This is a genomic window from Saccharibacillus deserti (assembly GCF_013618475.1).
In the GTDB taxonomy this organism is placed as follows: domain Bacteria; phylum Bacillota; class Bacilli; order Paenibacillales; family Paenibacillaceae; genus Saccharibacillus; species Saccharibacillus deserti.
Genome location: NZ_JABJVN010000001.1, coordinates 1 through 57,671 on the forward strand (window position 1 = coordinate 1; position 57,671 = coordinate 57,671).

Below are 57,671 nucleotides of genomic sequence, written 5' to 3' on the forward strand. Positions count from 1 at the left end.
ATCCGGTACAGGGACCGTGTCAGGTGGACAGTTTGACTGGGGCGGTCGCCTCCTAAAATGTAACGGAGGCGCCCAAAGGTTCCCTCAGAATGGTTGGAAATCATTCGCAGCGTGTAAAGGCATAAGGGAGCTTGACTGCGAGACGGACAGGTCGAGCAGGGACGAAAGTCGGGCTTAGTGATCCGGTGGTACCGCATGGAAGGGCCATCGCTCAACGGATAAAAGCTACCCTGGGGATAACAGGCTTATCTCCCCCAAGAGTCCACATCGACGGGGAGGTTTGGCACCTCGATGTCGGCTCATCGCATCCTGGGGCTGAAGTAGGTCCCAAGGGTTGGGCTGTTCGCCCATTAAAGCGGTACGCGAGCTGGGTTCAGAACGTCGTGAGACAGTTCGGTCCCTATCTGTCGTGGGCGTTGGAAATTTGAGAGGAGCTGTCCTTAGTACGAGAGGACCGGGATGGACGCACCGCTGGTGTACCAGTTGTTCCGCCAGGAGCATCGCTGGGTAGCTACGTGCGGAAGGGATAAACGCTGAAAGCATCTAAGCGTGAAGCCCCCCTCAAGATGAGATTTCCCACACGCAAGTGGTAAGACCCCTTGAAGACGACGAGGTTGATAGGCAGGAGGTCGAAGCGCCGCAAGGTGTGAAGCTGACCTGTACTAATCGGTCGAGGGCTTATCCTACAGACTTTCGCAGCAAGTCACTTCGGAAGCATCCGCTTTGGTTGGGACTTCTGCGCAAGCAACACTTCATGACGCGAAGTGGATCGTTTCGGATCCGGTTTTCAGGGTGCAAACCTTGAGATACACAGCAGAGCTTGATTAGGACACACAGGCCCAATGGGGATCCTCGTTTCCTAATGACCATCTGTTCCGGCTTACTTCGTAAGCCTAGGTTTGGTGGTGATGGCAGAGGGGTTCCACACGTTCCCATCTCGAACACGACCGTTAAGCCCTCTAGCGCCGATGGTACTTGGACCGCAGGGTCCCGGGAGAGTAGGAAGCTGCCAAGCCGAAAAGAAAAAGCCTTTACCGTGATCGCGGTAAAGGCTTTTTTGTTGTTCTCAAAATTATTCTGCCCTTAATCCCTTAACCCCTTGTAGCCGGTAAAGCCGCTGCCTCCCTTCCCTGCGGCTTATTTTAGCCGCCTTCACTAATATCCCTCTCTTCTGCCTCTCAAGCGCCTAGAGGCTTGAGAGGCTTTCCTATCCGCATAGAGCGATCCTTTTTCGAACCGGAGCGCCTTTGTCCTTCCCCTTTTCCCTTACAGCTGTCTTTATTCCAATCAGGAAAAGGGAAAGGACAACGAAGCGCAGGTCGAAAAAGGATCGCTGCCTTTCACCATCGAACAACGATCCCCGAATGAGTCAAGCCGGCTCCAAATCCGTACAGGATCAGCAGATCGCCTCGTTTGACTTTGCCTTCATCGATACCAAGCTGCAAAGCCAAAGGAATAGAAGCGGCCGAGGTGTTTCCATAAAATTCGGCACTGGTCAAAGTGGATTCCGGAGTGAAGCCTGCTTTTTCCGAGATAGAATCGATCATTTTGAGGTTGGCGCTGTGCGGAATAAACCAATTCACCTGCTGGTGGTCTTCCGGCAGGTCGCGGATAAGCTGCTGTACGCCTTCCGGAACGGTACGGACAGCCCATTTGTACACTTCACGCCCGTTCTGAACGACTTTACCGTTTCCGTCCAAGGGTTTGCCGTTTAAGCTCGTAGCCATACCGGCACGATATACATGCTGTCCACCGCTTCCGTCACTGCCCATATGGGTAGCGAGAAAAGCTCCTTCCGCACTGTATTCGACGACCGCAGCCCCGGCTCCGTCTCCAAAAAGAATACAGGTACTGCGATCCGTATAATCGATAGTTTTACTCATGCATTCGCCGGCTACGATCAGCACCTTGCGATGCATACGCGAAGTCACCATCCCGTTTGCCAGGTGCAGCGCATAAGTGAAGCCTGCACAAGCGGCACTCAGGTCAAGCGTACCGGCATCGGGAAGGCCAAAGGCTGTCTGAACAAGGCAGGAGACGCTGGGGAATGGATAGTCCGGTGTAGTTGTAGCGGCAAGAACCAGATCGACTCCTTCGAGCGCATTGGGATAACGGCGCAGCAGATCTTCCACCGCTTTGATGCAAAGATGTGAAGTGAATTCGTTGTCGGCGGCAATCCTTCTTTCCCGGATGCCTGTTCGTTGGACGATCCACTCGTCGTTGGTATCGACCATCGCTTCAAGATCATCATTGGTCAGCCTGCGCTCGGGAACGTAAGTACCGAGAGCGGCAATGCGTGCAGTCGAATGAATTTGGGTCATTACGCAGTTCAGCTCCTTTGGCACTCTTCATTAGTACCTGGTACTAATATAGAAGTCTTAGATTCTTTTTGCAAGTTTTTTAAACAAATAGCATTCCGTTCGATTCCAAGCTCAATTTCTTTTCGAGATCTATGATAAAGTTAAAGACGGGTAAAAGGCGCGAATGTTGAACAGATTTGGTAGTGGGGATCCCTATTGAGCCTGAACGTTCCGAGAAGCAGCTGGTTGAGTGTATCGAGAAAGACATTGCCTCCGTAGGCGAAAATTTATCAAGTGCAGAAGGGATGAATGCATGTGATTTCCGAAAAAACGATTGTTGGATTTGCCGGTATCGGCGTCATGGGGAAGAGTATGGCCGGTCATATTATGGACAAAGGTTACGAGGTACATGTATACAATCGTACTCCGGCCAAGGCCCAAGAGCTTGTGGAACGCGGTGCGGTTTGGCACGATTCGCCGGGCAATCTGGCTCAGGTCTGTAATGTAATCATCACGATGCTTGGTTATCCCAAAGACGTCGAGGAAGTCTATACGGGCGAAGACGGCTTGATTGCCCATGCGAAAAAAGGAGCCTATTTGATCGACATGACGACATCGAGTCCGCTGCTCGCCAGACGTTTGGCCGAACTGGGAAGCGAAAAAGGTCTGCATATTCTGGATGCTCCCGTCTCCGGAGGCGATGTAGGCGCGAAGAAAGCGGCGTTGTCGATCATGGTCGGGGGAGAAAGTTCCGCTTTTGAAGATCTGAAGCCGCTGCTGGAAGTTATGGGCAGCAATATCGTGCTTCAGGGCGGACCGGGAGCGGGACAAAATACGAAGATGTGCAATCAGATCGCCATCGCTTCCAATATGGTGGGGGTAACGGAAGCGATCGTATATGCGGAGAAAGCCGGGCTTGATCCCAAGAACGTGCTGAAAAGTATCGAGACCGGTGCCGCCGGCAGTTTCTCGCTCAGCAACCTTGTTCCCCGCATGCTGGACGGAGATTTCGAGCCGGGCTTCTACATCAAGCATTTTATCAAGGATATGGGGATCGCTCTGCAATCGGCCGAGGAAATGAAGCTGGAGCTTCCAGGTCTTCAACTGGCAGAGTCGCTGTATCGGAAGCTGGCCGATCGGGGATACGAAGATAAAGGAACCCAGGCGCTGTACAAGCTGTGGCAGGAAGAAGCTTGATTTCTGATTCTTATGCGGAATCGGAAGGAGGATAAGCCTTCTTCCGACTCCGTATTCATTAGGGAAGGAATCCCGCACGCAACTTTTCCGAAGAAACGAAAGACGCTTAAAAAGCCGATTTCGGACACTCGTTTTTATGCTGCCAAACGTTTGGCCTTGAGGTGTGCAGGGGTAATAATAGGCATCGCCGCGGGGTTTGTAAAACCATTTTCAACTTTATTAAAGTTTTTCGTTAAAAAGGGTTGACCATTTGGTTGATGGCATGGTATATTATTTCTTGTCGCCGCGGACGAAACGCTGAAACGAGCGAGACGCCTGCAAGAAGCGAATGACAATGAGGCCCGTTGGTCAAGGGGTTAAGACACCTCCCTTTCACGGAGGTAACAGGGGTTCGAATCCCCTACGGGTCATATTATGGAGGCTTAGCTCAGCTGGGAGAGCATCTGCCTTACAAGCAGAGGGTCGGGGGTTCGAGCCCCTCAGCCTCCACCATGAAGACTTTAGTGACGAAGTCGAATATAGCAAGAACACTCTGACGCGGGGTGGAGCAGCTCGGTAGCTCGTCGGGCTCATAACCCGAAGGTCGCAGGTTCAAATCCTGCCCCCGCAATTGTTTCACCTTATGGCTTGGAACCGTGGTGTAGGGGTTAACATGCCTGCCTGTCACGCAGGAGATCGCGGGTTCAAATCCCGTCGGTTCCGCCATTTTAATTAAATAATGTTTTGCGGACGTGGCTCAGCGGTAGAGCATCGCCTTGCCAAGGCGAGGGTCGCGGGTTCGATTCCCGTCGTCCGCTCCATTGTTTTTTGCGCCCTTAGCTCAGCTGGATAGAGCGTTTGACTACGAATCAAAAGGCCGGGAGTTCGAATCTCTCAGGGCGCGCCATTTTTTTACATTTAAGCGTCTCGGACGCAGATAGAAAGACTGCTTTTCAGGCGGAAGATTCCGACTCGAAAGCAGTCTTTTTTGTTGTTTTTTGCGCGTCCAAAGGTTTTGCCCAGGAGATGCCGAAATTATAAAGAAGAAACGTTCTGTGGGTGTCTCCTTTTTCAACTTTTGCTATAATGAAAAGACGGATACATATGTTCGGTAGAATGTATGGGAGGCCGGACCGGATAAAAGGTTTGACGGACGCTTCGCCAAACGAAGCGGCTGTCCGTTTTGCCGGGGAAAAGGAGAGATTAACTTGCGCATATTGGGAATTGACCCGGGGATCGCGATCGTCGGTTTTGGATTTATCGACAAAGAAGGAAGCAAATGCACGCCCGTTCAATACGGCTGCATTCAGACCGAGGCACATACACCCGACGAAGAACGGCTGCTGCACGTGTACGAAGCCATGGTGCAGTTGATCGATAAATACAAACCGGATGAGGTAGCTTTCGAAAAACTGTTTTTTAACCGCAACGTATCGACGGCCATGCCGGTCAGTCAGGCCCGCGGCGTCTTGATCCTTGCGGCGCACCAGAAAGGCCTTCCGATCGGCGAATATACGCCAATGCAGGTCAAGCAGGCCATTGTCGGTTACGGCAAAGCCGAAAAGAAACAGGTTCAAGAGATGGTCCGCATGTTCCTCAAGCTGCAGGCCGTTCCCAAGCCGGACGACGTGGCGGATGCTTTGGCGGTTGCGATTTGCCATGCGCATTCGTCCACACTAAACTCCAAATTGAATGAGGTATTGCGAAAATGATCGATTTTGTGCGAGGGCACGTTGCCCATTTGGAAACGGAATATATCGTCGTGGATGTGCAGGGCATCGGATACCGGGTGTTTTGTCCGAATCCGTACGCGTTTGCCGCAAAAGGGGAAGAAGCGGTTACGGTATATACGCATCACAGTGTCCGGGAAGACGCTATTCTTCTGTACGGATTCTCCACAAGGGAAGAGCAGAAGCTGTTCCGCCGGTTGATCGAAGTTTCGGGCATCGGACCGCGGGTGGCACTGGGAATCCTTGCGGGCGGTACCCCCGAGAAAGTCGTGTCCGCTATCCAGCAGGAGAACCTTACGTTCCTGATCAAACTGCCGGGAATCGGAAAAAAGACGGCGCAGCGCATGGTGCTGGACTTGAAAGACCGTCTGGACGGATTCGTGGCGCCTTCGCTTGGAGGTCTGTTCGACAACAACGCCGCGGCGGAAGCGGAACTGGACGGCGGAGGCTGGAGAGAAGCCCGTGAAGGACTCGAAGCGCTCGGATATACGGAAGCGGAACTGGACAAGGTCTGGATGCATCTGAAAGAAGATCTGCAGCCGGGAGAACCGGTCGATCTGTTGATGAAACGGGCTTTGAAGGTTCTTTATAAAGGGTAAATGCGGTACAGTATAAACGGGGAGGAACGGTGGACTTATGGATGACCGGATCATATCGGCCAATCTGATGATGGAAGACCAGGCGGTGGAGCTGAGTCTGCGTCCCCGCTATCTATCGGAGTATATCGGTCAAAATCAGGTCAAGGAAAACCTGAAAGTATATATCGAAGCGGCCAAAATGCGGGGAGAAGCGCTTGATCACGTCCTGCTCTACGGACCTCCGGGACTTGGCAAGACGACACTCGCGAACATTATCGCAAACGAGCTCGGCGTGAACCTGCGTACGACTTCGGGACCGGCGATCGAGCGTCCAGGCGACCTGGCAGCGCTGCTGACCAATCTGCAGGAAGGCGATGTGCTGTTTATCGACGAAATTCACCGTCTGCACCGGACCGTCGAAGAAGTCATGTATCCGGCGATGGAAGACTCTGCACTTGATATTATGATCGGCAAAGGGCCAAGTGCGCGTTCTGTGCGGCTCGATCTCCCTCCGTTCACGCTGATCGGCGCAACAACGCGTGCCGGGCTGCTGTCCGCACCGCTGCGCGACCGCTTTGGCGTCGTGAGCCGGCTTGAGTTCTACGGCGTTGAAGATCTTGCTTTTATTGTCTCGCGCAACGCGGATACGCTGAACGTCGAGATCGTCGGCGATGCCGCGGAAGAAATCGCGCTGCGGGCCCGGGGAACGCCGCGGATCGCGAACCGGCTGCTCAAGCGGGTACGGGATTTTGCTCAGGTACGCGGAGACGGGATCATTACGCCGGAGATCGCGGCCGAAGCGCTGTCGCGCCTGCAGGTCGATCCGCGCGGGCTTGACAGTATCGACCATAAAATGCTGCGCTCGATGATCCAAAGTTTTCGCGGAGGACCGGTGGGGCTCGATACGATCGCCGCGACGATCGGCGAGGAGAGCCAGACCATCGAAGACGTGTACGAACCTTATTTGCTGCAAAGCGGATTCATTCAGCGCACGCCGAGAGGCCGCGTTGTCACTGCCCAGGCTTATGCCCATCTGGGCCTGCCGATGCCGGAAGACGGAAAATAGTACGCCTCGACCGTTACCGTTAGGTTGACCGTAGGGGACGACCGGATCTACAAGGAGGAATGCAAGCATGACTAAGCAACATTTGAACCGCAAGCCCGCCAAGTGGGGAAGAACGCTGCTCGCGGCAGCCATCGCCCTTTCCTGTCTGCCGCTTCAAACGGCTGTTCATGCCGAAGAGCCCGAAGACACGGTGCGCGTAGGATTATTTCTGAATTTGGGAAGCACCTACAAACAGACGACATCCAAAATCACGCTGACACCCGAAATTGCCGCAGCGGTCGGACTGAAAACCGACGGGGGCTATGTAAAGTGGTTCTCGACCTCGGCCGGCGGCGTTACCCTGTTCGCTCTGGACGGACCGAAAGTCAAAGTCGGCGAAAGCTCGGATCTTCAAACGGTGTCTTCGCTTGCCGGCAAATTGAAATCGGGCGCCGATAAACTGTCCGTTTACAAAATCGTGCGAAACGGAAAAGACGTCTACCAAATGTACGCGGGACCGTATTCGAACGATAAAGCCGCGGCAGACGCCGCAGTTCGGCTGGCGGGCAGTACTTCGGTCAACTCGGTTGTCGGATTGTCGCCGAAAGCGACAGGTACGTTCTCCCTGAGCGGAGGCAGTTACAGTACGCTGAACGCCGCTTCGTCCGCTTTGCAAAAAGTGTTGGACGCGGGATTCGACGGAGCCGTCGCCGTTTCGAACGATTCGGGCGGAAAAGCCGTGTACAGCTTGAAAATCGGCGAGGAGACATCCGCAGCCGCTGTGGATTCGCTCAAAACCGCCGTTTCCTCCCGCCTCGGCGGGATGCCTTTGTCGACAGCCTCTTTCGCACCTTCGGCCTCCGCCGTAATCCGCAGCGATGCGACTTCGGATCTGACTGCCGGTACCGCCGCTGCGCTTTATCTGCTGACGCTCGGCGAACAAGACCGGATCTGGATTGACGGGACGCCGGAGAGCCGGATTCGAGTGGAAGAACGTTCAAAGCGCTCGTACCGCGGCGATCTGGAGATCGGCATTTACGGCAGCCAGCTCTATCTGGTGAACGAGCTGCCGATGGAGCAGTATTTGTATTCGGTCGTAGGGTCGGAAGTTTCTTCCTCCTGGCCGGCGGAGTCGCTTAAGGCGCAGGCCGTGGCGGCACGCAGCTACGCAACCGTACAGACCCGGGCGACGACCAAGTTTAAAGTGGCCGATGTCGTCGATTCCACACTGAGCCAGGCGTATGGCGGTGTCGGTTCCGAGAGCAAGCCGGTCAATGCGGCGGTCGACGCGACGGCAGGCGAGATTCTGAAGCAGAACGGCAAGCCGGTCGAAGCCCTGTTTTCCTCCAATGCAGGCGGCATGACCTCCGATCCGACGGAAGTCTGGAACAGCGGCGGAAGCGAGCTGTTCTCGAGCGTGCCTTCCGACTCGGACCGCGCGGCGGCAGCCAACCTTAAAAAGTGGTATCATGTAGCGTTGGCCAACGGAAAAATCGGCTATGTGCGCGAAGACAATGTGGCGGACAAAGGACTTGACGCGACAGGATTCCGCAAAATGACGGTGACCGCACAAAATACCAAAGTTCGTCCGCTGCCTCAGATTCAAAGCAGCGTCTCGGAACTTTCGAAAATGAATCCGGGCGAAGAAGCGCTGGTACTCGAAGTGGTGAGCGAATCGAGCACTTACGAATGGATCCGTGGACCTTACACATCCGCCCAACTGCTGGCTTCGCTCAAGGGACGCACGACGACCAAGCTGCCGGCTTCCATTCAGACGATCCAGGTCAGTCAGCGCGGTCCTTCGGGACGGGTGACCGAACTGAAGATCAACGGAACCAAAGTGGATGTGAAATATCCGGATATGTTCCGTACCGCACTGAACGGTCTTCCGAGCACCTTGTTCGATGTCGTGTCGGCGGATGCCTATAACGCGATCTCTTCGGCCAAAGTATCCAAGAACAGCACATCCGGGCCGCTCAAGTTCGGCGCCTCGGCACCGTCCAATCTGCTGAGCCGCAGTCTGGCTTCGATCGGAACCAGCACCGCCGAAGTTTCTTCCGGAACCGGATTTTTCTTTGTCGGACGAGGAAACGGCCATGGCCTGGGGCTTTCCCAATGGGGAGCCAAAGGACTTGCGGACGCAGGGGAAACGTATCCGGAAATCCTGCTCCATTATTATAATAACGTAGAACTGACTAAGGACTGAAGACTCTATGAATGTAGAAGATTACGATTTTGAACTGCCTGAACGGCTTATTGCCCAAACTCCGCTTGCGGAACGGACCTCATCGAGACTGCTCACGTTGAACAAGCGTACAGGGGAGATGGAGCATCTGCATTTTTACGATATTTTGGACAAGCTCAATCCGGGTGACACCCTGATCCTTAATGACACCCGGGTCATGCCGGCTCGTCTGCACGGCGTCAAACCCGAAACGGGGGCGCGCGTAGAACTGCTTCTGCTCAAAAATATCGAAGGCGATCGCTGGGAAACACTGGTGAAACCCGGCAAAAAGGTCAAGACGGGCGCCGTCCTCCGGTTCGGTGACGAATTGGAAGCGGTCGTAATGGAAGAAGGCGATATGGGTGCCCGAATCATCGAGTTCCGATATGAAGGCATCTTCCAGGAAATTTTGGATCGTCTCGGCGAAATGCCGCTTCCGCCTTATATCAAGGAACGGTTGGACGATCGGGAACGCTATCAGACGGTGTACGCCAAACACGAAGGTTCCGCAGCCGCTCCGACCGCCGGTTTGCACTTTACCGAAGAACTGCTGGATAAGCTGCGGGCCAAAGGCATAGAGATCGGTTTTGTTACCCTTCATGTCGGACTGGGCACTTTCCGTCCGGTGTCGGTGGAACAGATCGAGGAACATGTCATGCACGAAGAGTACTACGAACTGCCGCAGGAAACGGCCGAACTGGTTAACCGGACCCGCGAACGCGGCGGACGGATCGTCTCGGTCGGGACCACGTCGACACGCACACTCGAGTCGGCGGCCAGGCGAACCCTGGACGAAAGCGGCCGACTTGCGGCGGACAGCGGTTGGACACAGATTTTTCTGTATCCGGGCGAAGACTTCAAAGTCGTCGACGCGTTGATCACAAACTTCCATCTGCCCAAGTCCACGCTCGTCATGCTGGTCAGCGCCCTTGCCGGGAGAGAGCACATATTGGCGGCTTACCGGGAAGCGGTAGAATCGGAATATCGATTCTTCAGCTTTGGCGATGCCATGTTCATTTATTAAAATCGGCGGTCAGCCGAACGGTTCAAAGGGGCTTCGGCCCCTCATTTTCTTGTAAAGGAACGATCCGATGACATCTGCAATCCGTTACGAACATATCAAGACCTGCAAACAGTCGGGCGCGCGGCTCGGCCGCGTGCATACGCCGCACGGCATTATCGATACGCCGACTTTTATGCCGGTCGGCACTTTGGCCACGGTCAAAACGATGAGTCCGGAAGAACTCAAACAAATGGACGCCCATATCATTCTGAGCAATACGTATCATCTGTTCCTGCGTCCGGGACACGAAATTATCCGTGAAGCCGGCGGCCTGCACAAATTCATGAACTGGGACCGTCCGATTCTTACCGACAGCGGCGGCTTCCAGGTATTCAGCCTGGCGGAAATGCGCAAGATCACCGAAGAAGGCGTGAACTTCCGTTCCCACATCAACGGAGACAAGCTGTTCCTGTCGCCGGAAGTGGCGATGAATATTCAGAACGCGCTGGGTTCGGATATCATGATGGCATTCGACGAATGTCCGCCTTATCCCGCCGAGCATGCGTATCTCAAACGCTCGCTCGAACGCACATCCAGATGGGCCGAGCGCTGCCTCGAAGCCCATGCGCGTCCGCAGGACCAAGGACTGTTCGCGATCGTTCAGGGCGGCATGCACGAAGATCTGCGACGCCAGAGCGCAGCCGATTTGACTTCAATGGATTTCCCGGGGTATGCTATTGGTGGACTGAGTGTGGGAGAACCGAAACATCTGATGTATGAAGTGCTGGAGTATACGGTACCGCTGCTCCCGGCGAACAAACCCCGCTATTTGATGGGTGTCGGTTCGCCGGATGCTCTGCTCGAAGGCGCCATTCGCGGAGTCGATATGTTCGACTGCGTGCTGCCTACGCGCATAGCGCGTAACGGAACGACGATGACAAGCCAGGGCCGGGTGGTTGTACGCAATGCCCAGTACGCGAGAGACTTCGGTCCTCTCGATCCGAACTGCGATTGCTATACCTGCCGGAACTATTCGCGAGCGTATTTGCGCCACCTGATCAAGGCGGACGAGACGTTCGGTCTCCGGCTGACCACTTATCATAACCTCCACTTCCTGCTCGAATTGATGCGGGGCGTCCGTCAGGCGATCCAAGAAGACCGTCTGTTGGATTTCCGCGACGAATTCTTCGAGCAGTACGGCATGCACACCAACGACAAAGGGTTCTAAACCGCCCCACGGGTCCAGTACGATTATTCGTACGGCCATTCGCACAATAAGGGGGATTTCACCATGTTTCCATCTACAACGCTTGCAACCGCTGCCGGATCGGGCGGAGGATTGCTCATGACCATCGTTCCATTCGTGTTCATGATCGCAATCTTCTACTTCCTGTTGATTCGTCCTCAGCAGAAGAAACAGAAACAGCGCAACGCCATGTTGGGCCAGCTTAAAAAAGGCGATAAAATCGTCACCATCGGCGGCCTTCACGGTACAATCTTGGAAATCACGAGCGACATTGCCGTCGTTCGCGTGAACGACGTAACGAAGCTGACATTCGATCGCAGCGCGATCAGCCACGTCACAACGGCCGGCTCCGATGTCAGCCTGGACAAGAAGTAAGACTAACCGAACAGGGAAGCGCCGGCGGAGGTGGACCGCTTCGCACTTCCGCACAGGCTGCCGCCGAACGGAGAACCTCCGTTCTACGGCAGTTTCTTTTTTCATGGCATTTTATTTATGGGAAATACCGAAACATTCCCGCCAAAAGGGACTCTACATAGTGAGCAGGAAATCGACACAGGAAAAGGGAACGGCTGAAAGGAAGTGAAGGCATGATTTCCGAAATCGATACCGCATTTTGGCCGGTCTATACGGCGGCAGCCGTGTTTGGGATCGTCTATGTGCTTGTCGTAACGGAAAAGATAAACGGAGGTTTGGCGGCGATTGCGGGGGCCTTGGTGCTTCTGGTGCTGGGGATCGTCGATTGGAATGCCGCGTTGAGCCATCATATCGCTTGGAATGTTCTGCTGTTGATGGCGGGAATGACGATTACGGCAGCCGCTGCCGATCGAAGCGGGATTTTACAGTTCGCGGCGCTTGTGCTGGCGCGGGCTGTAGGCAGCAGCCTGCCTGCGGTGCTTGTGATCGTAACGGTTTTGGCGGCCGCGGCCGCCGCTCTGCTCGGAAGCGGCCCTGCACTGCTGCTGCTTGCGCCGCTTATATTGCGGATCGGACACACGCTGCGAATCGGCCCGGTTCCTTTTCTGATTATGAGCGTGATTGCCTGTAATCTTGGAGGGATGACCACACTCGCGGGAAGTGTATCCAATATGATGGTCGGCACGGCAGCCCATATCGATACGCGCGATTTTGCCGCTCGTCTGTGGGCGCCCGCATTGATTCTGCTCGCTGTCCATATGGGGCTGCTGATGCTGATCTTCCGCAAAGAAATGCGTCGATCCGCGGAGCGGCGTGCCGATATTCAAGCGCTCAATCCGCGTCTTTGTCTGTCCAATCGGCGCAGCGCCCTGTTGTCACTGGGCGTATTGGTTCTGCTGGCTGCAGGCCTGTTGGTTCACGAGAATCTGGGAATGGGCAGCGGGACGGTCGCGGCCGCGGCGGCGCTGTTGATGATAGCCGTCAATGTCCGTTCCGCAGAGGATGCCCGTCAAGTGCGCGCGCATACGGACTTCAAGACCCTTGCCGTCGTCGCCGGATTCTATATCCTGGCCGGCGGTCTTGTGGAGACGGGAATTACGGGCGAAATCGCAGTGAAGCTGCTGGAACTGACCAACGAAAACAAATCGTTGACCGCCCTGCTGCTGTTTGCGGTATCGGGCCTGCTGGCCGCCGTGCTGGATCCGGTTCCGCTGACCGCCGCGGCCATTCCGCTTGTCCAGACATTGGGGCTGCAGATGGAAGTGGTGCGTCCGTCCGATCTGAACGAATTATGGTGGGCTTTGGTAATGGGATGCGGAATCGGCTCCAGCGGAACGCTGGCCGGTTCGGTCGCGGGTGTGCTGGCAGCCGGCCTGGCGCAGAAAGAAGGATACCGCTTTTCTTATTTATCGTATCTGATGATCGCTTTTCCTTTGACGCTTCTGGCTCTCGGAGCGGGGGGATGGTATCTGTATACGCATATTTTGTGAAGTGCCGTGCATCTGCGGTCGGTCCCGAAATCTTGGGCAGGAATGGACGCATCGGTGTCGAATGAAGGGTTAGGGAACCGGAATGCTTGTTGTGCCGCCTCTACAAAAAAGATATTCGGCGGCGATTGCGCGGAAAGGGGAAACGGATGACAGAAGAGCAGTTAAGCGGACAGCCTCCTGCGGAAGAGCTGGCCGGAGAAGATTTGACGGAGGCCGTTATCGGGCTTTGCAGAGATAAAGCGGAGGAGTTTCATTACCTGGGTTATGAACATGCGACCTGGGAAGATGTCTGGCGCTGCGTCAACAGGAAGTATACGGGCGCACAGGATCCGTCGCTGCATCAGATCGTGAACGATATTTTGACGCTTCGAATCGACGGGCTGATGAATTACCTTACGATTGCGGCATTAAAAGAGACTCCCCTTTCCTGAGGAGGGCTTTCTGTTGCTTCATTGACTACATTTTTTTACATCGTTATAATAGGAGCATTGAGAAAAAAGGGGGAACCAGAAACGGCATGAAGAGAATTGTCAGTTTCATTGTTATTGTGCTCGTCTCCATCGGGGTCATGGTCTGGAGCACGCCTAACCTGTTGAATTCGGTTCGATTGGGGCTGGATTTAAAGGGAGGCTTCGAGATCCTGTATGAGGCGTCGCCAATGACGGGCGGAGCGGAAGTCAGCCGAGACTCCCTGAACGAGACGGCCAGAAGTCTTGAGAAACGCGTGGACGCCCTTGGGGGAAGCGAACCTGAGATTACGACCGAAGGTACCAACCGGATCCGACTCAGAATCGCAGGCGTTACGGACGAAAAAGCCGTCAGGGAACGTATCAAAGAACCCGCCAACCTGACCTTCCGCAGTCTGGGAGCCTCTTCGGACGCAGCAACGACCGAAGACAAAACCGATGCGGCGGCCGAAGACAAAGCGGCTGTGGAAAGTACCGATACTACCGGTACGGAAGATGCTGCAGACAGCAAGGATGCGGCAGCCGGCACGAAAGAGAACACAGTAACCGACAAAGCGGCAGACACCGACGCTGCGGCAGGAACCGAAACGTCGACAGGTACGGACAAAGCAGCCGACACGGATGCCGCCGATACCGACAAAGCCGCCGATACGGAAAAAGACGCTGCGGCGGACCCTTACCAAGGGTTCACCAAGATCGAGCTGACCGGCCAGGATTTCAAGCCGAACGGTGCTTCCGTCCAACCTGACCAGCTCGGCAACCTGATGATTTCGATCGAATTGAACGACGCGAACAAATTCGCCGACGTTACCGGACGATTGATCGGTCAGCCGATGGCGATCTTCCTGGATGACGAACTGCTGTCGGCTCCGACCGTCCAGCAGCGGATCACGGGCGGAACCGCGCAAATTACCGGAGATTTTACGCGCGAAGAAGCGCAGAACCTGCGCGACACCATCAACCTCGGCGCTCTGCCGCTGCAGCTGACGGAGAAATATTCGCAAAGCGTAGGCGCCACATTGGGACAGCTGTCGCTGGACCAGACGCTTAAAGCCGGTATTGTCGGTTCGATTATCATTCTGATCTTCATGGTATTCATGTACCGGATACCGGGACTGATTGCCGCTTTCTGTCTGATCATCCATACGTGGGGAACGATTCTGATCTTTATATGGGCGGATATTACGCTAACCCTTCCGGGGATCGCGGCGTTTATTCTCGGGATCGGGATGGCGGTCGACGCCAACATCATTACCTATGAACGGATCAAAGAGGAAATGCGCAGCGGGAAAAGTATTCTGTCGGCGTTCCGCGCCGGCAGCAAGAGTTCTTTCCGGACCGTTATGGATGCCCAGATTACGACGCTGATTGCCGGCGCCGTCATGTTCTGGCTCGGTACAGGTTCGGTTCGCGGTTTCGCGCTTGTCCTGATGATCGATATCGTAACCAGCATCATCACGAACGTCTTCCTGTCGCGTTACCTGCTCTCCCTGCTCGTTAAGGCGAAATCCTTGAATAAGCCGGGGTATTTCGGAGTAAAGGGGAGTGAAATTCGTGAACTCTAAACATCAGGCTTCGAATTCCAAATGGGATTTCAACTTCATCAAAGCCAGCAAGTACTTTTACATTTTTTCGCTGGTAATCACTCTTGCCGGTATTATCAGTCTTTCGGTATTCGGATTGAATTACGGAGTCGATTTCCGTTCCGGTTCGAACGTGGATATTTCGGTATCCAAAGTAGTGAGCCAGGCGGAAGTGGAAAAAGTCGTTAACGATGCGAAACTTGATCAGGAAGCGAATATTACGGCCGGCAGCGACCGCGTCAATATCCGTTTCCCGGAAGTTCTAACGGATGCGCAGGTAGAAAGCCTACAGACTACGTTCAACAGTCAAATCGACAAGAACGCTTCGTACGAAATCAATACCGTCGATGCCGAGATGGCCAAAGAATTGGAGCTTAATGCCCTGTTGGCCGTCATTGTCGCCAGCGTCGGAATTGTCATCTATGTCACGATCCGTTTCGAATGGCGTTTTGCCTTGTCCGCGATTGTGGCTCTGCTGCACGATGCTTTCCTTGTTATCAGCGTGTTCTCGATCTTGAGACTGGAAGTCAATCTGACGTTTATCGTCGCGATCTTGACTATTATCGGTTTCTCGATCAACGATACGATCGTTATTTTCGACCGGATCCGGGAAAATTTGCGTTTTGCCAGAAAGCAGACAAGCGCAGACCTCGAAGATCTGGTGAACAAGAGCATATCGCAAACGATGACCCGCTCGCTGGGTACGGTATTCACCGTCTTCATTGCGGCATTTGCACTGCTGGTACTGGGCAGCGAATCGATCCGCATGTTCTCGCTGGCGATGGTTATCGGCCTTCTGTTCGGTACGTACTCGTCGATCTTTATCGCGAGCCCACTTTGGCTGGCACTTCGCAGCAAGAAAAAGCCGTCCGCGGCCAAGCCGTCCAAAGCGACGAACTAAGAGTATACGGCACTGCCGTGAAGCCGCGTCCCTCATTCGAGACGCGGCTTTTCTTGTTTCGCCGTTTGTTCAAGGCAAGTCCGGATTCGGTTGAATACGAGAGGGGAATCATTATGACGGTCCGTCAACAAGATATCGAAAAATCTTCGGGCTGGACCGATATCGGCATGCTCGGCGCCGCCGCGTTGATCAAAGGAATCGGGGGTTGGGTCGGCGGAAGTCCGGCTCTGATGGCTGATGCTTTGAATTCCGTTTCGGATGCCGTACGAAGCGCCCGACGAAACGGCAGGGAATCTTCGCTGCTTGTCTGCATGCTGCTTACGGTGCTTGTACTGGTTGGAGCCGTCGAAGCCCTGCTTTCGGGATTGGGACGTCTGTGGGACAAGATCCAACAAACGACGGATATCCATGCTTACATCGCCTTTTTTGCTGCGGTGGTGATCGCGGAAGGCTGGTTCCTATTCCGTTATCGGAAATTGAGCCGTACAAATGCCGAATTGGCCCGGAACTATGCGGGAGAACATCGTTTTTCGCTGTATGGTTCAATGTTGGTTGCGGCCGGTATGGCGCTGTCCATTGCCGGCAGCGGATTTGATATTCCGGAACTGAATCATGCGGATTCGGCTGCGGCGATTCTGGTCGCGGCGGTAGCGGTCGTTAAATCGCTTCGCCTCATGCGGCTGTTTATACGAGAAGCCCCCGGCATGCCGAAAGAATCCGAAGAAGATCCGACTCCGTTTGTGGAAACGGTTCAGCGTGTACACGGGGTTATCGAAGTTCGCATGCTGCGTGCGGTCCGTTCGGTCGAGACGGTGAAGATCGACCTTACTCTAAGCGTAAACCCGAGAATGACCGTCAAAGAAGCGGATGAAATCGCTCAACGGTCCCGGGATCTGCTCATGCACCGGTTCGTTCAGGTCATTGAAGTTCAGGTTCGCGTCGAACCGTATCATACGGGTTATCCGTATAAATCGAACGATGAGCTGCTCGGCAGTGCGGACCATCCGACAATCGTGCAATAAAGGGAAAAGAAAGGCAGGTGAGCTTGTGCTGCATTCGCAATATCAATGGAAGATCGCAAGTCCGGAACAGGCAGCCGTAGAACGGTTGAGCGGCGAGTTGGGTATATCTCCGCTGTTAGCTTCGCTCTTGGCAAACCGGGGATACGAAGCTCCGGCGTCGGCGGCCGAATTTCTGGACGGAGACGAAGATTTATCCGGCCTGCACGATCCATTTTTGCTGCATGGCATGAAAGAGGCGGCAGCACGGATTCGAGCGGCATTGGAGCGGGGGGAACGGATCTGGATCTATGGCGATTACGATGCCGACGGTGTATCCAGTACGGCGCTGATGATTCGTCTGATGACGAAGCTCGAAGCGAACTTCGGAACTTATATTCCGCATCGTTCAAAAGAAGGATACGGGCTGCACCGCCATGCAATCGACAAAGCCCTGGCCGAAGAAGTCAAATTGATCGTGACGGTCGATACGGGAATCAGCGCGGTCGATCAGATTGCCTATGCGTCGGAGCTTGGCATTGACGTGGTTGTAACCGACCACCATGAACCTCCGGCTGTACTGCCGCAGGCAGTGGCTTTGGTGAATCCGAAGCTGGCCCAATGCGAATATCCGTATAAAGGACTTGCCGGCGTCGGAGTTGCATTCAAGCTGGCTCATGCGCTGCTGGGAGAACCGCCTGCGGAGTGGATGGATCTGACCGCGATCGGTACGGTCGCCGACCTGATGCCGCTGACCGGCGAGAACCGGCTGCTCGTTTCCCGCGGGATCGAATTGATGCGCCGAAATCCTTCGCCGGGAGTAAAAGAACTACTCGCCGTTGCCGGCAGCAAGCCGGATCAGCTGACTTCGGTAGGCATCGCTTTTGCCATTGCGCCGCGTATCAATGCCAGCGGCCGGTTGGACCATGCGAACCGTGCAGTGGATCTGCTCGTCACGGAAGAACGCGACCGCGCCGAACATCTGGCTTCCGTTCTGGATCTGCTGAACAAAGAGCGGCAGAAGAACGTCGAAGATATCGTAAGCGAAGCAGTGGCCATGCTGGAGCAGAAAATCGCGGATACAGGAGCCGTACCGAATGTGATTGTACTGGCGGGCGAAGGCTGGAATGTCGGTGTCGTCGGTATTGTCGCTTCCAAAATCCTCGAACGTTATTACCGGCCTACGATCATTCTCGGGATCGACAAGGAAAAAGGAAGCTGCAAAGGTTCCGCACGTTCGATTCCCGGCTTCGATATCCATGCGGCGCTGCTGTCGGTCGAAGAAACGATGGATCATTTCGGCGGACACCCGGCAGCGGCAGGGATGAGTCTGTCGATCGGACAAATCGGCGATTTTGAAACGGGCCTGAATGCTTACGCGGCGAATCTATTAAAGCCCGAGCACCTGATTCCGGTCATCGAAGCGGAAACCGAATGTTCGCTGGCCGATCTTCCGATCGCGGTCATCGAAGAGTTGGACCGGATGGCTCCGTTCGGGATGAGCAATCCGACTCCGCAGCTGGTGCTGCGGAACGTCAAGCTGCAGCGGGTGATGACGATGGGCAAGACTCGGAACCATCTGAAATTGGTTGTCGAGCAAGACGGATGTACGGTCGAAGCGGTAGCTTTCGGCAAAGGCGCCCTCGCCGAATATTTGAGCGAAGGAGACCGGCTGGATCTGCTGGCCGAACCGGGAATCAACGAGTGGCGGGGCAGCCGCAAACCGCAGCTGATGGTCCGCGATTTGGCTCTGCCGGCTGTTCAAGTGTTCGACCGCCGTTCGCAGACGGCGTCTGCGGAAAGTATCGAACCGTTCCGCAAAACGGCGGAAATGGTACTTGCATGCGGACCGGATCAGATCGCCGCGGCCGTGAACGAAACGACACTAAAAGTTTCGCAGAAGACTCTAGCGCAACTGCCGGTTTGGCTGTATGATGAATATTCCGGGATTCAAGGAACGGAAAGCGCGTATAGGTATGCGGATCCGGCCGGGACACGTACGTTATTCGTCCTGGATCTTCCGGACACCGCCGAACAGCTGGACAAGATGTTGGCGGAGTTCCCTTTGTTGGAAAATATGGTGCTGCTCTATCCGGCAAGCGGACCTTCTGCAGAACGTCTCAGCGATCCGAGCCGTGAACGGATCAAGACCATTTACGTTGAGCTTCGCCGCGCCGCATCGGCGGCGGATACGAACGAAAAAGAACTGGTACAAAGGCTGTGCCGGACTTCCGGCTGCTCGCCGCGGATGATTCGCATGACGCTGGACGTTTTTGAGGAACTGGATTTTGTCTCCAGAGCCGAAGGCCGGGTCAAGGTAAATCCGACACCTCCCAAAACGGCGCTGGATTCGGCGAAAGCCTATCGCGTTCTTCAGGAAGCGGAAGCTTTGGAACGCCGAATGCTGGGTCCCGGAGAGGATCTGGGCATGTGGCTCACCGAGCGTTTGCAGAGGGTCCGTTCGGGCGGCGCAGCCGAGGCTTTATCTTTTTCGGTGTAAGAAGGAAGGGCGGAAGCCGTTCTTCCGTCGTCCCCATCCGGGAAACAAGACTTAGGAGGAGATTGATTTGGATTTTAATGAGCATATTCGCGTGATTCCCGATTTTCCGAAGCCGGGGATCAGCTTCAAGGACATTACGACACTGCTTGGAAACGGACCGGCGTATCGCGAAGCGATCGACGCTCTGAAGAAACAGGTCGAGCATTTGAAAATCGATTTGATCGCCGGACCGGAAGCCCGCGGCTTTGTCGTTGGCGCACCGCTGGCCTACGCACTCGGCGTCGGTTTCGTGCCGATTCGTAAAGTCGGCAAGCTGCCTTACCAAACCGTGGAGATCGAGTATGATCTCGAATACGGAAAAGACACGCTGGCTATGCATGTCGACGCCGTACAGGAAGGTCAAAACGTTCTGATTGCGGACGATCTGCTCGCGACCGGCGGCACTATTGCCACATCCGTCAGCCTGGTTCGCCAGCTCGGCGGCAATGTGGTCGGCGCGGCTTTCCTGATCGAATTGGAAGAATTGAACGGCCGCGCGCGCCTCGATAACGTGGAAGTGTTTAACCTGATCAAAGGTTAATCCAAGCGGTCAATCAGCCGCAGCCGTGAAAAGAGTCGTCTAAAAACCCGCTATTTGATATCCCGTGAAGTAAACGGGAGCAAATAGCGGGTTTTATGCTTTTTCGGAGCTTTTTTTGCGTAAAAAGCGAAAAAGAAACAAAAAAACGCTTTTTTTGAAACCTTTTGCGAGTGAATCCGTAAAGGAAGAAGAGACTCGAAAGAAGAGCCTTTTTTCGTTTTGTACAGGGCTTTTTTGCAGAGTTCGAATTTTGTAGTTGGGGAGGGATTGGATGTCCGTAATTAGAGAGACCGATCTGCCGGGAATTGGACGTAAATTTCTGATGGATACGGAAGAAGGAGACCGCTTCATCGTGATTCTGCACGAAGACGGCAAGCGCGAGCTGTTTTGTCCATCGCCGGAGGAGCCGGAAGAGCTGATGCGCGTCATGACGCTGACCGACACCGAAGCCCGTCAGTTGGGCGGCATCGTAGGCGGAATGAATTATCAGCCAACGGCGCTGGAGAAGGTCGAACATACGCTGGATCATCTGTCGATCGAATGGTACAAGATCCGCAAAGGCATGAAAGCGATCGGGCGCTCGATCGGCGAGTTGAAAATCCGGGAGAATACGGGAACGGTCGTGATTGCGTCGATCGAAACTTCGCATAAGCAGACGGTGAGTCCGGGACCGGAATACGTTCTGGCCGAAGGCATGACGCTTGTACTTGCGGGAGAACGGCAAAATATTCAAACGTTGAAAAGGATGCTGGAAGTAGGTGAGGCATAATGGACCATATGGTATTCGAAGTCGGAATCGCCGTGCTGCTCATTGCGCTCGCCGGCTTTCTCTCCGTTAAGCTCCGATTCTCGGTCGTGCCGTTCTACATTCTTGCCGGGATGGCCGTCGGACCGCACGCGCCGCATTTTGGACTGATCGACCTGCGTTTTATCGAAAGCGCGGAATTGATCAACTTTATGGGACGGCTCGGTGTTATCTTCCTGCTGTTCTATCTGGGACTTGAGTTCTCGGTCGGACGTCTGGCCAAAGCCGGCAAATCGATTGCGATCGGCGGTTCCATTTATATCGGGATCAACTTTACACTCGGTCTTCTGTTCGGTCTGATCTGCGGTTTTCCGATTCTGGAAACGCTTGTGATCGCAGGAGTGACGACGATTTCCTCCAGTGCCATCGTGGCCAAAGTGCTGGTCGATCTGAGACGGACCGCAAACCCGGAAACGGAAATGATTCTGGGCATCATCATGTTCGAGGATGTTTTCCTGGCCGTGTATCTGTCGATTCTGTCCGGACTTCTGCTCAGCGGAGCCACCACGCTCGGCGGCATTCTGCTCTCTGCGGGAATTGCGCTCGGTTATATGCTGCTCGTACTGATCGTCGGCAGGCTGCTTGTACCCGTGCTCAACAAAATGCTGGGTATTTCTTCGAACGAAGTCTTTTTGACTACCGTATTCGCGATGCTGTTTCTCGTTGCGGGATTTTCCGAGACCATTCATGTGGCGGAAGCGATCGGCGCGCTGCTTGTGGGTCTGGTATTGGCCGAGACCAAGCATATGCACCGGATCGAAAAAGCGATCCTGCCGTTCCGGGATTTCTTCGGCGCTTTGTTCTTCTTCAGTTTCGGTCTGACGATCGATCCGCTCAGCCTCAAAGGCAGCGCGGTCTGGCTGGCGATCGGCGCGGTGATCTTGACCATTATCGGGAACTATACGGCAGGGATGCTGGCCGGACGTACGGCTAACCTTTCTCCGAAAGCTTCCTCCAATGTCGGCTTGACGATCGTATCGCGCGGCGAATTCTCCATTATTATGGCGAATCTGGGCGCGGCAGGCGGATTGATGGCGATTCTTCAGCCTTTTGCGGCTATTTACGTCTTGATTCTGGCGGTACTCGGACCGTTCCTGACCAAGGAATCGGCGATGGTGCACAAGATCGTGTCCAAGATTATTCCCATGAAACCCAAACCCGGCGGAGACAAACTGAAATAATACAGGCCGTCTTTTGAAAAGGTTGGCGTTATCAAACGGAATAAGAAATACAGGAATTATTTTCCTATAACATGGGGCGGCAGTCAACGTTGTCCGATCCTCCGTATCATGGGAAAATAACTCGTGCAGCAGAAAGGCCGTCATCGGACGGTTTACAGAAAAAAGCCGTGCCCCTTCTCAGAAGAGGGCACGGCTTTTTCGAACTCTTTTTCGATTGCGATCAAAGGTCCGGGGTTTTCGTTTCCGGCCGGATGTCGTCTTTCTCGTTCGAAAGTCCGACCCGTACGATCAAGCGGAAGATGATATTGACGACAATACCGACGATCGTGGCAAGCGCCATGCCTTTCAGGGTGATACTGCCGATCGTGAGCGTGATGCCGCTCAGTCCCACGCCCAGAATAAGTGCGGCGAGCAGCATATTGACCGATTTCGAGAAATCGACTTTTTGCTCGACCAGGATGCGCAGACCCGATACGGCAATGACGCCGAACAGCAGCAGCGACACGCCGCCCATAACAGGACCCGGAATATTGGCGATTGCGGACGAGAACGTACCGGAGAACGACAGCAGGATCGCGATCACGGCCGCCCCGCCTACAACGAACACCGAGTAGACCCGGGTCAGCGCCATGACGCCGATATTTTCGCCGTATGTCGTATTCGGGGTCGAACCGACGAAGCCCGACAAAATGGTCGAGATGCCGTTGCCCATCAGCGAACGGTGCAGACCGGGATCTTTGGACAGGTCTTTGCCGACGATATTGCTCGTAACCAGCAGGTGGCCGACGTGTTCGACAATGACGACGAGCGCGGCCGGCAGGATGGTCAGAATCGCCGCGACGTCCCAGCTCGGCGTGGTGAAGTTCGGCCAGGAGAGGAAGCGGGCTTCGGCTACCGCCTCCGTGTTTACTTCGCCCATCAGGTACGCGGCGATATAGCCGACCGCGATGCCGATCAGGATATGGATGATTTTGGGGAAACCGCGGAACAAGACGGCGCCCAGTACGGTAACGGACAAAGTGATGACCGAAATCAAGATGGCATTCGTACTGTAGACAACCGCGCCCGTAGCGGGATCGGCTTTGCCGAGCAGGCCTGCAAGGTCGGCCGCGACCGGCAGCAGCTCAAGCCCGATCAGGGCGACGACGCATCCCATAACGACCGGCGGGAACAGGAAATCGATCCAGGCCGTACCGGCAACTTTGACCAGCAGGGCGACGAGTACGAACACGACCCCGATGACGATAAAAGCGCCCAGCGCTTTGGAGTAGTTGTCCATATGATCGCCGGACCAGGCAAGCACAACGCCGACGGGACCGAGAAACGCAAAGCTGGAGCCGAGATAAGCCGGAATTTTGCCTTTGCAGATCAGAATGTACAGCAGGGTGCCTATTCCGTTCATGAGCAGAATCACGCTTGGGTCTACGCCGAACAGATTCGGAACGAGGACGGTACTGCCGAACATGGCGAACAGATGCTGCAAACTGAGCAGCAGGCCCGGACCGAAGCCCGGTCTTTCGTTAACTTGAATTTCACGCTGCAAAGACGCTCACTCCTTAGGGCATAAGTTGGAGCCGCTCCGGTCAACCGGAGGAGCGGCTCGGGGCGGATGAGAAAAACGGGTAAGAACGCTTCCTTGAAATGAAGCCCAGACAGCAAAATCCGTACGCGCTTGATCATCTTAACTAGATTATAGAGGTTTTTGTTTTTTTTCAATAACATTTTCGCGGAATTCGGGAATAACTTTCGGATTTGGGAGGGTTGGTGTCGAAAAAGCTTCCCTGCACAAGAGCGATGAGCTTTTGGTGAAGAAAGCAACAATTTCCCTGCACGCATTGACGGGGATTCGGCTAAAAGGCATAATGAAAGGAAAACCCGAACGTTAGGCCTGGATGCGCATCCGCAAACAGGCTTCATTTTCTTATAGAAAGGAATCGGAAAGGACTCAATGGGCATTGAACGATTACTTGAAAAGGCGTCCGTTTATATCCGTGAATCGGACCTCCCCCGCATTCGGGAAGCCTACGAATTCGCCGACAAGGCCCATTCCGGCCAAGTCCGAAAATCCGGCGAGCCGTATATTCTGCATCCGCTGGCGGTTGCAGATATTGTCGTGGGCATGCAGATGGACACCACGTCCATCGAAGCGGCCCTCCTGCACGATGTAGTCGAAGACACCACCGTATCGCTCGACGAGATCCGTGAGCACTTCGGCGAGACCTGCGCCATGCTCGTCGACGGGCTGACCAAGCTCGAACGAATCAAATTCCGGTCCAAAGAAGAACAGCAGAACGAAAACTACCGCAAAATGTTTATCGCCATGGCGCAGGATATCCGCGTCATCGTGATCAAGTTGGCCGACCGGCTGCACAATATGCGTACGCTCAAGCACCAATCGGAAGAAGGACAGCGGCGGATCGCCTATGAGACGCTGGAGATTTTCTGTCCCGTCGCCGACCGCCTCGGTATTTCCGCGATCAAATGGGAGATGGAAGATATCGCCCTGCGTTATCTGAATCCCCAGCAGTATTACCGGATTGCCAATCTGATGCACAAAAAGCGCGCCGAACGCGAACAGTTTATCTCCGACGTCATCGGCCGAATCAATGAGAAGTTGGACGAAATGGGCGTGGAAGCCGATCTGTCCGGACGCCCCAAGCATATCTACAGCGTTTATAAGAAAATGACGAGCAAAAACAAACAGTTTAACGAAATTTACGATCTGCTCGCGATCCGGGTGCTTGTCGACAATGTCAAAGACTGTTACGCGACGCTCGGCATTATCCATACGCTGTGGAAGCCGATGCCGGGTCGGTTCAAAGATTACATCGCCATGCCGAAAGCGAACATGTACCAATCGCTGCATACGACGGTCGTCGGCCCGAACGGCGAACCGACCGAAGTTCAGATCCGCACCTGGGATATGCACCGCACGGCGGAGTTTGGCATCGCGGCCCACTGGGCCTACAAAGAAGGCACGACGGCGACAGGCGGCGGAATCGAAAACAAGATGCCGTTCTTCAAAGAAATTATCGAACTGCAGAACGAAGCCAAAGATGCGTCGGAATTTGTCGAATCGTTAAAGATGGACTTTTTCTCCGATCTGGTATTCGTGTTCACGCCAAAAGGACAGGTTATCGAACTTCCCGCCGGCTCGGGCCCGCTCGATTTCGCTTACCGCATCCATACGGAAATCGGCAACCGGACGATCGGTTCCAAGGTGAACGGGCGGATCGTCCCGCTCGACCACAAGTTGAAAACCGGTGACATCGTGGAAATCCTGACGTCCAAACATTCGTACGGACCGAGCCAGGACTGGATCAAGATCGCCCAATCTTCGCACGCGCGCAGCAAAATCAAACAGTGGTTCAAAAAAGAACGCCGCGAAGAAAATGTCGAAAAAGGTCGAGATGGCCTCGAGCGCGAAATCAAAAAGCTTGGACTCGAAGTCTCCGAATGGTTGACGGACGACAAGCTGCTTGAAGTCGCGAACAAATTCGCTTTTAACGATACCGACGATATGCTGTCCGCGATCGGCTTCAACGGCATCACGGCTTCGCAGGTCATCACCCGCCTGACGGAGAAATGGCGCCGCGAGCAGGAAGAAAACAGCCATCATCTGGAGCTGACCCACGAAGTTCGCGAAGTCAAAGCAGCGCCGGCGGACAAAGAGAAGAAGCGCCCGACCAACGGCGTCAAAGTCAAAGGCGCAAGCAATCTGCTTGTCCGTTTCGCGCGCTGCTGCAACCCGGTTCCGGGCGACGAGATCGTCGGTTATATCACCCGCGGCCGCGGGGTATCCGTGCACCGCTCCGACTGTACCAACATTCCGGGAGCGGGCGACGGCGAAGAAGCCGCACGCGTGATCGAAGTGGAGTGGGAAGATGCGGTGGAATCGAACTTCAGCGTCGATATCGAAATTACGGGCCTTGACCGCCGCGATTTCCTGAACGAGGTGCTGCAGGCCGTTTCGGAAAGCAAAACGAACATGACCGCCGTCTCGGGTCGCGCGGACAAAAATAAAATGGCGCTTGTGCATATTACGATTCTGATCCGCAATACCGAACATCTGCAGTCGGTTGTGGAACGGATCAAACGGGTGCGCGACGTGTATACGGTCCATCGGATCATGCAATAAAAAGGCTGCTGCCGCAGCCGAGCGAAAAGGAGTTTGGGTTTCATGAAACTCGTGATTCAACGCTGCAAAGCGGCTTCCGTCGAAGCGGACGGAGCAACGGTCGGCCGGATCGGAGCCGGTCTGGCCATTCTTGTCGGCGTCACGGGCGACGATACGACCAAAGACGCGCTCTATTTGGCCGACAAGGCAGCCGGTCTGCGCATTTTCGAAGACGACAACGGCAAGATGAACTTCAGTGTGGAAGAGATCGGCGGAGCCATCTTGTCCGTATCCCAATTTACGCTGTACGGGGACTGCCGAAAAGGCAGACGTCCCAATTTCATGGCTGCGGCCCGTCCCGAGCCTGCCCAGGCTCTGTACGAAGCTTTTAACGACGCTCTTCGCGCAAAAGGGCTGCACGTCGAAACCGGAATCTTCGGAGCCATGATGGATGTCTCGCTGGTCAACTGGGGGCCGGTTACACTTATCGTGGACAGCCGCGATTAAACGTTTTTGGCGAAAAATCCATCCTAAACGCTTCGGCCGCCTTTTGGGCAGCCGGGGCGTTTTTCTTTTTGGCGTTTGTTTTGAATTTGGGGAGCGCAGGGTAATAAGAAAGCGAGAACCGCTTACATCACGGACCACACAGAAAGGAGTTCTGAACGGTATGAGTAAAGTCGCGTTTTTGCTTGCCAACGAATTTGAGGATTCCGAAATGCAGGTTCCTTACGATGAAGTGAAAAAAGCCGGTCACCATGCAGATATCATCGGACTCCAAGCCGGCGAAACGGTCAAAGGCAAACTGGGCAAAGCCGAGTACACGACGGACAAAGCGATCTCCGAAGCGAAAGCGTCGGACTACGATGCCATCGTGATTCCGGGAGGTTCCTCGCCGGAAAATCTGCGGCTGGACGAAGATATCCTGCAGTTCGTCAAGGATATCAACGCTTCCAAAAAGCCGATCGCCTCGATCTGCCACGGACCGCAGATTTTGGCCAGTGCGGATCTGCTTCAGGGCCGTACGATTACTTCGTATCCGCCTCTGCAGGACGATATGGTGAATGCGGGCGCCCGTTTCAAAAACGAGGAAGTCGTCGTCGACGGCAACTTTATCACTTCGCGGACGCCGGATGACGAGCCGGCATTCGTACGCGAACTATTGAAGGTTCTGTAAAGCCGGTCCTGCCGGCTTTACCGCCTATAGACTTCGAAGATCAGACCCGATGGAAACAGCACGGATTCGGTAAATACCCACTATGAGGAGGGAATTATTATGTCGAAACATATCCAGGCTTATTTCAAAACCGAAAGCGAAGCGGAAGGCGCAAGAATGAGTTTGATGACGTTCAGTACCGAGCAGCTTGAAGTCGGAGAACTGCAGGGCGGCGTCGGTTACGGCGGAGACCGCGGCAGCACAGGCCGTGTCGTCGTTCCGTTGGTTCCGCTGTCCGGTACGACAAACGCCGGCTTCAACGGCGGAGCGGTCGGTTCGGGCAGCGCGGGCAGCATGATCGGCGATCAAGCCGTTCCGGTTCCGGCACACAACGAATCGAGCGATCTCGGCGGCCAGCCTATCGATAAGGACGAAGCCAGAGAAAGCTATGAGAACGCTTCCGATAAAGATCTGCGCGATTTGACTTATACGCTGTCCGTAAAAGTCAAAGACGAAGATTATCCGGATGTGGTACGCAAACTCCGCAACAATAACGGATACGTACACGTCTACGATTGAACGGCGCACTTGTAATCGAATTGTAATCTTCGATTCATATTCCTTTAACAAGGAAGCGCTATGATAAGCACATGACCCCCTTAGATAAATTTGAGTGACCCGCGGCAGCAGCCTGCGGGTCTTTTTTTGTGCAGAACGGGGTATTTGCGTGTATTCGAAGCGGCAGTTCCCGGCTTGCTGGGTTTAAACGGTTGACTTTAGTCATGCACTTGATTACAATCATAAAATATAACAAACGCAGTAAGCCATTTTGAGGCCGCTTCGGTCGGGGCTTACCGCAAATATCAAGATTCGATGACGGGAAAAAGTAATCCGGATTCAAAGCGCATCAGAGAAGAATTCCTTGGCTGAAAGAATTCTGCGCGGCGGCCGGACCAAAGACCTCCCCGAGAACGCACGGCGAACGATTGAAAAAGCGGAGGACCGAAAGGTCCGGACATGCTTTTTGGATTTCAAGTAGCCGATGCGCGAGACTGGACGGGCGTTAACCGTCTTTTTAATGAAGCGGGTTTCGTTTCCTCTCGCAAGCGCCGACACAAGCGCCTGCCGATCGAGGTAGAAATCCGAAATGTGGGTGGCACCACGGGAGATTCGTAAATACGGTCCCTCGTCCCTGTACTATGCGAAATATCGGCATAGACGGCGGACGGGGGATTTTTTGGTATGCCTTAAGGCGTGTACGCCACAAAACAAACCGGCTGTTTGAGCCGGAAAGAAAGGGAAATCAATCATGGATTTTCAAAAGCCGAAAGGGACACTCGATTTTTTGCCGGGCACGGTCGAAAAATGGCAGTATGTCGAAAACAAAGCGCGTGATTTGAGCAGACGTTTCAATTATCGCGAGATTCGTACGCCGATGTTCGAATACACCCAGCTGTTTCAGCGCGGGGTAGGGGAGACGACCGATATCGTCCAAAAAGAGATGTTCTCGTTCCAGGACATGGGCGGCCGCGGCATGACGCTCCGCCCGGAAGGTACGGCAGGCGTCGTACGCGCTTATGTGGAGAACAAAGTATTCGGCGAACCGGACGTAGCCAAACTGTTCTACATCGGACCGATGTTCCGTCAGGAACGTCCGCAGGCCGGACGCTACCGCCAGTTCCACCAATTCGGTATCGAAGCGATCGGCTCCGTCGATCCGGCAATCGATGCGGAAGTCATTGCGTTCGGCATGCAGTTCTTTGAAGATATCGGACTGAAAGGCACAAGCGTCGAGATCAATTCGGTCGGCAACGCGGCATCGCGCGCCGATTACAACGAGCGGCTGCTCGCGTTCCTGAATCCGATGCGCGAAACGCTCTGCAAAGACTGCCAGAGCCGGATCGACCGGAATCCGCTCCGCGTGCTCGACTGCAAAGTCGACCAGGACAAATTTACGGATGCGCCGTCTATTCTGGACAGCCTGGATGAAGAAAGCCGCAGTCACTTCGAAGCCGTTCAAAGCACGCTGACGGCCATGGATGTTCCGTACACGATCAATCCGCGTCTGGTACGTGGACTGGACTATTACACGCTGACGGCGTTCGAGTTCAAAACCGAAAGCGGAATCGGCGCGATCGATACCATCGGCGGAGGCGGACGCTACAACAAACTGGTCGCGGAAGTCGGCGGACCGGATCAACCGGGAATCGGCATGGCGATCGGCATGGAACGCCTGCAGCTGCTGCTGGCGGACCAGGAGACGGAGATTCAGGCCGCTCCTCCGCTGGATGTGTATCTGATCGCTCTGGGCGACAAAGCCAATGCGGAGATCACCAAGCAGCTGCACAAGCTGCGCCGCCTCGGCTTCTCGGCGGAACGCGATTATCAGGGCCGCAAGATGAAGGCACAGATGAAATCGGCCGACCGGCTGCAGGCCCGCTATACGGCCATTCTGGGAGACGACGAACTGGAACGGGGCGAAATTGCCGTCAAGTCGATGGAAACGCGCGAACAGGTTACCGTACCGCTGGCCGATCTGGCTTCGGTATTGAAATAGCAGACTTTTACTACAAAGGAGAATGAACTTATGATGCTCAGGACTCATCACTGCGGACAGATTACATCCGCGCAAATCGGAGAGACGGTTACATTGAACGGCTGGGTGCAGACCCGCCGCGACCTCGGAGGCGTTCTCTTTATCGACCTGCGGGACCGCAGCGGAATCGTACAGGCGGTCTTCAATCCGGCTTATTCGGGAGAAGCTCTGCAAACGGCGGAACGCGTGCGTACCGAATACGTGCTGGCTGTCAAAGGAACGGTAGTCAAACGCGAAGAAGACACGATCAACAAAAACCTGCCGACCGGCGAACTTGAAGTGCGCGTTACCGAAATCGAAGTGTTGAATGCGGCCAAGACGACTCCGTTCTTTATTGAAGACGGTATCGAAGTCGACGAAGCGCTGCGTCTGAAATACCGGTATCTGGATCTTCGCCGTCCGGAAATGCAGAAGACGCTGATGCTGCGTTCGCAGTCCGCGAAAATCTTCCGCAACCACCTCGACGAGCAGGGCTTCGTGGAAGTCGAAACGCCGATCCTGACCAAAAGCACGCCGGAAGGCGCCCGCGATTACCTGGTGCCGAGCCGGGTGCATGAAGGCGAATTCTTCGCGCTGCCGCAGTCGCCGCAGATCTTCAAGCAGCTGTTGATGGTCAGCGGAATCGAACGCTATTATCAAATGGCCCGCTGTTTCCGAGACGAAGACCTTCGGGCCGACCGGCAACCGGAATTCACCCAGATCGACCTTGAGATGTCGTTCGTGTCCCGCGACGACATTCTCTGCCTGATCGAAGAGCTGATGGCGAAACTGTTCCGCGAAACGGTCGGCGTCGAAGTTCCGCTTCCGTTCCAGCGTTTGACCCATGCGGAAGCGATGTCCAAATACGGTTCGGACAAACCGGATCTGCGTTTCGGTATGGAGCTTGTCGACGTCGGCGATATCGTGGAGACGAGCGGCGTAAAAGTATTCGCTTCCGTCGTTTCGGGCGGCGGGCAGGTTAAAGTGCTGAACGCCAAAGGCTGCGGCACGTGGCCCCGCAAAGAAATCGACGATCTCGGCTCTTACGCGGCCCGCTACGGCGCGAAAGGCCTGGCCTGGATTCAGGTCAAGGAAGACGGCTTCAAAGGCCCGATCGTCAAGTTCATGACCGAAGAAGAGATCGAAGCGCTGCGCGAACGTACGGGCGCGGAAGTCGGCGACCTTCTGCTGTTCTCGGCCGACAAGAAAAAGGTAGTGGCCGACGTGCTGGGCGCCCTTCGTTTGAAGATCGGCCGCCAGTTGGGCCTGATCGACGACAGCGTCTACAAATTCGCCTGGGTTCTGGACTTCCCGCTGCTCAGCTACGACGAGGACGAGAAGCGCTACGTGGCGGAACACCATCCGTTCACCCGCCCTCTGGCGGAAGACCTGGAACTGTTCGAGACCGATCCGGGTGCGGTTCGTGCCCAAGCTTACGACCTTGTGCTGAACGGCTACGAAGTCGGCGGCGGTTCGATGCGGATCTTCGAGCATGATCTTCAGCAGAGAATGTTCAAGCTGCTCGGCATTTCCGAAGAAACGGCGCAGGAGCAGTTCGGCTACCTGCTGGACGCGTTCCAGTACGGCACGCCTCCGCACGGCGGCTTCGCATTCGGTTTCGACCGTCTCGTTATGCTGCTGACGCAGCGGACCAACCTGCGCGAGACGATTGCTTTCCCGAAAACGGCAAGTGCGACCGACCTGCTGATGAACGCCCCGGCACCTGTCGACAAAGGCCAACTGGACGACCTGCATATCAAGCTTGCTCCGAAGCCGGCCAAAAAACCGGCGGCGACCGAAGGCGAACAAGCCTAACCCACGCAGACAGAAGAGGCAGCCGGCCGAGTCCGGCGTGCCTTTTCCTTTTGCCGGGACCGGACAGCCGGACACCCTGACTTCAATTCAAGACCGAGGAGGTTATTTCCATGCTGCATGCTTTTTCCAGAACGGAACTTGCGATCGGCCCCGCAGGACTCGAAGTGCTTAAAAACAGCACCGTAGCGGTACTTGGTATCGGCGGCGTCGGCGCGATGGCTGCCGAGGCGCTTGCCCGCTCGGGCGTCGGAACCCTGATCCTGATCGACAAAGACGTCGTGGACATCACGAATATCAACCGCCAGATCCATGCCCTGACCACTACGGTCGGACAGCAAAAAACCGAGCTGATGGCGGAACGAGTCAAACTGATCAATCCGGATATCAACACGATCGTATTGAATATGTTCTACACGGAAGAAACCTACGAGAAGCTGTTCGAACACAAAATCGATTATGTAGTGGATGCTTCCGATACGATTATCTACAAGGTGCATATCATCAAGGAATGTCTGGAACGCGATATTCCGATCATTTCCAGCATGGGCGCGGCCAACAAAATGGATCCGTCGAGATTCCAGGTTGCGGACATCTCCAAAACGAAGATGGATCCGATCGCACGGATTATCCGTAAAAAGCTGCGCAAAGAAAACGGCATCAAAAAAGGCGTAAAAGTCGTGTTCTCGACCGAGAAGCCGCTTAAGCCGCGGGCGGACGTGACGGAGCAGATCGCTCCGGCCGGCGCCAAGATTCGCAAAGCGAAGCAGCCTCCGGCCAGCAACGCTTTCGTTCCGCCGGTCGCCGGCCTGATTATGGTCAGCGAAGCCATCAAGGATCTGCTGAGTCTCGGCGGCCAGCCGCTGCCCGAGCAGGAATAACCGCATAAGTGATCCGGGCGCCTCTTCCCAAGCGGAAGCGGCGCTTTTTGGCGCTCCGGAAAATAAGGGAGGTCGTTTGCAGGGGAATGTGCTATGCTGGTAGTCCTTTTGCTTTTTCGCCAACGGAAATTACGGAAGCGAAAAAGCCAATTGATTTCGGCATTTTGTGCGGCTGAGTTCGCCGGTTCGCAAGAACCCCTGTACAAAATGCTCATCTTAGGAGGTAACTGAAGTGAGTGAGAACGTTCAAAGTGCCTATCAAGAAGAGCAAAACAAGCTGGATTCCGTTCTCCGAGAGATCGAAACCCAGCTTGCGCGCCTTCGGGCCGTGCCGGTCTATACCGGGCACGACTTTACCGAGCAGGTGCTCGAAGCAGGACGCGAAGAGCGCCGCCAGCGGCTGGCCAAATCGGAACCCGAGCCGTATTTCGGGCGAATGGATTTCGAAGAAGAAGGAAAAGACGCGCCGGCTCCGCTGTATATCGGCAAAACGGGACTCGACGGACGCGATCCCGGCAGTCTGCCGATTGTGGTCGACTGGCGGGCGCCTGTCGCAAGTTTGTTCTATTCGTTTACCGGAGGCGAAGAGAAAGTCGAATACGAGGCGCCCGAAGGCATCATCGGCGGTTCCGTGCATCTCAAACGCAATATTATGGTCCGCCGGTCGGAGCTCGAGCGCGTAGTCGATACGTATACCCGCGGCGGCGAAGAACCGGCCGTCTCGGACGAGTTCCTGCTGTACCGGTTGGGCGAGAACAAAGACAACCGTCTGCGCGATATCGTCTCGACGATCCAGGCCGAGCAGGATCGGATCATCCGGGCGGAGAAAAACAAAGCGCTGATTATTCAGGGCGTCGCGGGCAGCGGAAAAACGACCGTCGCGCTGCACCGGCTCGCTTTTCTGCTGTATCGGTACAAAGAACAGGTGTCGGCGGAGAAAATGATCATCTTCGCGCCGAACGGCATGTTCCTCGACTATATTTCCGGCGTTCTGCCGGAACTCGGCGTCGGGGATATCCAGCAGCGCACCTTTACCGATTGGGCCGTCAAACAGCTTGAAGCGGAGTCCATGCTGGCCGATCCGGCGGAAACGCTGGACTTCTGGTTCGGCCGTGCCGCAGGCGAAGCGCCGGGCGACGATGCGCCGGGGCGCTTCAAAGGATCGGACAAGTTCAAAGACATGCTGGACGCCGCGGCTTCCGCACTTGAAGTATCCGGGGCTCCGGAACTCGAGTTCTCTCCCTGGGAAGATAAAATCCTGCCGTACGAAACGATTCTGCATTGGTACGCGGAAGAGTATAAGCATTATTCGGCGGCCGGCCGCAAAGAGCGCGTGCTGGCAAGAATTCACCGCTGGATCGAAATGGAACTGAAGCCGGTCAAGCCGGAATCCAAACGCAAGGAATTCAAAAAGAAAGCCGCCCAGCGCGAAAAAGCGTATGCGAAAAAGTGGCCGGATTTCAGTCCGCTCACCCTGTACAAGCAGATCTTTGGGGCAGCCAAAGATTCGCGGGGCATTCTGCCGCAGGAGCTGTTCGAAGCCATCCCGGCTTCGGTGCTCAAGTCGACGCGCAAAGACCTCAAAGAAAGCCGGATTCGCGAAGAAGATCTGCCGGCGCTGCTGTATCTGCACCTGCTGTTGAACGGAATCGAAGGGGCCGAGCGGTTCGATCATATCGTCATCGATGAAGCGCAGGATTTCTCGCCGCTGCAGGTATCGGTGCTCGACCGGTTCGTCCGCGGACATTCGTTCACCATTCTCGGCGATCTGTCGCAGGGCATACATGCCTACAAAGGCGTCCACGCCTGGGAAGAGATGAGCGGGCTGTTCGGCGAACAGGAAACGTCTTATCATGCACTGACCCGAAGCTACCGGTCGACTCTGGAGATCATCGGTTTCGCCAACACGATTCTGTCGGGCGGCGTACCGAATGCGATCCAGGCGGTGCCGGTATTCCGAAGCGGAGACAAAGTGCGGAAGATCGGTTTCGGCCACGAATCCGCACATATAGACGGGAACGCGGCGGAAAATGCCGGCGCTGCGGCGTCAGCCCGTGCGCTGCGGGCGCTCTGGGGAAGAGAACACAAAACGGTGTCGCTGCTGACAAGAACGCAGGAGCAGGCGCAGACGCTGTATGAAGCGCTAAAACCGGAATTCCCGGAGCTGCACGTGATCGACGGAAACATGACGCAGTACGAAGGCGGACTGTCCGTGCTGCCGCTGCATTTGTCCAAAGGACTGGAGTTCGACGCGGTCGTGATTGCGGATGCGGGAAAGAGAAATTACGGCGAATCGGAATGGGATGCCAAGATGCTGTACGTCGGCTGTACGCGGGCCCTGCACGAATTGTGGGTGCTGCACGGCGGAGAGACGCCGGCATTTCTCGATCCGACCGGCGAATGGAGCGAAAAGGGCTGGCCGGAGTAAATCCGGCGCAATAATTCGCTGCATAACAAAGAAAGGACGGCCTTCTGCCGTCCTTTCTTTGCATGGAAAAAGATAACGAAGAACAGCACATCAAGCTTTCAGATGCCGGACAGGAGCCTTTTCGTTACCGGCAAAAACCGGCAAAGTCATAAGGGGAACAGGGAGAGGTTTTTTTTGGGCTCCATACTCTTCAGTCGGCAGCGTGCCGCACATTTGCGTTCCGCGGCGCCTCCCTCTATATTGAATAAAGTAATGAAAGGACGTGACGACTTTGGATTTGTTTTCTTATGAAAGCGGAGCGGATACTCAAACGGGCGGCGGGCTGCTCGCCGACCGTATGCGCCCCCTGACACTGGACGAATATATCGGGCAGGAAGACATCGTCGGTCCCGGCCGGCTGCTTCGCCGCGCAATCGAAGCCGACAAAGTCGGTTCGATTGTCCTGTACGGGCCTCCCGGCTGCGGCAAGACGACTCTGGCACATATTATCTCCTACCATACCCAAGGCAAGTTTGTGCGTCTGAACGCGGTAGATGCCACCGTCAAGGATGTGCGAGAAGTGATCCGGCAGGCGGCCGATGACAAAGCGCTGCACGGCAGCAAGACGATCCTGTTCCTGGACGAGGTCCACCGGTTCAACAGTTCCCGTCAGGACGCGCTGCTGCCGGCGGTGGAGAAAGGAACGATCATCTTTATCGGGGCGACGACGGAGAATCCGTACCATTATGTGAACGGAGCCTTGATGAGCCGTTCGACGCTGTTCCAGCTGCATCCGCTGACGGCGGAGCATGCGCGGATCGCGATGCGCCGCGCGCTGGACGATGCGGAGCGCGGTCTGGGCTATATGGACCTGGACGCCGACGAGGAAGCGCTGGCCCATATCGCGGCGATGTCCGGCGGCGATATTCGCCGGGCGCTCAATGCGCTGGAGCTTGCGGCGCTGACCACGCCGCCGCAGGTTGACGGCCGCATCCGTATTACGAAGGAAGCCGCCGAAGAATCGGTTCGCAAGCCGATTGCGCGGGCCGACGAATCGACGCAGTACGACGTCCTGTCGGCTTTCCACAAATCGATTCGGGGTTCCAGCGATGCCGCGTTGTATTGGTTCTTGTACGCTGTCGAGAAGCTGGGCATGGACCCCATGACGTTTATCCGCCGGTTGATTGCGGCCAGCAGCGAAGACATCGGGCTCGCCAATCCGCAGGCGATGGTGCAGGCCGTATCGGCGCTTGAAGCCTACCGCAACAACGGATGGCCGGAAGCGAAGCTCAATATTGCCCAAGCGATTCTGTTCGCGGTGGAGAGTCCCAAGTCCAATGCCGTATATAACGCCATTTCCAAGGCGGAAGCGGCTTTTGGGCGAACAGGCACAACGGAGGTTCCGCTGCATCTGCGAGATACCCATTACAAAGGCGCGGAAAAACTGGGACATGAAGGCTACAAATATCCGCATCATTTTCCGAATCATTATGTGAAACAAGCCTATTTGCCGGAAGAACTTGAAGGCACCGTATTTTATGAAGCGACGGAGCAGGGCAGCGAATCCAAAATCCGTCTGAATCAACAGCGGCGCCGCGAAAAATGAAGATTTTCGGCTCTGGACACTCGAATAAGCCAAATTTTGCAGGTTAAAGCGCACTAACCCGGATCGTATGTTAGAATTGTCAGAACAATACGAAATGTAGTAATCTAAGATGTGTCTTCAACTTCGGGCGTTCGTCCGAAGAAGGTTTGTGGCGCACGCACTTCTATTTTAGCTTCCATAAGGGATTACAAGGTCCGTAATACGCTGAACGCGCAGGTTCCTCCTGAATCCGGTCACCGTAGCAAGCCTACGACTTTTGTGGAGAGAGAAAGGTACGAACAAAATGGATAAAAACCAGCCGGCCGAGGCTCGCGTCCTCACGAGGGCTCAGAGGCATCGGAAGAAAAAAACGAAAAAGAACAAAGGCAAAGCCTGGCTGATCGCCCTATGCGTGCTGTTCGTCCTGGGAATCGGCGGATTTATTTTCCGTAAAGAACTGATGGTATTCGCTTTGGATACGTTCCTGGCCGATACGGTCAAGAGCACCCTCGACAAATCCTACGCTCCGATCGACCAGGCGCCCAAAGGCGGAGGTGCGGAAGAACTTACCGTCGCCGAACTGAGCAAAGAACCTTTCTCCGTATTGCTGCTCGGAACCGACCAACGCGATGACGAACTCGCCCGAACCGACTCCATTATCTATTCGGTCGTCCGTCCTGCGGACAATAAAGTGCTGCTGATTTCTATTCCGCGCGATTCCTACGTCAAGATGGTCGGAACGCCGACGATCAAAGGAACGCGTTCGGAGACCAAGATCAATGCCGCCTACGCTTACGGAGGCGCACAGATGAGCGTCGATACCGTCGAAGCGCTGCTGGAACACGACGTCGATTATTATGCCACGATCAATTTCAACGGGTTAAAAGACGTCGTCAACGCGCTCGGAGGCGTAGAGCTTCCGATTACGGAGACGATCGAGAACAAACAGGCCGATCACGAGAAGTTTACGATCGAAGCCAACAAACCGATCTACGACGGTACGGAAGCGCTCAACTACGTACGCTATCGGGAAGATTCGGACTTCAAACGGACCGAACGTCACCGGATTTTCCTGAAGCAGGTCCTGAACCGGATGAAAAAGATCGAAAACTTGACCAAAATTCCGGAATTGATCGGTATCGCCGGTCAAAACTTCAAAACCAATATGGATTCGGATTTTATGCTTTCCTTGGCCAAAACGGTCATCCTGAACGAATCGACCCCGGAAATCAGCAGCCATATGCTGCAGGGCGAAGGCGTCTCGCGCGAGGCGTGGTATTACGAGCTGGACGACGAAGATCTGGAAGAAACGATCGAATCGATCAACAAATGGCTCGATCCGAGCTCGGTCGCGTCCGACCTGACCGTAGACGATACGGATGAAGGCGGAGAGTCGCATACGGACCAGCCGGGTCAACCGGCCGGAGATACCGGGCAGTAATCCGCTGCGTATCTTCGCTTCACGGTAAACGCGGGCGTTACCGAGGCAGGTGCGCGGAACCCCGCCTGAAACCGACTAGTCAGAAACGCCAAAAAACCGCTGTTCTCCTATAAGGGGAACAGCGGTTTTTTGCAGCTGCATCCAGGGGGCTCGGCCGCCGGATGCAAAGAAATGTTTAGGCTTGAACGGCGCCGCTTGGACGGGGCTCTTCGTAAGGGACCTTCGCGACCTTTTCAATCGTGCCGCCGCCGAGGCAGACATCGCCGGCATAGAAGACCACGGCTTGACCCGGAGTGATCGCTTTCTGGAGCTCGTCGAAAGCGACATGGACCGATCCGTCTTCGAGGCGTGTCAAGGTCACGCCCTGATCGGGCTGGCGATAGCGGAACTTGGCCGTGCACAGCAGAGGCCCGTCTGCCAATTCGTCGCGTCCCGAAGCAAAAGTAACGCCGCTTGCGACCAGCGCGGTCGAATACAGACTCGGATGCTTGTCGCCCTGCACGACATACAGAATGTTGCGCTCGAGGTCTTTGTCGGCGACAAACCAAGGTTCGCCATTGCCGGAACCGCCGATTCCGAGGCCCTGACGCTGTCCCAGCGTGTAATACATCAGGCCGTCATGCCGGCCTTTCGATTCGCCGGTGGCGATATCGATCATCTCGCCGGATTTGGCCGGCAGATAGCCGCTCAGGAATTCGCGGAAGTTGCGTTCGCCGATAAAGCAGACGCCCGTACTGTCTTTTTTGCGTGCGGTGGCAAGTCCGGCTTCTTCGGCGATCCGTCGAACTTCCGGTTTCGGCAGGTGTCCGATCGGGAACATCGTCTTGGAGAGCTGATACGGATTCAGCGCGTTCAGGAAGTACGTTTGGTCTTTGTTGGTGTCTACGCCCCGCAGCAGCTTGAATTCTCCATCTTCTTCCGTCACGCGGGCGTAATGCCCCGTTGCGACATAATCGGCACCGAGGTCGAGCGCTTTGTTCAGGAATTCGCCGAATTTGATCTCGCGGTTGCACATGACATCCGGATTCGGTGTCCGTCCCCGTTTGTATTCGTCGAGGAAATAGGTGAACACTTTATCGAAGTATTCTTTTTCGAAGTTCACCGTATAGTAAGGGATGCCGATTTTCTCGCAGACGCGCCGTACATCTTCGGCGTCGTCTTCCGCGGTACAATGGCCGAGTTCGTCGGTATCGTCCCAGTTTTTCATAAAGATGCCGATGACGTCGTATCCCTGCTGCTTAAGCAGCAGCGCCGTCACCGAAGAATCCACACCGCCGGACATACCGACGACGACCCGCGTTTCTTCGGGAGATTTATGCATGAATATCACCGTCTTCTATTGAAGTATTTGCCAAAGAACGGCAAAGAGCTGCGAAAGCAAAAAACGCGCTTCGCGCGTCTGACTGCATTTTAACACAAAACCGGTATTCTGACGACCTTTCCGGTTCTTTCCTTTGGAGCTTGATTCCACCCGGGACGGACATTTCGGAGTCCTTCCGTTATTCCGTAGTGCATCCGGCTTCAACATTATGTTACGATAGTCTGAGTATACACAGGATATAACCCCGAATGAACCGAAAGAGGTGCCTTTATATGAAGATATCGACCAAGGGCCGTTACGGCTTGACGATTATGATGGAATTGGCGGCAAGGTACGGCGAAGGCCCGACTTCCCTAAAAAGCATTGCCGAAAAGAACTCCCTGTCCGAACATTACCTGGAGCAGTTGATTGCGCCCCTGCGCAACGGCGGACTCGTCAAAAGTATCCGGGGCGCCTACGGGGGCTACATTTTGTCGCGGGATCCCGATACCGTGACCGCGGGCGAAATTATCCGTGTGCTGGAAGGTCCGATTTCCGTTGTCGATTTCACGGAAGAAGACGACCCGGCCAAACGCGATTTGTGGAAAAGAATCCGCGACGCGATTGCCGATGTCATCGACTCGACGACACTCGGCGACCTGATTGATTTCCGGGACAAAGGCGAACCGGACAGCTATATGTTCTATATTTAGACCGAGGTGAGCAGGAAATGAACAGAATTTATGCGGATCATGCGGCTTCGACGCCGGTACATCCGCTTGTGGCCGAAGAAATGCTGCGGGTCCTGACAGGCACATACGGAAACGCGTCCAGCGTCCATGCTTTCGGACGCGAAGCCAAGCGGGTCGTCAGCTCCGCGCGCGAACGGGTTGCCGCAGCGATCGGCGCGCGCGCGTCCGATCTGGTCTTTACGTCGGGCGGTACGGAGAGCGACAATATGGCGCTGTTCGGCGCGGCGGCGGCCCGGGCGGATCGCGGACGCCATCTGCTGGTGTCGCAAATCGAACATCACGCGGTGCTGCATGCCGCGGAGCGGTTGGCACAGCAGGGATTCGACGTGGAATACATTCCGGTCGATACCCGCGGCCGCGTCGACATGGACTGGATTCGCGAGCATACCCGGCCCGATACGATCCTGATCAGCGTGATGTATGCCAACAATGAGGTAGGCACCATTCAGCCCGTGCAGGAGATCGGCGCATTCGCACGCGAGCATGGAGTCTGGTTTCATACAGATGCCGTGCAGGCACTGGGGTCGCTTCCGGTCGACTGCGACAGCTTGAACGCCGACCTGGTCAGTTTTTCCGCGCACAAAATCAATGGTCCCCAAGGGATCGGCGCGCTGTATACGGCGCCGCATATCAAGCTTCCCGCCATGCTGCATGGAGGCAACCAGGAACGCAAACGGCGCGCCGGAACGGAAAATCTCGCCGGAATGGCGGGATTTGCCAGAGCGGCGGAGCTTTCCGCGTCCGCTCTGGGCGAGCGCCGGGCCCAGTCGGAACTTCTGCGCGGCAGGCTGCTTGAAGGATTGTCCGCCTCGATCGGCGATTCGGCGTTTGTGGTCAACGGCGATCCCGCACATACGCTTGCGCATATCGTCAATATCAGCTTCCCGGCGGTGGGGACCGAGACGATGCTGATGAATCTGGATATGGAAGGCATTGCGGCGGCAAGCGGTTCCGCTTGTACCTCGGGTTCGCTCGAGACTTCGCATGTGCTGCGTGCCATGAATCTTCCTGAAAATGTTTTGAATTCCGCGGTTCGGTTCAGCTTCGGCTTGGGTAATACTTCGGAGGAAATCGACACGATTGTCAAGAAAATTGAAACGATTACGGGTCGTGTGCGTAACAAACGTTGATACGCGTATAACCGCGCGCCGCAAGTTCGGATCGGTCCGACTGCCGCTCGATTAGCGGTCTGAAGGGTCGTCCGCGGCGCGTATTGTGAATAATCGATCAATCCGAAGAAGCCCCGGCCTCTTCGCTTCTCCCAAACTTAAGCGGACGGATAGGTGATCCCCATAATGAAATGTCCAAATTGCAGTTCCAAAGATATCGGCAAAATCGGCTCGCATCAATTCTATTGCTGGAGCTGCTTTATCGAACTTACGGTTAATGCAGGCAAGATGTCGGTCTATCAAGTTGAAAAAGACGGAACGCTGAGTTCGCTCGATGACTTGTTCTGCCTGGAAGAAGCCGCGGCTCTGCCCCGGCTGCAGGCGACATCCTGAACGGACGAAGGACCCTAGACAGCCGGAAGCTGCGCCGCGCCCTGCAACAAAGGACGCTGCGGAGCCTCCGGCTTTTTGCCGCGCCGCACGCATTGACAGAAAATCGGCCGCCCGATATACTGGGAAGGCATTGCATATAGTCAACAACACGATGATGGAATGAAGTACGTTCTGAAGAGACGCCTTTTCAGCGAACAGGCTCCTTGCGCAGCTGCGCATGGGTGGAAGAGCCTGCAGGGCCGACGAACCGAAAGCTGATTCCGGAGTGCCGCGAATTTCCGATCCCGGAAGTCCGAGGCCGACTCGTCCCCGTTACCGGACTCAACGAGGCGATCGTTTCCCCGGCCCTGCTTCTGCATGATGCAGCGGCGCACGGCAAACGATAACCAGGGTGGTACCGCGAGCAATCGTCCCTGAATTTTTTCAGGGGCGTTTTTTATGTTTTTTACTATTCCCAAACGGAGGTCCGAAACCTATGAAAGCTAGTGAAATCCGCTCCAAATGGCTTCAGTTTTTTGAACAAAAAGGACATCATATCGAGCCGAGCGCTCCGCTCGTCCCGCATAACGATCCGTCCCTGCTGTGGATCAATGCCGGTATGGCGCCGCTGAAAGCCTACTTCGACGGCCGGATCAAACCGGAGAATCCGAGAATCGCCAATTCGCAAAAATGTATCCGTACCAACGACATCGAGAACGTGGGCAAAACGCGCCGCCACCATACGTTTTTTGAGATGCTGGGCAACTTCTCCATCGGCGATTACTTCAAGGAAGAAGCGATCGAATGGGCTTGGGAATTCCTGACCGACCCGCAGTGGATCGGCTTCGATCCCGAACGGATCAGCGTAACGGTCTACAACGAAGACGAAGAAGCTTTCACCATCTGGAATGAAATCGTCGGTCTTCCCGCCGAACGCATCATCAAGCTGGGCGAAGAGAATTTCTGGGATATCGGCGAAGGCCCGTGCGGTCCGTGCAGCGAGATTTTCTATGATCGCGGCGACGCTTACGGCACGCTTGATCCGAACGATCCGGAGATGTACCCGGGCGGCGAGAACGAACGTTTCCTCGAAGTGTGGAACCTTGTCTTCTCGCAGTTCAACCACAACAAGGATGGCAGCTACACGCCGCTTCCGAACAAAAACATCGATACCGGAGCCGGTCTGGAGCGTCTCGCTTCCATTCTGCAGGAAGTCAATTCCAACTTCGATACCGACTTGTTCCAGCCGATGATCCAGCGTACCGCCGAGATGGCCGGTATTCAGTATGGGGTGAGCGAAGAGCACGATGTGGCGCTCAAAGTGATCGCCGACCATGTGCGTACCGTAACGTTCGCCGTCGGCGACGGCGTGCAGCCTTCGAACGAAGGCCGCGGCTATGTTATTCGCCGTCTGCTGCGCCGCGCGGTCCGCTACGGACGCGTGCTTGGCCTGGATCGTCCGTTCCTGTACGAGTTGGTCGGCACGGTAGGCGAAGTCATGGGCGTATACTACAGCCAGGTACTCGACAGCCGGGAACTGATCGAACGCGTCATTCGTCTGGAAGAAGAACGGTTCCACAAAACGCTGTCCGACGGTCTTGCGATCCTGACGGAAACGGCCGAGCGCGCCAAAGCGGCAGGCGAAAAGATGATCGGCGGCGAGGATGCGTTCAAAATGTACGATACGTACGGATTCCCGCTCGATCTTACCGAAGACTTCGCCCAGGAGCAGGGCATGAGCGTCGACCGCGAAGGGTTTGAGACGGCGATGCAGCAGCAGCGCACGAGAGCGCGCGAAGCGCACAAAAAAGGCGGCGGCATGAATATCCAGGGCGGCGTCTTGTCCGATCTGGAAGCGGGCAGCGAATTCGTCGGTTACGGCGAAACTTCCGTCGAAGCCAAAATTGTGGTACTGATCAAAGACGGCGAAATCGTCGATTCGGTCGGCGAAGGCGATTCGGCTCTGGTTGTGTTGGACAAAACGCCTTTCTATGCCGAGAGCGGCGGACAAGTCAGCGATATCGGCACGATCTCTTCGTTCACGGGTACATTGAGCGTCGAAGGTCTGGTCAAAGCGCCGCGCGGCCAGCACGTGCACCAGGTGACGGTCGAGTCGGGCGAACTGCACACCGGCGACGAAGTGCGGGCAAGCGTACAGCGCGATTCGCGCGCCGCGATCGAGAAAAACCATACCGCGACGCACCTGCTGCACAAAGCGCTCAAAGAAGTGCTCGGCAGCCATGTCAATCAAGCGGGGTCGCTTGTCGAGCCGCAGCGTCTGCGTTTCGACTTCTCGCACTTCGGCAGCATTACGCCGGAAGAGTTGGCCGATGTGGAACGCCGCGTGAACGAGCAGATCTGGAAAGGCGTCAACGTCAAGATCGAGCTCAAAGGCATTGAAGAAGCCAAAGCGATGGGCGCGATGGCCCTGTTCGGAGAAAAATACGGCGATATCGTACGCGTCGTCGAGATCGGCGATTACAGTCTCGAGCTGTGCGGCGGCTGCCATGTTCGCAATACGGCGGAAATCGGTCTGTTCAAACTGGTCGGGGAGAGCGGGATCGGATCGGGCGTACGCCGGATCGAAGCCTTGACCGGCCGGGGGGCTTATCTGTACCTCGACGAGCAGCTCGATCTGTTGAAACAGTCGGCCGCAGCTTTCAAGACGCCGGTTGCCGAAGTGCCGAAGCGGATCGAAGGTTTGAACAAACAGCTCAAAGATGCGGAGCGCGAGATCGAATCGCTGCGCGGCAAGCTGGGTGCGATCGAAGCGGGGCAAATGACGGACCGCGTCCGCACCATAGGCGATGTACAGGTATTGGCGGAAGCCGTATCGGCTTCGGGCATGGACGCTCTGCGTTCGCTGGCCGACGAGCTGAAAGTCAAACTGCCGCAGGCGGTTCTGGTACTCGGCGCCGTCGAAGGCGACAAGGTTAACTTTGTGGCGGCCGTACCGCAGGAACTGACCAAGCGCGGGCTGCATGCCGGCAAACTGGTCAAGGAAGCGGCAGCCGTCTGCGGCGGCGGCGGCGGCGGACGTCCGGATATGGCCCAGGCCGGCGGCAAAGACGCCTCCAAAATTCAGGAAGCCCTGAAGACGGCCGTTTCCCTCCTGGAACAATCGCTGAACGCCTGATCGAAGTCGGGCGATCTTCCGCCCGATTCCCCGTTTCTTGATCGGGGGAAAGTGTGATATGATAAACAGGATTCAATATTAAGGCATCAAGGTGCGCCGCGTGCACGCGGACGCTTTGTGAAGCGAGGTGTAATCCTTATGGATTCTATGGACAAGACTGTAAAGTTCAACGTACAAGGCGACGAAGAGACCTCCGCACAGGAGATTCTGCTTACCGTGTACGACGCGCTTGTGGAGAAAGAGTACAATCCGATCAATCAGATTGTAGGCTACCTGCTGTCCGGCGATCCGGCTTACATCCCGAGACACAACAACGCGCGAAGCCTGATCCGCAAAAAGGAACGCGACGAGTTGATCGAAGAGCTGGTTCGTTCTTATTTGTCCAAGCTTCGATAGGAGATACGTGAAATGAAACTGCTGGGCCTCGATTATGGAGACCGCCGTATCGGTGTCGCGGTAAGCGACATGTTCGGCTGGACCGCCCAAGGGATCGAAGTGGTCCAACGCCGCGAAGACGGTTCTCACCTGCAGCGGATTGCGGAGCTTGCCAGGCTGCACGAAGTTGGGGAAGTGGTTGTAGGTCTTCCGAAAAACATGAACGGCACGATCGGCCCGCGCGGCGAACTGTGCATCGAATTCGCCGAATCGCTGCGAGAACTGCTGGGTCTGCCTGTTCACCTGTGGGATGAACGTCTGACGACGGTATCCGCCGAGCGAACGCTGCTCGAAGCCGATGTCAGCCGCAAGAAGCGCAAACAGGTCGTCGACAAAATCGCGGCGGGTCTGATCTTGCAAAATTATCTCGATTCCAAATCAAACCGGTGAAAGGGTGACAGGCATGACAAACGATTCCAATCTCGTAGGCGAAGAGCCGGAAATTATTTATATCCCCGATGAAGAAGGCCAGGAAGAAGGCTTTGAAGTCATCATGAAATTTGAAGTGGACGGTTCGGAAAGCAAGTATATGATGGTGGTTCCTTTGGATTCGGACGATGAAGAAGCGGACGAAGTCTATGCGTTCCGCTATGAGGAAGACAACGACGATCTGAAGCTTTACGTCATCGAAGACGAAGCCGAATGGCAGATTGTCGAAGAGACTTTCAATACGCTGGTTGCCGAATTGGACGGGGAGGAATAGAAGCGATGACGGAATTTTCCGCAAGTCAAGTCGTATACACGAACAAGCTGGAGCAGGTGTACGGATTGTACGTCGAGCTGATCGACGGCAGCGCCGAATCGGTTACGTACCGGATCGTCAAAGAGTTTGAAGTCGGCGGCGGCGCTTACGCGGTTCTCCAGAACGAGACCGCCGGAGCGGACGACGACGTACAAATTCTCAAGATCGAGACTTCTCCGGAAGGCGAAGTTCAACTGGCAACAATCGACGACGACGACGAGTGGGAAAACGTGGCCGAACTGTTCGACGAACTCACTTTCCCGGAAGAAATGTAAGGGAATCGGTAAAGCAAGCGGACCCGGCTAGCCTGGTCCGCTTTGCCGTGCGCAAAAATAAGTGCGCGGATGACGGCACAGCCCGTCTTTTTTACCCGATTGCCTGCGATTGAAGACCGACAAAGGATGTGCGCCGTAGTGGAAAATAATCCGGTCAAGATCAAGAAAAAAAGGTCAAAAGCTCCGTTTGTCCTACTGCTGATCGTGCTTGTCATGATTGTCTCGATAGCGGGATTCGTCTACGCCTCGATGCGGCCGACCCCGGCTTCAAGCGAAGCGCTTCTGTTCAAAGTGAAGGAAGGGGCGGGTACGGCGGAGATTGCCGATCAGCTGCAAGACAGCGGACTGATTCGCAGCGCCCTGCTGTACAAGTTCTATCTGCGGATGGAAAACGAAGGCGGAGCGTTTAAGGCGGGGGCGTATCAGCTGCAGCCGGGCCTGGAATACGGAGCGATCACGGCCGTATTGAACGGCGGCGGTGAAGAAGTACGCAAAGAATCCGTCAAAGTGACGATTCCCGAAGGATTTACGCTTAAGCAAATCGCGGACCGATTGAGCGAAAAAGGGGACTGGGACGCCAAAACGATTCGGCAGCTGGCCCGGCAGCCGGAAAAATTCAGCGCCGATCTGCCGGCCGAACTTCCGGCAGCCGCCAAAACGACTTATGCGCTCGAAGGGTATTTGTTCCCCGATACGTACGAATTCGAACCCGGTGCCTCGGAAGAAGAAGTGGTGCGCCGTCTGGTTCAAGAAACGAAGCGCAAACTGGATTCTATCGCGAACTTCGATACACTGCTGCAAAAGCGCGGGCTGACCGTGCACGAGCTGCTGACGGTCGCTTCCCTTGTGGAACGCGAAGCGGTAGTCGATGCCGAGCGTCCGCTCATCGCGGGCGTCATCTACAACCGGCTGAACGATCCGATGAAGCTCCAGATCGATGCAACCGTCCAGTACGCGCTGGGCGAACAGAAAGACCGGCTGCTGTATTCCGATCTGGAGATCGACAGCCCGTACAATACCTATAAATACGAAGGGCTGCCGCCGGGTCCGATCGCGTCTCCGAGTCTCAAGTCGATCGAAGCTGCCCTGCAGCCGAAAGATTCGGAATATTTCTTTTACGTGACCAAAAAAGACGGCTCCGGCGAGCACCTGTTTGCCGAGACGTTCGCAGAGCATGAACAAAATATCGAAGAAAGCAGAGCCGGCGGCAAATAACTGCGCCGGCCTGCGCCGATGAAGTTGAAGAAGGGAGTGGCCGTTTTGGGATACAAACCCGAATTATTGGCAACTTGCGGCACACTGGATGAATTAAAAGCGCTGGCGGAAGCCGGATGCGACGCTTTTTTGTTGGGGGAAGAAAAGTACGGGATGCGTCTGCCGGGTGAATTTACGCCGCAGATGATTGCGGAAGCCGTCAGCTTCGCCCATCCCCGGGGGATCAAGATCTACGTCTGCGTCAACAATCTGATGGACAATGACAAGCTGCCCGGTCTGCCCGGTTACCTGGAAGAGATGGGGCAGATCGGAGTGGACGGAATCGAGTTCGGCGATCCTTCCGTATTGATGCAGGCCAGAAAGCTTCTGCCGGGCCTGCCGCTGCACTGGAATGCCGAGATGACCTCCACCAACCACGGAACGGCAAATTACTGGGGACGCCGCGGCGCAACCCGGATCGTGCTGGCCCGGGAACTTAATATGGAAGAAACAACCGGCATGATGCCGTCGCTTGAAGTCGAAGCCCAGGTGCAGGTACATGGCATGACGAACATCTATCATTCCAAGCGCAGTCTGGTGAACAGCTACATGGCGAATCAAGGACGTCCGGTCGAAGACGGGAATGTCGGATTGTCGCGCGGGCTGTATCTGATCGAAGCGGAACGGCGCGACGAACGGTTTCCGATCTATGAAGATTCCAACGGTACGCATATCATGAGTTCCGGCGATATTTGTATTCTGGAAGATCTGCATCTGCTGATGGAAGCGGGCGTGCAGAGTTTCAAGATCGAAGGGATCCTGAAAAGCAAGGCTTACAACGTCGCGGCTGCCCGGGCTTATCGCAAAGCGATCGACAGCTTCGTGAACGACCGGGAAAACTACGCGTTCGACGAGTCCTGGCTTGACGAAATTCGCGGGCTGCAGGATCCGGACCGCGAGCTTTCATTTGGATTTTTCTATAAAGAACAGGTGTATTAAGAAAGGGGAACGCATCGTGGAAACGACACAAACGTCGGTTCAAGACAAGCCGCAGCACAAAGGCAAGCGGTATCGTCTGGATAAGCCCGAGCTGTTGGCACCGGCGGGCAACCTGGAAAAACTGAAATTCGCCGTACATTACGGCGCGGACGCCGTCTATATCGGCGGACAAAAATACGGTCTGCGTTCGAACGCGGACAATTTCAGTTTCGAAGAGATGAAAGAAGGCGTAGAGTTCGCCGCAAAATACGGTGCAAAAGTGTTTGTCGCGACGAATATCTATGCTCACGAAGAAGATCTCGACGGCATTGCCGAGTACCTGCGCAATCTGCAGGATGCCGGTATCGCCGCGATCATTACGGCCGATCCGATCATCGTCGAGACGGCCAAGACGGCGGCTCCGCTGATCGAAGTGCATCTGAGCACCCAGCAGTCGACGCTCAACTGGCAGGCGGTCCAGTTCTGGAAAGAAGAAGGCCTGCCGCGCGTCGTATTGGGCCGCGAGACAAGCCTGGAAGAAATCGCCGAGATCAAGAAAAACGTCGATATCGAAATCGAGTCTTTTGTACACGGCGCCATGTGCTCGTCCTATTCGGGACGCTGCGTCCTCTCCAACCATTTTACCGACCGGGATTCCAATCGAGGCGGCTGCTGCCAGTCCTGCCGATGGAAATACGATCTGTTCGAGACGCCTTCGGAAGAACAAGCCTGGGTGTCCGAAGAACAGCAGGCCGATGCGGTTGAAGGCAATCCTTTGTTCCGGCCCGAAGACAATGCGTTTACAATGGGTTCCAAAGACCTCTGTATGCTCGGCTCCATTCCCGATTTGATCGAAGTGGGCATCGACAGCTTCAAGGTTGAAGGCCGGATGAAATCGATCCATTACGTAGCGACCGTGGTCAACGTGTATCGCCAAGCGATCGATTCGTACATGGCGGACCCCGACAACTACGTACTGAAGCCGGAATGGATGGAAGAGCTGAACAAAGCGGCGAATCGTCCGCTCAATACCGGGTTTTTCTACGATACGCCGGACCACGAAGACCATATTTACGAACCGGAAGAAAAAGCGGTACCTTACGATTTCGCGGGACTGGTACTTGATTACGACGAGCAGACCGGCATGGCGACCATCCAGCAGCGCAACCATTTCAAACCCGGCACCGAGATTGAATTTTTCGGTCCGGACGGAAATTTTTTCGCTCAGACGGTAGGGCGGATCTGGGATGAAGAAGGCAATGAACTCGATGCAGCCCGTCACCCGATGCAGCGGGTCAAGTTCGAAGTGAAGCATCCGCTGCGTTACTTCGACATGATGCGCAAAAAGAATATTAAAAAATAAGAGACTTCGGTCATAGGTCTTACGAAACCCTTCAAATCCGTCAAAGATATGAAGGGTTTTCCTATGATGTTAACTATTTTTAAAAAATTCTTCATTTTACTGTTCATTTTGCTTGCTTCGTCCGATAATAGAGATAACCAGCATTTTGTAATCCCGGGTCTTTTTACGAAGAAAGTAGGTACATAGACAAAGTGGAGAGCGCTTTCTCAACGTCCGGAGTTGCAACGCTGATTCTAAAGACTGGCGGGTGGGGACATGGGCATGATGAAGAAAAAAGGCGAAAATGGGGAAAATCCCGTACTGGAACCTGAGGATGCCAAAAACGAAGGAAAAGGGAAGCCTTCGCTAAAGCTGCTGAAAAAGGACAAAAGTCTGAAAAAAGTACGTGAAAAAAAGAAAAAACCGACAAAAACGCTATCGGAAGCACAGGATTCCGGGTCTGAAGGTCCTGTACAAAATGAGAACGCTTTACCCGTAAAGGTGAAACGTTTCGCTTCCAAACTTGTACCGACCAAGCAAAACCGTTCCGCCCGTCCGGCACGTTCAATGCGCGAGCGAGGGAATGTCGTGGTGCAGGGACTCGGAAATTGGCGGGCGATCGATCCGAGCAAATCGGTGGGGGTCCGTCTCTTCATTATTTTCCTTGTCGGAATTGTCGTATTCGTGTCTTCGCTCGGGATCCTGTCCTACCTCAAAGCCCGGGATACGATCAAAGAAAATGCGGCTTTAGCCAACGAGCAGACCATCATTCAGACTTCGGAGAAGCTCGACATCATTTTGCAGCGCTATATGGATACTTCGACGCAGATCTTTTTCAATCCTGAAATTCAGGATGCGATCAATAGTCTGCAGCGTGCCACAAGCGATTTCGATCGCCTGCAGGCTTACCGTCAGATCAACGAGTCGCTGAGCAACCAGGTCAACGTGACCAGCGGACTTCAGTCCGTGTATTTCTTGTCGACCGATGAGAATTCGGAAGATTTCTTCACGGCAGGCAACCGGGTTCCAACGGCCGAAGAGATTCGGGGAGCCGCTTGGTATTCCGAATTGACGGGAGGCAAAGCGACCGTTCAGTGGCTGCCGACCGACGTGGAGCGGGCAAGTTATACGCTGGTCCGCCAGATGTCCACCACAAACGGCAGCGGCATCAAGTTCGTCGTCGGTCTTCAACTGGATGTCAAAACGCTGGAAGAGCAGCTGAAATCCGTTAAATTCGGAGAAGGCAGCCATATCGAGCTGGTGGCGGCGGATGGAACGAATGTTGCTTCGGACGTCGAAGGTTCCGCGGGTCAGCCTACCACTTACGTCTTCAAGCAGGATGAGCTCGGAGAAGGCGGCAAGTTCGAAGCCGAACAATTTGGTAAAACCGTGCTTGCTGCTTACAACACGGTAGAAACTTCCGGCTGGAAACTGATCGGAACCGTTCCCGTCGCAGTGCTGCTGGAAGGCGCATCGGGCATCTTGACCCTGATCGTGATCTTTGTGGCCGGAGCCGTGCTTGTGGCTATCTTTATCGGGATCTGGATGGTCCGCATGATCGCACGTCCGCTGGGTCACCTCAAAGGACTGATGCAGGAAGGCGCAACCGGCAATCTAAGTGTGCGGACCGATTATCGTTCCAAAGACGAAATCGGCGAGCTGTCCGTCGCTTTCAACCAGATGATGGACCGGATCACGGATCTGGTTCGCCGGACAACCGATACGGCCCAGCAGGTGTTGGATACGGCCGGCGAGCTTGAACAGGCTTCGCAGCAGACGGCCGCCTCGGCGCGCGAAATCGCGATTGCGACGGAAGAAATCGCGAACGGTGCATCCAGTCTGGCGCAGGAAGCGGAGAAGAGCACGGAGCTGACCGAACGTATCGGCGACCGGATGGAAAAGGTCGTGTCGGCAAACCGCGAAATGGACGTTTCGGCACGCGAAGTTCAAACGGCGAGTCAGGAAGGCACCGTGCATCTCGACAAGCTGCTGTCCCAAACGGGCAGTACGGAAAATATGGTCCGTTCGCTTGTCACCCGGGTCGACGCACTCAAGGAAAGTACCGCTTCCGTCATGAAAGTACTCGATGTGATGCAGAATATTACGAAACAGACGAATATTCTCTCGCTCAACGCCACGATCGAAGCGGCGCGCGCGGGGGCTGCCGGACAAGGCTTTATGGTTGTAGCCGGCGAAATTCGCCAGCTGGCCAGCCGTTCGCGGGAGTCGATCGACATGGTCGGCGAGATTACCGACAATATCCAGTCCGAAATGGATGAAACGGTGCGTACCCTGTCGGCCGTGTATCCGATGTTCCAGGAACAGGTACACTCCGTGAAGCAGACGAGCGGGATTTTCGACTCGGTGCAGGAGCAGATGCAGCAGTTCTCCGGCAAGCTGGACGGCGTAACGGCTTCGATCGGCGAACTGGGCAGCGCCCAGAAGATCATGGCCGAAGCCATGACCAGCGTCAGCGCAGTGGCCGAGCAGTCGTCCGCCACTTCCCAGGAAGTGGCGTCGCTCAGCAGCGAGCAGCAGAACGTGGGCGTACGCTTGGTCGAACTGTCGGCCAAGCTGAGCAACGCGTCGAACGAGCTGAAAGATTCGATTTCGAAATTTACGGTGTAGGTAGAAAGTGCGTGCGGGAGACTTTCGAGGGTGGGGGAGTAGGAAAGAGCAGAATAAAAAGAGCTCCGGGCCGCGGCCCGGAGCTCTTTTTATTTGCACATATAAGGTATTTACGTACGCCCGCCAATCAATACGGATCGGCTTCTTCGCCTTTTTCGCGCGACTTCTCGATGGCATCCTGGGGATTGGATTGGCCGCTGATCCCGTCTTGAGCGTCGGCGGAAGACAATCCTTCGGAGACGCGTCTGCCGTAATCGGCATCGGCTTGGGTAAAGTAATCGATCATGCGCTCCTGGATATCGGCTTTGCAAGACGTCAGGGCATCGACGAGGTTGGCGATCAGTTCGGCTTGTTCCCAATCTTCGAACGAACGGTAGGTATCGCCGGCCTGGCCGAAATTGTTCGGACGGTCGATCGGGGCTTTCATCAATTTGGCATTGTATTCGGGCTGATGGTCTTTGCCGGATTTCGGCGCTTCTTGCAGCCCGCCCATCGACGAAGGTTCATAGTTGACGTGGGGATTCTGACCCGGCGCCCGATCGACTTTGAACTGCATTTGTCCGCCGCTCTGATTGGTGGCAACCGGAGATTTGGGCGCGTTGATCGGAAGCTGCAGATAATTGGCCCCTACCCGGTGCCGCTGGGTATCGGAGTAAGAGAAGGTACGGCCCTGCAGCATCTTGTCGTCCGAAAAATCAAGCCCGTCGACCAGAACGCCGGTACCGAACGCCGCCTGCTCCACCTCGGTGAAATAGTCTTCCGGGTTTCGGTTAAGCGTCATTTTGCCGACCGGGAGAAACGGAAATTGTTCCGGCGGCCAGAGCTTGGTATCGTCCAGCGGATCGAAATCCAGTTCGGGATGCTCGCCGTCTTCCATGATCTGCACGCAGAGTTCCCATTCCGGATAATCGCCTTTGTCGATCGCTTCGTACAAGTCCAGTGTCGCATGGTTGAAGTTGGAAGACTGGATCTCGTTGGCTTGTTTTTGCGTGAGATTCTTGATGCCCTGGCCCAACGGTTCCCAATGATATTTGATCAGCACCGCTTCGCCGTCGGCATTTACCCATTTGTACGTATTTACGCCCGAGCCCTGCATCTGCCGGTAATTGGCCGGGATGCCCCAAGGCGAGAACAGAAACGTAACCATATGGGTAGCTTCGGGACTGAGCGATACGAAATCGAAAAAACGTTCCATACTCTGCACATTGGTTAGCGGGTCCGGTTTGAACGCATGGACCATATCGGGGAATTTCAACGGATCGCGAATAAAGAAAATCTTCAGATTGTTGCCGACGAGATCCCAGTTGCCGTCTTCGGTATAAAATTTGGTAGCGAATCCTCGGGGGTCGCGCAGCGTTTCCGGAGAGTGGCCGCCGTGAATAACGCTTGAAAAACGAACGAATACCGGCGTTTCCTTGCCTTCTTCCTGGAACAGCTTGGCGCGGGTATAGCGGGATACGGGCTCGTCGCCGACCCGCCCGTAAGCGGTGAAGACACCGTGGGCTCCCGCTCCCCGCGCATGAACGACCCGTTCGGGGATACGTTCGCGGTCAAAGTGGGTAATTTTTTCTAGAAAGTGATAGTTCTCCAGCGTTGTCGGCCCACGGCTGCCCACCGTACGGACGTTTTGGTTGTCCGCTACCGGGTGTCCCTGCCTTGTGGTCAGTGTCAGGTTTTCTTCTTGTCCGTCGTCGGTTGGCTTTTTTGGCTCGTCGGTCATGTGAAGTCCCCTTTCCTTCGCTCGAATATGGATACACCTTACATAAAAGGGCATACGGAAACCATATACCCCGCGCATCGAACGTTAAAACGTTAAGCGGTCGAGCTTCATCCAACCTTCATCCAGATTAGATTGGGAATTGACCGGACGCGGCAAAGACGCTCTTCCGGGGGAAGAACGTCTAAACGGCGATACCGGATCAATCCGGCAGATTCGGATTAGGCGAAGGCGTACCCGGTCCTGCAGGCGTACCGGCAGGAGGCGGAGCCCCCGAAGGGCTGAGCGGATGCACGGCGAATTCTTCCTGGGGCATCCGGATCCAGCGCTGCAAATAGCCTTCCTGGATCAGTTCCTTGATCAGGATCAGTAGAATCGGAGCCAGAATCAATCCCGCCACGCCAAACAAGGAAGTGGAGATCAGCACAAACGAAAGCATGAGATAAGCGGAAGAAATGCCGATCGAGTTGCCTGCGATTTTGGGTTCGAGCAGCTGGCGGGTCAGCATAACGACAACCAGCAGGACGATTAAACCGACCGCAAGTCCCGTATTGCCGACAAGGAACAAATAGACGACCCAGGGGATGAAGATAGCCGGTACGCCAAGCAGCGGCAGAATATCGAACAAGGCCGAAACGACGGAAATGGCAAAGGCATTGTCCACACGCAGAATCAGCAGTCCGGCGTATACGATCGCAAAGGTAATAAAGACAAGAATCGCCTGCGCTTTCAAATAGGAGCCGATCGAACGGAAGACATGGGTTTTCAGAAAAACGTAAGCTTTTTTGAGCGTATTCGGCGTTTTGTCGCCCGCGACTTTTTTCCACCAGACAATCTCGGAACTCAGGAAAAAAGCCAGGATGATCGACAGCGCGAAACTGACGATAAAGCTCGAAAACGAAGTCAGGAACGCAAGCAGATAGGTGAAAGCATACTTTAGCCATACGGTCAGCTGATCGGTGAACAGCGCGAAATACTCGTTGGCTTTCTCGGCCGTTCCGGCGGGCAGGGCGTTCAGTTCATTGTGCAAAAACTCGGTCAAATTGGTGAATTGGACCTGTACGATCGCCGTATATTCAGGCAGATTATCGGTCAGGCGGGCAATCTGCGAAACGAAGATCAGACCCGCTCCGAACAGGGCGCCCAGAATAACCAGAACGAAGACGAGCACCGAAATGGCCGAAGCAAGCGGTTTGGGCAGTTTGCCCCGACGATGAAGCAGGCGGGCGAACGGTTCGATAATGAGAAAAACAAGGATGGACAAGAAGACCGGTGCGGCGATGCCATAGAGCCAGCTGAAGGCAAGCATAATAAGGTAAACGGTCAGGATGATCAGGCCGACGTCAAAAGCCGTCCGCCAATATTTCCGGTACAACGAGATCATGGGTATGCTCCTTCGCAAGGGATGGCGGGGGAATAGAGTCCGCATTTTTGCATTGATTCGATTGTTACCTATGATAAAATAAAGTGATGGCGCTGAGCAATAGACGAACCAAACTCTTGCTCCGACTTTATATAGAGAAACGGAGAGCGGAAATGGAAACAACCTTGCTGATATGGCTTTTTTATTTATCTTCCTTCTATGCGTTTATTCCAGGGTTGATCAGCCGGATCTTCGGATTTCGGGCTTTCCGCAAAGGAAAAAGCGAAACGGAACTTGCTTTGACATTCGATGACGGGCCGGACCCCCAGTATACGGAAAAGCTGCTCGATCTGCTGAAACGCTACGAAGCGAAAGCGACCTTTTTCGTCGTCGGCTCGCATGCGGCGCAGCATCCCGATCTGCTGAAAAGAATGCAGGCCGAAGGCCACGCAATCGGCATTCACAACTATATACACCGTACGAATTGGCTTATGCGGCCGGGTTCGGTACGCAAGCAGATCAATCGTACCAACGAAGTGATCGAACGGGTCACCGGCGAGCGTGCGGTTTACTACCGTCCGCCCTGGGGCATCGTGAATTTGTTCGACCTGGTCGGACGCCATGAACTGCAGCTGGTCTTGTGGTCGGGGATCTTCGGCGACTGGCGCAAGCGTCTGGGCGAAGAAAGGCTGCTCAAACGGATGCGGCGCAAGATGCGCGGCGGCGAAGTGCTGGTGCTGCACGACTGCGGAGCCACGCTTGGAGCCAACGACAAAGCGCCGGAGAATATGCTGCGTGCGCTGGAGCGCTTTTTGGATGAAGCTTATGCCAAAGGGCTGAGCAGTGTCACGGTGGAACGGCTGATGGAAACGACAAAGAAAGCGGGTGGCAAGCAGATGGGTCAAGTTTCTCCATTCAAAAAGGCGCTGGTCGGCGCCTGGCTGCTGTACGAACGGGGCTTTCGTTTTGTTTTTCGTCTGCAAGAAGCGGACGGTGCGCCTTTGTATCATTTCCGCAAGACGCGTTATACCGGCCGGCCGATCGAGCTCGGCAGCGGCCGCACGCTTGTCAAAGGCGATCCGATCGTGGAGCTGCATTTCGATAACAAAATGCTGTTCGAATTCGGCAGCCGTTCCCGATCGTCGGTACAGTTGGCCATTTTGATGATCCGGGGCACGGAGCAGAGCTTCCCGGGCATTGCGGAGCATATCCGGCAGGACCCGGATCTGCGCGAAGCCAAAGCGGTTTACGCGGTCAGCATGATCAACCGCGGTCCGGAGCAGTTCGGTTTCGAAGTGCATGATCTTTCGAGCGGATGGTTTGCACGGGCAACCCGGTTGTACCTGAAGCTGCTGCTGTGGGCGATTCATCCTTCGGGAAGCGCGCGCCTGCAGCAGCAGAGCGAGTTTCTGGTACCCAAGATCATGGTCATGCCGATGGAAACGATGCTGACCCGCGATTTCAAAGCGGACAAGCGCAAGAGCCGCCGCAAAGCCGTCCAGAACGATTCCGTTTCCGCCGCCGCGCCGGAGAGTCTGGCGGCTGCAAACAGGCAGGAGGAAGCGCCCGTGTCCGTTATGCGGTCCGATGGCAGTCCGGCGGAAGCGGCGGCGGTCCGATAAACGCGGGATTCGTATTTTTGCCGGGTACGGCGGAACCGGAGCATATGGCCTTGGGCGTCAATTTCACGCAGACCAAAAAGGACTTCGAAGCGCGCTGTGCAGCGCGGCCCGAAGTCCTTTTGGTTGTGCTTTGGTCGAAGAAAAAGGCGGCAGATTCGCTTATCACCGCGGATCTGCGCAAAAACGGCTAAATTAGATTTTCAGGACGCCGCCCATGCTGGCATTGGTGACCAGTTTGGAATAGCGGGCAAGGTAACCGGTTTTCACTTTCGGTTCGAAGCCTTTCCAGTTGGCGCGGCGAGCGGCGAATTCTTCTTCGCTGATCTCCAATTGGATCGTACGGTTGATCAGATCGAGTTCGATGATATCGCCTTCTTCGACGAATGCGATCGGACCGCCTTCAGCCGCTTCCGGAGAGATATGACCGATACTGATCCCGCGCGATGCGCCCGAGAAACGTCCGTCCGTGATCAGGCCGACTTTGGCACCGAGTCCCATGCCGACGATCTGCGAC

At 55.2% G+C, this 57,671-nt stretch carries 46 protein-coding genes, 6 tRNA genes and 2 rRNA genes (1 of these 54 running past the window's edge); 48 read left to right on the forward strand and 6 right to left on the reverse strand.

Annotation, left to right across the window (positions count from 1 at the left end):
* Nucleotides 1–686, forward strand: a 23S ribosomal RNA gene (locus HOP44_RS00005); the annotation flags it as partial.
* 212 nt (nt 687–898) lie between these two features.
* Nucleotides 899–1,015, forward strand: a 5S ribosomal RNA gene (rrf, locus tag HOP44_RS00010).
* Between the two features lie 325 nt (nt 1,016–1,340).
* Here the strand turns inward: rrf and HOP44_RS00015 are convergent.
* Nucleotides 1,341–2,321, reverse strand: a complete 981-nt coding sequence (locus tag HOP44_RS00015) for a ketoacyl-ACP synthase III (RefSeq protein ID WP_172249462.1) — start codon at nt 2,319–2,321, stop codon at nt 1,341–1,343.
* A gap of 288 nt (nt 2,322–2,609) precedes the next feature.
* On the opposite strand from HOP44_RS00015, the gene HOP44_RS00020 reads away from it, so the two are divergent.
* The 23 genes from HOP44_RS00020 to HOP44_RS00130 all read left to right on the forward strand — a co-directional run bounded on the left by HOP44_RS00020 (nt 2,610) and on the right by HOP44_RS00130 (nt 22,221).
* Nucleotides 2,610–3,497: an NAD(P)-dependent oxidoreductase gene (locus tag HOP44_RS00020; RefSeq protein ID WP_172249464.1), complete on the forward strand. Its 888-nt coding sequence runs from the start codon at nt 2,610–2,612 to the stop codon at nt 3,495–3,497.
* A 338-nt stretch (nt 3,498–3,835) separates the two neighbouring features.
* A tRNA-Glu gene (locus HOP44_RS00025) sits at nt 3,836–3,907 on the forward strand.
* 6 nt (nt 3,908–3,913) lie between these two features.
* A tRNA-Val gene (locus HOP44_RS00030) sits at nt 3,914–3,989 on the forward strand.
* Between the two features lie 44 nt (nt 3,990–4,033).
* Nucleotides 4,034–4,107 (forward strand) — tRNA-Met (locus HOP44_RS00035).
* Between the two features lie 19 nt (nt 4,108–4,126).
* Nucleotides 4,127–4,202 (forward strand) — tRNA-Asp (locus HOP44_RS00040).
* 20 nt (nt 4,203–4,222) lie between these two features.
* A tRNA-Gly gene (locus tag HOP44_RS00045) sits at nt 4,223–4,297 on the forward strand.
* Nucleotides 4,298–4,306: 9 nt separating this feature from the next.
* Nucleotides 4,307–4,383: transfer RNA gene (locus HOP44_RS00050), tRNA-Arg, on the forward strand.
* 301 nt (nt 4,384–4,684) lie between these two features.
* Complete coding sequence (ruvC, locus tag HOP44_RS00055; RefSeq protein WP_172249466.1) at nt 4,685–5,188, forward strand: crossover junction endodeoxyribonuclease RuvC; 504 nt, start codon at nt 4,685–4,687, stop codon at nt 5,186–5,188.
* Entirely contained in the window at nt 5,185–5,805 is a 621-nt protein-coding gene (gene ruvA / locus HOP44_RS00060; RefSeq protein ID WP_172193966.1) for a Holliday junction branch migration protein RuvA, read from the forward strand. The genes ruvC and ruvA overlap by 4 nt, the downstream gene beginning before the upstream one ends.
* Nucleotides 5,806–5,842: 37 nt before the next feature.
* Nucleotides 5,843–6,850 carry a Holliday junction branch migration DNA helicase RuvB gene (gene ruvB / locus HOP44_RS00065; RefSeq protein WP_172249468.1) on the forward strand — a complete coding sequence of 336 codons (1,008 nt, stop codon included), beginning with the start codon at nt 5,843–5,845 and terminating at the stop codon, nt 6,848–6,850.
* Nucleotides 6,851–6,917: 67 nt separating this feature from the next.
* A complete protein-coding gene (locus HOP44_RS00070; RefSeq protein WP_172249470.1) occupies nt 6,918–9,035 on the forward strand; it encodes a SpoIID/LytB domain-containing protein in 2,118 nt (705 codons plus the stop codon).
* A gap of 7 nt (nt 9,036–9,042) precedes the next feature.
* Nucleotides 9,043–10,077 carry a tRNA preQ1(34) S-adenosylmethionine ribosyltransferase-isomerase QueA gene (gene queA / locus HOP44_RS00075; protein ID WP_172249472.1) on the forward strand — a complete coding sequence of 345 codons (1,035 nt, stop codon included), beginning with the start codon at nt 9,043–9,045 and terminating at the stop codon, nt 10,075–10,077.
* 67 nt (nt 10,078–10,144) lie between these two features.
* Entirely contained in the window at nt 10,145–11,284 is a 1,140-nt protein-coding gene (gene tgt / locus HOP44_RS00080; RefSeq protein ID WP_172249474.1) for a tRNA guanosine(34) transglycosylase Tgt, read from the forward strand.
* Between the two features lie 63 nt (nt 11,285–11,347).
* The gene (yajC, locus tag HOP44_RS00085; RefSeq protein ID WP_172193970.1) at nt 11,348–11,677 is read left to right on the forward strand and encodes a preprotein translocase subunit YajC; all 330 of its coding nucleotides are present in this window, start codon (nt 11,348–11,350) and stop codon (nt 11,675–11,677) included.
* Nucleotides 11,678–11,889: 212 nt separating this feature from the next.
* Nucleotides 11,890–13,206, forward strand: coding sequence for an ArsB/NhaD family transporter (locus HOP44_RS00090; RefSeq protein WP_172249476.1), 1,317 nt, complete (start codon nt 11,890–11,892; stop codon nt 13,204–13,206).
* Between the two features lie 146 nt (nt 13,207–13,352).
* Nucleotides 13,353–13,637 (forward strand): post-transcriptional regulator, encoded by a 285-nt coding sequence (locus HOP44_RS00095; RefSeq protein WP_172249478.1) that lies wholly within the window; start codon nt 13,353–13,355, stop codon nt 13,635–13,637.
* An 86-nt stretch (nt 13,638–13,723) separates the two neighbouring features.
* Nucleotides 13,724–15,238, forward strand: coding sequence for a protein translocase subunit SecD (secD, locus tag HOP44_RS00100; RefSeq protein ID WP_172249480.1), 1,515 nt, complete (start codon nt 13,724–13,726; stop codon nt 15,236–15,238).
* A complete protein-coding gene (secF, locus tag HOP44_RS00105) occupies nt 15,228–16,157 on the forward strand; it encodes a protein translocase subunit SecF (protein ID WP_172249482.1) in 930 nt (309 codons plus the stop codon). The genes secD and secF overlap by 11 nt, the downstream gene beginning before the upstream one ends.
* A 113-nt stretch (nt 16,158–16,270) precedes the next feature.
* Complete coding sequence (locus HOP44_RS00110; RefSeq protein WP_172249484.1) at nt 16,271–17,179, forward strand: cation diffusion facilitator family transporter; 909 nt, start codon at nt 16,271–16,273, stop codon at nt 17,177–17,179.
* Between the two features lie 25 nt (nt 17,180–17,204).
* Nucleotides 17,205–19,655, forward strand: coding sequence for a single-stranded-DNA-specific exonuclease RecJ (recJ, locus tag HOP44_RS00115; RefSeq protein WP_172249486.1), 2,451 nt, complete (start codon nt 17,205–17,207; stop codon nt 19,653–19,655).
* Between the two features lie 67 nt (nt 19,656–19,722).
* Nucleotides 19,723–20,235 (forward strand): adenine phosphoribosyltransferase, encoded by a 513-nt coding sequence (locus HOP44_RS00120; protein WP_172193977.1) that lies wholly within the window; start codon nt 19,723–19,725, stop codon nt 20,233–20,235.
* A gap of 271 nt (nt 20,236–20,506) precedes the next feature.
* Nucleotides 20,507–21,004, forward strand: coding sequence for a cation:proton antiporter regulatory subunit (locus HOP44_RS00125; RefSeq protein WP_172249488.1), 498 nt, complete (start codon nt 20,507–20,509; stop codon nt 21,002–21,004).
* The gene (locus HOP44_RS00130; RefSeq protein WP_172193979.1) at nt 21,004–22,221 is read left to right on the forward strand and encodes a cation:proton antiporter; all 1,218 of its coding nucleotides are present in this window, start codon (nt 21,004–21,006) and stop codon (nt 22,219–22,221) included. Before HOP44_RS00125 ends, HOP44_RS00130 begins: the two co-directional genes overlap by 1 nt.
* Before the next feature lie 220 nt (nt 22,222–22,441).
* Here HOP44_RS00130 and uraA read toward each other — a convergent pair whose 3' ends face one another.
* Nucleotides 22,442–23,764, reverse strand: a complete 1,323-nt coding sequence (uraA, locus tag HOP44_RS00135; RefSeq protein ID WP_172249490.1) for a uracil permease — start codon at nt 23,762–23,764, stop codon at nt 22,442–22,444.
* Between the two features lie 405 nt (nt 23,765–24,169).
* Between uraA and HOP44_RS00140 the strand changes: the two genes are divergently transcribed.
* From HOP44_RS00140 to HOP44_RS00185, 10 genes are all read left to right on the forward strand, one after another.
* Nucleotides 24,170–26,359 (forward strand): RelA/SpoT family protein, encoded by a 2,190-nt coding sequence (locus HOP44_RS00140; protein WP_172249492.1) that lies wholly within the window; start codon nt 24,170–24,172, stop codon nt 26,357–26,359.
* 42 nt (nt 26,360–26,401) lie between these two features.
* Nucleotides 26,402–26,845: a D-aminoacyl-tRNA deacylase gene (gene dtd, locus HOP44_RS00145; RefSeq protein WP_172249494.1), complete on the forward strand. Its 444-nt coding sequence runs from the start codon at nt 26,402–26,404 to the stop codon at nt 26,843–26,845.
* A gap of 160 nt (nt 26,846–27,005) precedes the next feature.
* Entirely contained in the window at nt 27,006–27,512 is a 507-nt protein-coding gene (locus tag HOP44_RS00150; RefSeq protein ID WP_172249496.1) for a type 1 glutamine amidotransferase domain-containing protein, read from the forward strand.
* A 99-nt stretch (nt 27,513–27,611) separates the two neighbouring features.
* Entirely contained in the window at nt 27,612–28,070 is a 459-nt protein-coding gene (locus tag HOP44_RS00155) for a hypothetical protein (RefSeq protein WP_172249498.1), read from the forward strand.
* Nucleotides 28,071–28,800: 730 nt separating this feature from the next.
* The gene (gene hisS / locus HOP44_RS00160; RefSeq protein ID WP_172249500.1) at nt 28,801–30,048 is read left to right on the forward strand and encodes a histidine--tRNA ligase; all 1,248 of its coding nucleotides are present in this window, start codon (nt 28,801–28,803) and stop codon (nt 30,046–30,048) included.
* Nucleotides 30,049–30,081: 33 nt separating this feature from the next.
* On the forward strand, nt 30,082–31,881 hold the full coding sequence (gene aspS / locus HOP44_RS00165; protein ID WP_172251433.1) for an aspartate--tRNA ligase: 1,800 nt from the start codon (nt 30,082–30,084) through the stop codon (nt 31,879–31,881).
* Nucleotides 31,882–31,991: 110 nt separating this feature from the next.
* Nucleotides 31,992–32,759: a tRNA threonylcarbamoyladenosine dehydratase gene (locus HOP44_RS00170; RefSeq protein WP_172249502.1), complete on the forward strand. Its 768-nt coding sequence runs from the start codon at nt 31,992–31,994 to the stop codon at nt 32,757–32,759.
* A gap of 232 nt (nt 32,760–32,991) precedes the next feature.
* Nucleotides 32,992–35,187 (forward strand): UvrD-helicase domain-containing protein, encoded by a 2,196-nt coding sequence (locus tag HOP44_RS00175; protein ID WP_172249504.1) that lies wholly within the window; start codon nt 32,992–32,994, stop codon nt 35,185–35,187.
* Nucleotides 35,188–35,458: 271 nt separating this feature from the next.
* Nucleotides 35,459–36,772 carry a replication-associated recombination protein A gene (locus HOP44_RS00180; protein ID WP_425501774.1) on the forward strand — a complete coding sequence of 438 codons (1,314 nt, stop codon included), beginning with the start codon at nt 35,459–35,461 and terminating at the stop codon, nt 36,770–36,772.
* A gap of 283 nt (nt 36,773–37,055) precedes the next feature.
* Entirely contained in the window at nt 37,056–38,192 is a 1,137-nt protein-coding gene (locus HOP44_RS00185) for an LCP family protein (protein ID WP_172249506.1), read from the forward strand.
* A gap of 175 nt (nt 38,193–38,367) precedes the next feature.
* Here the strand turns inward: HOP44_RS00185 and mnmA are convergent, their stop codons facing one another.
* Complete coding sequence (mnmA, locus tag HOP44_RS00190; protein ID WP_172249508.1) at nt 38,368–39,513, reverse strand: tRNA 2-thiouridine(34) synthase MnmA; 1,146 nt, start codon at nt 39,511–39,513, stop codon at nt 38,368–38,370.
* A 272-nt stretch (nt 39,514–39,785) separates the two neighbouring features.
* On the opposite strand from mnmA, the gene cymR reads away from it, so the two are divergent.
* From cymR to HOP44_RS00250, 12 genes are all read left to right on the forward strand, one after another.
* A complete protein-coding gene (cymR, locus tag HOP44_RS00195; RefSeq protein WP_172249510.1) occupies nt 39,786–40,205 on the forward strand; it encodes a cysteine metabolism transcriptional regulator CymR in 420 nt (139 codons plus the stop codon).
* A gap of 17 nt (nt 40,206–40,222) precedes the next feature.
* Complete coding sequence (locus HOP44_RS00200) at nt 40,223–41,374, forward strand: cysteine desulfurase family protein (protein ID WP_172249512.1); 1,152 nt, start codon at nt 40,223–40,225, stop codon at nt 41,372–41,374.
* A 165-nt stretch (nt 41,375–41,539) separates the two neighbouring features.
* On the forward strand, nt 41,540–41,746 hold the full coding sequence (locus HOP44_RS00205; RefSeq protein ID WP_172249514.1) for a hypothetical protein: 207 nt from the start codon (nt 41,540–41,542) through the stop codon (nt 41,744–41,746).
* Nucleotides 41,747–42,221: 475 nt separating this feature from the next.
* Nucleotides 42,222–44,861, forward strand: a complete 2,640-nt coding sequence (gene alaS / locus HOP44_RS00210) for an alanine--tRNA ligase (RefSeq protein WP_172249516.1) — start codon at nt 42,222–42,224, stop codon at nt 44,859–44,861.
* A gap of 138 nt (nt 44,862–44,999) precedes the next feature.
* The gene (locus HOP44_RS00215; RefSeq protein ID WP_172193996.1) at nt 45,000–45,257 is read left to right on the forward strand and encodes an IreB family regulatory phosphoprotein; all 258 of its coding nucleotides are present in this window, start codon (nt 45,000–45,002) and stop codon (nt 45,255–45,257) included.
* Between the two features lie 12 nt (nt 45,258–45,269).
* Nucleotides 45,270–45,686, forward strand: coding sequence for a Holliday junction resolvase RuvX (ruvX, locus tag HOP44_RS00220; RefSeq protein ID WP_172249518.1), 417 nt, complete (start codon nt 45,270–45,272; stop codon nt 45,684–45,686).
* A gap of 13 nt (nt 45,687–45,699) precedes the next feature.
* The gene (locus HOP44_RS00225; RefSeq protein WP_172193998.1) at nt 45,700–45,999 is read left to right on the forward strand and encodes a DUF1292 domain-containing protein; all 300 of its coding nucleotides are present in this window, start codon (nt 45,700–45,702) and stop codon (nt 45,997–45,999) included.
* A gap of 5 nt (nt 46,000–46,004) precedes the next feature.
* On the forward strand, nt 46,005–46,313 hold the full coding sequence (locus HOP44_RS00230) for a DUF1292 domain-containing protein (protein WP_172249520.1): 309 nt from the start codon (nt 46,005–46,007) through the stop codon (nt 46,311–46,313).
* A gap of 138 nt (nt 46,314–46,451) precedes the next feature.
* On the forward strand, nt 46,452–47,528 hold the full coding sequence (gene mltG / locus HOP44_RS00235; protein ID WP_343059673.1) for an endolytic transglycosylase MltG: 1,077 nt from the start codon (nt 46,452–46,454) through the stop codon (nt 47,526–47,528).
* Between the two features lie 45 nt (nt 47,529–47,573).
* A complete protein-coding gene (locus tag HOP44_RS00240; RefSeq protein WP_172249524.1) occupies nt 47,574–48,506 on the forward strand; it encodes a peptidase U32 family protein in 933 nt (310 codons plus the stop codon).
* A gap of 16 nt (nt 48,507–48,522) precedes the next feature.
* Nucleotides 48,523–49,848 (forward strand): U32 family peptidase C-terminal domain-containing protein, encoded by a 1,326-nt coding sequence (locus tag HOP44_RS00245; RefSeq protein ID WP_172249526.1) that lies wholly within the window; start codon nt 48,523–48,525, stop codon nt 49,846–49,848.
* A 480-nt stretch (nt 49,849–50,328) separates the two neighbouring features.
* Nucleotides 50,329–52,455 (forward strand): methyl-accepting chemotaxis protein, encoded by a 2,127-nt coding sequence (locus HOP44_RS00250; RefSeq protein ID WP_172249528.1) that lies wholly within the window; start codon nt 50,329–50,331, stop codon nt 52,453–52,455.
* Nucleotides 52,456–52,582: 127 nt separating this feature from the next.
* On the opposite strand, the gene HOP44_RS00255 is transcribed toward HOP44_RS00250, so the two are convergent.
* Both HOP44_RS00255 and HOP44_RS00260 read right to left on the reverse strand, forming a co-directional pair.
* A complete protein-coding gene (locus HOP44_RS00255) occupies nt 52,583–54,175 on the reverse strand; it encodes a catalase (RefSeq protein ID WP_172249530.1) in 1,593 nt (530 codons plus the stop codon).
* Between the two features lie 199 nt (nt 54,176–54,374).
* Nucleotides 54,375–55,556, reverse strand: a complete 1,182-nt coding sequence (locus HOP44_RS00260; protein WP_172249532.1) for an AI-2E family transporter — start codon at nt 55,554–55,556, stop codon at nt 54,375–54,377.
* Between the two features lie 152 nt (nt 55,557–55,708).
* Here HOP44_RS00260 and HOP44_RS00265 point away from each other — a divergent pair, with 152 nt between their 5' ends.
* Complete coding sequence (locus tag HOP44_RS00265; RefSeq protein WP_172249534.1) at nt 55,709–57,157, forward strand: polysaccharide deacetylase family protein; 1,449 nt, start codon at nt 55,709–55,711, stop codon at nt 57,155–57,157.
* Nucleotides 57,158–57,349: 192 nt separating this feature from the next.
* Here HOP44_RS00265 and ilvD read toward each other — a convergent pair whose 3' ends face one another.
* Nucleotides 57,350–57,671: the end of a dihydroxy-acid dehydratase gene (ilvD, locus tag HOP44_RS00270; protein WP_172249536.1), read on the reverse strand. Its footprint extends 1,364 nt past the window's final position; only the last 322 of its 1,686 coding nucleotides appear in the window; its start codon lies beyond the right edge, outside the window; it ends in the stop codon at nt 57,350–57,352.

Coding starts and splice junctions, on each gene's coding strand:
- alaS (WP_172249516.1), top strand. CDS start 42,222: ATGAAAGCTAGTGAAATCCGCTCCAAATGGCTTCAGTTTTTTGAACAA.
- yajC (WP_172193970.1), top strand. CDS start 11,348: ATGTTTCCATCTACAACGCTTGCAACCGCTGCCGGATCGGGCGGAGGA.
- HOP44_RS00015 (WP_172249462.1), bottom strand. CDS start 2,321: ATGACCCAAATTCATTCGACTGCACGCATTGCCGCTCTCGGTACTTAC.
- secD (WP_172249480.1), top strand. CDS start 13,724: ATGAAGAGAATTGTCAGTTTCATTGTTATTGTGCTCGTCTCCATCGGG.
- HOP44_RS00215 (WP_172193996.1), top strand. CDS start 45,000: ATGGATTCTATGGACAAGACTGTAAAGTTCAACGTACAAGGCGACGAA.
- HOP44_RS00020 (WP_172249464.1), top strand. CDS start 2,610: ATGCATGTGATTTCCGAAAAAACGATTGTTGGATTTGCCGGTATCGGC.
- aspS (WP_172251433.1), top strand. CDS start 30,082: ATGCTCAGGACTCATCACTGCGGACAGATTACATCCGCGCAAATCGGA.
- HOP44_RS00125 (WP_172249488.1), top strand. CDS start 20,507: ATGTCCGTAATTAGAGAGACCGATCTGCCGGGAATTGGACGTAAATTT.
- hisS (WP_172249500.1), top strand. CDS start 28,801: ATGGATTTTCAAAAGCCGAAAGGGACACTCGATTTTTTGCCGGGCACG.
- HOP44_RS00090 (WP_172249476.1), top strand. CDS start 11,890: ATGATTTCCGAAATCGATACCGCATTTTGGCCGGTCTATACGGCGGCA.
- ruvB (WP_172249468.1), top strand. CDS start 5,843: ATGGATGACCGGATCATATCGGCCAATCTGATGATGGAAGACCAGGCG.
- HOP44_RS00095 (WP_172249478.1), top strand. CDS start 13,353: ATGACAGAAGAGCAGTTAAGCGGACAGCCTCCTGCGGAAGAGCTGGCC.
- HOP44_RS00170 (WP_172249502.1), top strand. CDS start 31,992: ATGCTGCATGCTTTTTCCAGAACGGAACTTGCGATCGGCCCCGCAGGA.
- cymR (WP_172249510.1), top strand. CDS start 39,786: ATGAAGATATCGACCAAGGGCCGTTACGGCTTGACGATTATGATGGAA.
- HOP44_RS00140 (WP_172249492.1), top strand. CDS start 24,170: ATGGGCATTGAACGATTACTTGAAAAGGCGTCCGTTTATATCCGTGAA.
- HOP44_RS00255 (WP_172249530.1), bottom strand. CDS start 54,175: ATGACCGACGAGCCAAAAAAGCCAACCGACGACGGACAAGAAGAAAAC.
- HOP44_RS00265 (WP_172249534.1), top strand. CDS start 55,709: ATGGAAACAACCTTGCTGATATGGCTTTTTTATTTATCTTCCTTCTAT.
- HOP44_RS00155 (WP_172249498.1), top strand. CDS start 27,612: ATGTCGAAACATATCCAGGCTTATTTCAAAACCGAAAGCGAAGCGGAA.
- HOP44_RS00205 (WP_172249514.1), top strand. CDS start 41,540: ATGAAATGTCCAAATTGCAGTTCCAAAGATATCGGCAAAATCGGCTCG.
- queA (WP_172249472.1), top strand. CDS start 9,043: ATGAATGTAGAAGATTACGATTTTGAACTGCCTGAACGGCTTATTGCC.
- HOP44_RS00070 (WP_172249470.1), top strand. CDS start 6,918: ATGACTAAGCAACATTTGAACCGCAAGCCCGCCAAGTGGGGAAGAACG.
- HOP44_RS00130 (WP_172193979.1), top strand. CDS start 21,004: ATGGACCATATGGTATTCGAAGTCGGAATCGCCGTGCTGCTCATTGCG.
- tgt (WP_172249474.1), top strand. CDS start 10,145: ATGACATCTGCAATCCGTTACGAACATATCAAGACCTGCAAACAGTCG.
- HOP44_RS00110 (WP_172249484.1), top strand. CDS start 16,271: ATGACGGTCCGTCAACAAGATATCGAAAAATCTTCGGGCTGGACCGAT.
- ruvX (WP_172249518.1), top strand. CDS start 45,270: ATGAAACTGCTGGGCCTCGATTATGGAGACCGCCGTATCGGTGTCGCG.
- mnmA (WP_172249508.1), bottom strand. CDS start 39,513: ATGCATAAATCTCCCGAAGAAACGCGGGTCGTCGTCGGTATGTCCGGC.
- HOP44_RS00200 (WP_172249512.1), top strand. CDS start 40,223: ATGAACAGAATTTATGCGGATCATGCGGCTTCGACGCCGGTACATCCG.
- HOP44_RS00230 (WP_172249520.1), top strand. CDS start 46,005: ATGACGGAATTTTCCGCAAGTCAAGTCGTATACACGAACAAGCTGGAG.
- dtd (WP_172249494.1), top strand. CDS start 26,402: ATGAAACTCGTGATTCAACGCTGCAAAGCGGCTTCCGTCGAAGCGGAC.
- ruvA (WP_172193966.1), top strand. CDS start 5,185: ATGATCGATTTTGTGCGAGGGCACGTTGCCCATTTGGAAACGGAATAT.
- HOP44_RS00260 (WP_172249532.1), bottom strand. CDS start 55,556: ATGATCTCGTTGTACCGGAAATATTGGCGGACGGCTTTTGACGTCGGC.
- HOP44_RS00150 (WP_172249496.1), top strand. CDS start 27,006: ATGAGTAAAGTCGCGTTTTTGCTTGCCAACGAATTTGAGGATTCCGAA.
- HOP44_RS00225 (WP_172193998.1), top strand. CDS start 45,700: ATGACAAACGATTCCAATCTCGTAGGCGAAGAGCCGGAAATTATTTAT.
- HOP44_RS00185 (WP_172249506.1), top strand. CDS start 37,056: ATGGATAAAAACCAGCCGGCCGAGGCTCGCGTCCTCACGAGGGCTCAG.